At 71.5% G+C, this 55,423-nt stretch carries 48 protein-coding genes, 3 pseudogenes and 1 riboswitch; of the genes and pseudogenes, 24 read left to right on the forward strand and 27 right to left on the reverse strand.

Annotation, left to right across the window (positions count from 1 at the left end):
* Positions 1-96: 96 nt before the first annotated feature.
* From ABZ823_RS26385 to ABZ823_RS26405, 5 genes are all read right to left on the reverse strand, one after another.
* Positions 97-1,098, reverse strand: a complete 1,002-nt coding sequence (locus ABZ823_RS26385; protein WP_361665243.1) for a proline racemase family protein — start codon at positions 1,096-1,098, stop codon at positions 97-99.
* Positions 1,099-1,128: 30 nt separating this feature from the next.
* Complete coding sequence (locus tag ABZ823_RS26390; protein ID WP_361665246.1) at positions 1,129-2,025, reverse strand: dihydrodipicolinate synthase family protein; 897 nt, start codon at positions 2,023-2,025, stop codon at positions 1,129-1,131.
* Between the two features lie 61 nt (positions 2,026-2,086).
* The gene (locus tag ABZ823_RS26395) at positions 2,087-3,490 is read right to left on the reverse strand and encodes an FAD-dependent oxidoreductase (protein WP_361665249.1); all 1,404 of its coding nucleotides are present in this window, start codon (positions 3,488-3,490) and stop codon (positions 2,087-2,089) included.
* Positions 3,480-3,779, reverse strand: coding sequence for a (2Fe-2S)-binding protein (locus ABZ823_RS26400; RefSeq protein WP_361665252.1), 300 nt, complete (start codon positions 3,777-3,779; stop codon positions 3,480-3,482). The genes ABZ823_RS26395 and ABZ823_RS26400 overlap by 11 nt, the downstream gene beginning before the upstream one ends.
* Positions 3,776-4,927: an FAD-binding oxidoreductase gene (locus ABZ823_RS26405; RefSeq protein WP_361665255.1), complete on the reverse strand. Its 1,152-nt coding sequence runs from the start codon at positions 4,925-4,927 to the stop codon at positions 3,776-3,778. Before ABZ823_RS26405 ends, ABZ823_RS26400 begins: the two co-directional genes overlap by 4 nt.
* A gap of 176 nt (positions 4,928-5,103) precedes the next feature.
* On the opposite strand from ABZ823_RS26405, the gene ABZ823_RS26410 reads away from it, so the two are divergent.
* From ABZ823_RS26410 to ABZ823_RS26425, 4 genes are all read left to right on the forward strand, one after another.
* Entirely contained in the window at positions 5,104-6,381 is a 1,278-nt protein-coding gene (locus ABZ823_RS26410; RefSeq protein WP_361665258.1) for an ROK family transcriptional regulator, read from the forward strand.
* 103 nt (positions 6,382-6,484) lie between these two features.
* Positions 6,485-8,344, forward strand: coding sequence for a carbohydrate-binding protein (locus ABZ823_RS26415; protein ID WP_361665261.1), 1,860 nt, complete (start codon positions 6,485-6,487; stop codon positions 8,342-8,344).
* A 22-nt stretch (positions 8,345-8,366) separates the two neighbouring features.
* Positions 8,367-10,733, forward strand: coding sequence for a glycoside hydrolase N-terminal domain-containing protein (locus tag ABZ823_RS26420; protein WP_361665263.1), 2,367 nt, complete (start codon positions 8,367-8,369; stop codon positions 10,731-10,733).
* Positions 10,730-11,992, forward strand: a complete 1,263-nt coding sequence (locus ABZ823_RS26425) for a GDSL-type esterase/lipase family protein (RefSeq protein WP_361665266.1) — start codon at positions 10,730-10,732, stop codon at positions 11,990-11,992. Before ABZ823_RS26420 ends, ABZ823_RS26425 begins: the two co-directional genes overlap by 4 nt.
* Before the next feature lie 100 nt (positions 11,993-12,092).
* On the opposite strand, the gene ABZ823_RS26430 is transcribed toward ABZ823_RS26425, so the two are convergent.
* The 5 genes from ABZ823_RS26430 to ABZ823_RS26450 all read right to left on the reverse strand — a co-directional run bounded on the left by ABZ823_RS26430 (position 12,093) and on the right by ABZ823_RS26450 (position 16,223).
* Positions 12,093-12,629: an NUDIX hydrolase family protein gene (locus tag ABZ823_RS26430; RefSeq protein ID WP_361665269.1), complete on the reverse strand. Its 537-nt coding sequence runs from the start codon at positions 12,627-12,629 to the stop codon at positions 12,093-12,095.
* A gap of 95 nt (positions 12,630-12,724) precedes the next feature.
* Entirely contained in the window at positions 12,725-13,597 is an 873-nt protein-coding gene (locus ABZ823_RS26435) for a LysR family transcriptional regulator (protein ID WP_361665272.1), read from the reverse strand.
* 118 nt (positions 13,598-13,715) lie between these two features.
* Positions 13,716-14,198: an SsgA family sporulation/cell division regulator gene (locus ABZ823_RS26440; RefSeq protein WP_361665275.1), complete on the reverse strand. Its 483-nt coding sequence runs from the start codon at positions 14,196-14,198 to the stop codon at positions 13,716-13,718.
* Positions 14,199-14,320: 122 nt separating this feature from the next.
* Entirely contained in the window at positions 14,321-15,565 is a 1,245-nt protein-coding gene (locus ABZ823_RS26445) for an MFS transporter (RefSeq protein WP_361665278.1), read from the reverse strand.
* A 142-nt stretch (positions 15,566-15,707) separates the two neighbouring features.
* Positions 15,708-16,223, reverse strand: a complete 516-nt coding sequence (locus ABZ823_RS26450) for a carboxymuconolactone decarboxylase family protein (RefSeq protein WP_361665281.1) — start codon at positions 16,221-16,223, stop codon at positions 15,708-15,710.
* A 126-nt stretch (positions 16,224-16,349) separates the two neighbouring features.
* Between ABZ823_RS26450 and ABZ823_RS26455 the strand changes: the two genes are divergently transcribed.
* Both ABZ823_RS26455 and ABZ823_RS26460 read left to right on the forward strand, forming a co-directional pair.
* Complete coding sequence (locus tag ABZ823_RS26455) at positions 16,350-17,339, forward strand: pirin family protein (RefSeq protein ID WP_361665284.1); 990 nt, start codon at positions 16,350-16,352, stop codon at positions 17,337-17,339.
* A 56-nt stretch (positions 17,340-17,395) separates the two neighbouring features.
* Positions 17,396-17,734, forward strand: coding sequence for a GNAT family N-acetyltransferase (locus ABZ823_RS26460; protein ID WP_361665287.1), 339 nt, complete (start codon positions 17,396-17,398; stop codon positions 17,732-17,734).
* Positions 17,735-18,110: 376 nt separating this feature from the next.
* Here the strand turns inward: ABZ823_RS26460 and ABZ823_RS26465 are convergent, their stop codons facing one another.
* Positions 18,111-18,848 (reverse strand): YoaK family protein, encoded by a 738-nt coding sequence (locus ABZ823_RS26465; RefSeq protein WP_361665289.1) that lies wholly within the window; start codon positions 18,846-18,848, stop codon positions 18,111-18,113.
* A 26-nt stretch (positions 18,849-18,874) separates the two neighbouring features.
* Positions 18,875-19,498: pseudogene (locus ABZ823_RS26470) on the reverse strand (amidohydrolase family protein); the annotation flags it as partial.
* Between the two features lie 33 nt (positions 19,499-19,531).
* On the opposite strand from ABZ823_RS26470, the pseudogene ABZ823_RS26475 reads away from it, so the two are divergent.
* Positions 19,532-20,243: pseudogene (locus ABZ823_RS26475) on the forward strand (FAD-binding oxidoreductase).
* 32 nt (positions 20,244-20,275) lie between these two features.
* Positions 20,276-20,518: a DUF6510 family protein gene (locus ABZ823_RS26480; protein WP_361665291.1), complete on the forward strand. Its 243-nt coding sequence runs from the start codon at positions 20,276-20,278 to the stop codon at positions 20,516-20,518.
* Positions 20,519-20,575: 57 nt separating this feature from the next.
* Here the strand turns inward: ABZ823_RS26480 and ABZ823_RS26485 are convergent, their stop codons facing one another.
* Positions 20,576-21,142, reverse strand: coding sequence for a TetR/AcrR family transcriptional regulator (locus ABZ823_RS26485; protein WP_361665293.1), 567 nt, complete (start codon positions 21,140-21,142; stop codon positions 20,576-20,578).
* A 417-nt stretch (positions 21,143-21,559) separates the two neighbouring features.
* Between ABZ823_RS26485 and ABZ823_RS26490 the strand changes: the two genes are divergently transcribed.
* The 6 genes from ABZ823_RS26490 (at position 21,560) to ABZ823_RS26515 (ending at position 28,575) form a co-directional block, all read left to right on the forward strand.
* Positions 21,560-22,444, forward strand: coding sequence for a glutathione S-transferase C-terminal domain-containing protein (locus ABZ823_RS26490; protein WP_361665295.1), 885 nt, complete (start codon positions 21,560-21,562; stop codon positions 22,442-22,444).
* Positions 22,445-22,531: 87 nt separating this feature from the next.
* Positions 22,532-22,641, forward strand: a riboswitch (SAM riboswitch).
* Between the two features lie 333 nt (positions 22,642-22,974).
* Positions 22,975-23,955 carry an amino acid ABC transporter permease gene (locus ABZ823_RS26495; protein ID WP_361665297.1) on the forward strand — a complete coding sequence of 327 codons (981 nt, stop codon included), beginning with the start codon at positions 22,975-22,977 and terminating at the stop codon, positions 23,953-23,955.
* A complete protein-coding gene (locus ABZ823_RS26500) occupies positions 23,952-24,737 on the forward strand; it encodes an amino acid ABC transporter ATP-binding protein (protein ID WP_361665299.1) in 786 nt (261 codons plus the stop codon). Before ABZ823_RS26495 ends, ABZ823_RS26500 begins: the two co-directional genes overlap by 4 nt.
* 104 nt (positions 24,738-24,841) lie before the next feature.
* Positions 24,842-25,867 (forward strand): ABC transporter substrate-binding protein, encoded by a 1,026-nt coding sequence (locus tag ABZ823_RS26505; protein WP_361665301.1) that lies wholly within the window; start codon positions 24,842-24,844, stop codon positions 25,865-25,867.
* Between the two features lie 100 nt (positions 25,868-25,967).
* Entirely contained in the window at positions 25,968-27,176 is a 1,209-nt protein-coding gene (locus tag ABZ823_RS26510; RefSeq protein ID WP_361665303.1) for an LLM class flavin-dependent oxidoreductase, read from the forward strand.
* Between the two features lie 22 nt (positions 27,177-27,198).
* Complete coding sequence (locus ABZ823_RS26515; protein WP_361665305.1) at positions 27,199-28,575, forward strand: NtaA/DmoA family FMN-dependent monooxygenase; 1,377 nt, start codon at positions 27,199-27,201, stop codon at positions 28,573-28,575.
* A 144-nt stretch (positions 28,576-28,719) separates the two neighbouring features.
* Here the strand turns inward: ABZ823_RS26515 and ABZ823_RS26520 are convergent, their stop codons facing one another.
* From ABZ823_RS26520 to ABZ823_RS26540, 5 genes are all read right to left on the reverse strand, one after another.
* The gene (locus tag ABZ823_RS26520) at positions 28,720-30,939 is read right to left on the reverse strand and encodes an NADP-dependent isocitrate dehydrogenase (protein WP_361665307.1); all 2,220 of its coding nucleotides are present in this window, start codon (positions 30,937-30,939) and stop codon (positions 28,720-28,722) included.
* Between the two features lie 161 nt (positions 30,940-31,100).
* Positions 31,101-31,547: a DUF4186 domain-containing protein gene (locus ABZ823_RS26525; RefSeq protein WP_361665309.1), complete on the reverse strand. Its 447-nt coding sequence runs from the start codon at positions 31,545-31,547 to the stop codon at positions 31,101-31,103.
* A gap of 64 nt (positions 31,548-31,611) precedes the next feature.
* Entirely contained in the window at positions 31,612-32,709 is a 1,098-nt protein-coding gene (locus ABZ823_RS26530) for a mechanosensitive ion channel family protein (RefSeq protein ID WP_361665311.1), read from the reverse strand.
* A 276-nt stretch (positions 32,710-32,985) separates the two neighbouring features.
* Positions 32,986-33,750: a crotonase/enoyl-CoA hydratase family protein gene (locus tag ABZ823_RS26535; protein WP_361665313.1), complete on the reverse strand. Its 765-nt coding sequence runs from the start codon at positions 33,748-33,750 to the stop codon at positions 32,986-32,988.
* A 113-nt stretch (positions 33,751-33,863) separates the two neighbouring features.
* Positions 33,864-34,826, reverse strand: a complete 963-nt coding sequence (locus tag ABZ823_RS26540; protein ID WP_361665315.1) for a lysylphosphatidylglycerol synthase transmembrane domain-containing protein — start codon at positions 34,824-34,826, stop codon at positions 33,864-33,866.
* Between the two features lie 153 nt (positions 34,827-34,979).
* Here ABZ823_RS26540 and ABZ823_RS26545 point away from each other — a divergent pair, with 153 nt between their 5' ends.
* Together ABZ823_RS26545 and ABZ823_RS26550 are read left to right on the forward strand one after the other, a co-directional pair.
* Positions 34,980-36,920, forward strand: coding sequence for an ABC transporter ATP-binding protein (locus tag ABZ823_RS26545; RefSeq protein WP_361665349.1), 1,941 nt, complete (start codon positions 34,980-34,982; stop codon positions 36,918-36,920).
* 72 nt (positions 36,921-36,992) lie between these two features.
* A complete protein-coding gene (locus ABZ823_RS26550) occupies positions 36,993-38,237 on the forward strand; it encodes a SpoIIE family protein phosphatase (RefSeq protein ID WP_361665351.1) in 1,245 nt (414 codons plus the stop codon).
* Positions 38,238-38,437: 200 nt separating this feature from the next.
* Here ABZ823_RS26550 and ABZ823_RS26555 read toward each other — a convergent pair whose 3' ends face one another.
* Positions 38,438-38,782 (reverse strand): hypothetical protein, encoded by a 345-nt coding sequence (locus ABZ823_RS26555; RefSeq protein WP_361665317.1) that lies wholly within the window; start codon positions 38,780-38,782, stop codon positions 38,438-38,440.
* Between the two features lie 47 nt (positions 38,783-38,829).
* Here ABZ823_RS26555 and ABZ823_RS26560 point away from each other — a divergent pair, with 47 nt between their 5' ends.
* The 3 genes from ABZ823_RS26560 to ABZ823_RS26570 are packed head-to-tail and all read left to right on the forward strand — an operon-like array spanning position 38,830 to position 40,342.
* The gene (locus tag ABZ823_RS26560; RefSeq protein WP_361665319.1) at positions 38,830-39,144 is read left to right on the forward strand and encodes a type VII secretion target; all 315 of its coding nucleotides are present in this window, start codon (positions 38,830-38,832) and stop codon (positions 39,142-39,144) included.
* Between the two features lie 29 nt (positions 39,145-39,173).
* Entirely contained in the window at positions 39,174-39,920 is a 747-nt protein-coding gene (locus ABZ823_RS26565; protein WP_361665321.1) for a hypothetical protein, read from the forward strand.
* Positions 39,921-39,946: 26 nt separating this feature from the next.
* Positions 39,947-40,342, forward strand: a complete 396-nt coding sequence (locus ABZ823_RS26570) for a hypothetical protein (protein ID WP_361665323.1) — start codon at positions 39,947-39,949, stop codon at positions 40,340-40,342.
* Positions 40,343-40,590: 248 nt separating this feature from the next.
* Here ABZ823_RS26570 and ABZ823_RS26575 read toward each other — a convergent pair whose 3' ends face one another.
* From ABZ823_RS26575 to ABZ823_RS26595, 5 genes are all read right to left on the reverse strand, one after another.
* A complete protein-coding gene (locus ABZ823_RS26575) occupies positions 40,591-41,589 on the reverse strand; it encodes a beta-ketoacyl-ACP synthase III (RefSeq protein WP_361665325.1) in 999 nt (332 codons plus the stop codon).
* Positions 41,589-43,385 carry a fatty acyl-AMP ligase gene (locus ABZ823_RS26580; protein WP_361665327.1) on the reverse strand — a complete coding sequence of 599 codons (1,797 nt, stop codon included), beginning with the start codon at positions 43,383-43,385 and terminating at the stop codon, positions 41,589-41,591. The genes ABZ823_RS26575 and ABZ823_RS26580 overlap by 1 nt, the downstream gene beginning before the upstream one ends.
* Before the next feature lie 3 nt (positions 43,386-43,388).
* On the reverse strand, positions 43,389-43,556 hold the full coding sequence (locus tag ABZ823_RS26585; protein ID WP_361665329.1) for a hypothetical protein: 168 nt from the start codon (positions 43,554-43,556) through the stop codon (positions 43,389-43,391).
* A gap of 251 nt (positions 43,557-43,807) precedes the next feature.
* Positions 43,808-44,209: a DUF4440 domain-containing protein gene (locus ABZ823_RS26590; RefSeq protein ID WP_361665331.1), complete on the reverse strand. Its 402-nt coding sequence runs from the start codon at positions 44,207-44,209 to the stop codon at positions 43,808-43,810.
* A 79-nt stretch (positions 44,210-44,288) separates the two neighbouring features.
* A complete protein-coding gene (locus ABZ823_RS26595) occupies positions 44,289-45,470 on the reverse strand; it encodes an acyl-CoA dehydrogenase family protein (RefSeq protein ID WP_361665333.1) in 1,182 nt (393 codons plus the stop codon).
* 641 nt (positions 45,471-46,111) lie between these two features.
* Between ABZ823_RS26595 and ABZ823_RS26600 the strand changes: the two genes are divergently transcribed.
* Positions 46,112-48,496 (forward strand): BTAD domain-containing putative transcriptional regulator, encoded by a 2,385-nt coding sequence (locus tag ABZ823_RS26600; protein ID WP_361665335.1) that lies wholly within the window; start codon positions 46,112-46,114, stop codon positions 48,494-48,496.
* An 84-nt stretch (positions 48,497-48,580) separates the two neighbouring features.
* Here ABZ823_RS26600 and ABZ823_RS26605 read toward each other — a convergent pair whose 3' ends face one another.
* Positions 48,581-48,931: a helix-turn-helix domain-containing protein gene (locus ABZ823_RS26605; protein WP_361665337.1), complete on the reverse strand. Its 351-nt coding sequence runs from the start codon at positions 48,929-48,931 to the stop codon at positions 48,581-48,583.
* A 130-nt stretch (positions 48,932-49,061) separates the two neighbouring features.
* A complete protein-coding gene (locus tag ABZ823_RS26610; RefSeq protein ID WP_361665339.1) occupies positions 49,062-50,615 on the reverse strand; it encodes an aminotransferase class III-fold pyridoxal phosphate-dependent enzyme in 1,554 nt (517 codons plus the stop codon).
* A 318-nt stretch (positions 50,616-50,933) separates the two neighbouring features.
* Here ABZ823_RS26610 and ABZ823_RS26615 point away from each other — a divergent pair, with 318 nt between their 5' ends.
* Both ABZ823_RS26615 and ABZ823_RS26620 read left to right on the forward strand, forming a co-directional pair.
* Positions 50,934-51,449, forward strand: coding sequence for a flavin reductase family protein (locus ABZ823_RS26615; RefSeq protein WP_361665341.1), 516 nt, complete (start codon positions 50,934-50,936; stop codon positions 51,447-51,449).
* Positions 51,450-51,573: 124 nt separating this feature from the next.
* Positions 51,574-52,458 carry an NAD(P)-binding domain-containing protein gene (locus ABZ823_RS26620; protein WP_361665343.1) on the forward strand — a complete coding sequence of 295 codons (885 nt, stop codon included), beginning with the start codon at positions 51,574-51,576 and terminating at the stop codon, positions 52,456-52,458.
* A 94-nt stretch (positions 52,459-52,552) separates the two neighbouring features.
* Here ABZ823_RS26620 and ABZ823_RS26625 read toward each other — a convergent pair whose 3' ends face one another.
* A complete protein-coding gene (locus ABZ823_RS26625; RefSeq protein WP_361665345.1) occupies positions 52,553-53,473 on the reverse strand; it encodes an NAD(P)-binding domain-containing protein in 921 nt (306 codons plus the stop codon).
* Between the two features lie 59 nt (positions 53,474-53,532).
* On the opposite strand from ABZ823_RS26625, the pseudogene ABZ823_RS26630 reads away from it, so the two are divergent.
* Positions 53,533-53,868, forward strand: a pseudogene (locus tag ABZ823_RS26630) (MerR family transcriptional regulator); the annotation flags it as partial.
* A gap of 253 nt (positions 53,869-54,121) precedes the next feature.
* Complete coding sequence (locus ABZ823_RS26635; protein ID WP_361665347.1) at positions 54,122-55,345, forward strand: cytochrome P450; 1,224 nt, start codon at positions 54,122-54,124, stop codon at positions 55,343-55,345.
* Positions 55,346-55,423 lie beyond the last annotated feature (78 nt).

A 55,423-nucleotide genomic window follows, 5' to 3' on the forward strand; every position in this document is an offset into this window, starting at 1 on the left:
GATGTCTTGGAGGACAAACCTCTTCTACAGCAGCTCCGCTGCCTCGTTCACCACTCTTGACGAACAGTCCTCACGCCTAACTGAACGGCGTTGGGCCTAGAGGACGAAACCCGCCGGAAACGGGTCCTCCGGGTCCAGGAGGTACTGCGCCGTGCCGGTCACCCACGCCCGTCCCGTGAAACTGGGCAGCACCGCGGGGAGGCCGCCCACCTGGGTCGTGCCGAGCAGCCGGCCCGTGAAACGCGTCCCGATGAAGGACTCGTTCACGAACTCGGTGTGCAGGGGGAGTTCGCCGCGCGCGTGCAGCTGGGCCATGCGGGCGCAGGTGCCCGTACCGCAGGGGGAGCGGTCGAACCACCCAGGGTGGATCACCATGGCGTGCCGGGACAGCCGGGCGGTGGCGCCCGGCGCGTACAGGTGGACGTGGTGGCAGCCACGGATCGTCGGATCCTTCGGATGTACGGGCTCTCGCTCCGCGTTGACGGCGTCCATGAGGGACAGCCCCGCCGCGAGGATGTCGTCCTTGCGGGAGCGGTCGAAGGGCAGCCCGAACTCCTCCAGAGGCAGGATCGCGTAGAAGTTGCCGCCGTACGCGAGGTCGTACGTCACCGTACGCCCGTCCGGCAGGGTGACCTTGCGGCCGAGGCCGACCGAGAAGGACGGCACGTTGCTGAGCGTGACGGACCTGGCGGCCCCGCCCTCGACGGCGACCTCGGCGACGACGAGACCCGCCGGGGTGTCCAGGCGGATCGTGGTCACCGGTTCGGTGACCTCGACCATCCCCGTCTCCACGAGCACGGTCGCCACACCGATCGTGCCGTGCCCGCACATCGGCAGATAGCCCGAGACCTCGATGTAGACCACGCCCCAGTCGCAGTCCGGGCGGGTGGGCGGCTGGAGGAGCGCGCCGCTCATCGCCGCGTGCCCACGCGGTTCGTCCATCAGCAACCGCTTGATGTCGTCGCGGTGTTCACGGAACCACAGACGCCGTTCGTTCATGGTGGCGCCGGGGATCGTGCCGATGCCCCCCGTGACCACTCGGGTCGGCATCCCCTCGGTGTGGGAGTCGACGGCGTGCAGGACGAGCTTGCTGCGCATGACCGGTCTCCTTCCGCTCGGTGCGCCGGTTCAGGCGAGCCCCGCGGCCACGGCCTTCTCCGTGGCGGCGCGGACGGCGGTCTCCTGGTCGGGCAGCAGCGGGAGCCGCGGAGGGCGCACTGGACCGCCGTACCGCCCCACGACGTCCATCGACAGCTTGATCGCCTGGACGAACTCCACCTGGGAGTCCCAGCGCAGCAGCGGGTGCAGCTGCCGGTACAGCGGCAGTGCGGTCTCCAGGTCGCCGGCGACCGCAGCCCGGTACAACAGCACCGACGCCCGGGGCAGTGCGTTCGGATAGCCGGCCACCCAGCCCTTGGCGCCCGCGACCGCGAGTTCCAGCAGGACGTCGTCGGCGCCGATCAACAGGTCGAGATCCGGGGCCAGTTCGGCGACGCGGTAGGCGCGCCGGGGGTCGCCCGAGAACTCCTTGACCGCCTGGACGTATCCCTCGCCGTGCAGCTTGGCGAGCAGCCCGGGGACCAGGTCGACCTTGGCGTCTACGGGGTTGTTGTACGCCACGACCGGCACGTCCGCCTTCGCCACCTCCGCGTAGTGGGCGAGCACGGACCGTTCGTCGGCGCGGTAGGCGTTCGGCGGCAGCAGCATCACCGCCGCGCAGCCGGCGTGGCGCGCCTGCTCGGCCCAGCGGCGGGCCTCCGCGGATCCGTAGGCGGAGACCCCGGGCATCACCCGCGCCCCGCCGACCGCGGACACCGCCGTCCGAACGACCTCGGCACGCTCCTCGGGGGTGAGGACCTGGTACTCGCCGAGCGAGCCGTTCGGCACGACGCCGTCGCATCCGTTCTCCACGAGCCAGACGCAGTGCTCGGCGAACCTGCCGTGGTCGACGGTGAGCCGGTCCGTGAACGGCAGCGCGGTGGCCACGAGGACCCCGTGCCAGGGACGGTTCTGCGGGACGGTCATCTGCGATACCCCCAGGTGGTGGCGTGTGACATATTACTTTGGCTTCGCTGTCTCACCGGCCTCACCGGCACCCTTCCTCGGGCTCCCGGGCAAGCACGCCCAGCGGCACCGGCCGGGCGAAGGGTCCCCGGGTCACCGTCTCCGGGCATCCGGCGACCCCGGCGACCGCGGGCCCGCACATCCGCCCCTGACACCAGCCCATCCCGGCCCTGGTGAGGAGTTTGACGGTGCGCAGATCGCCGGCGCCCAAGTCCCGGACGGCCCCCCGCACCACTCCCGCCCGCACCTCCTCGCAGCGGCACACCACCGTGTCGTCGGTGACCTGCTCGGCCCAGCGGGCGCGGGGCGTGTAGGCGCGGTCCAGCGCGGCGGCGAACCTGCGCAGCGAGGCCCGGCTCGCGGCGGCGCGTTCCCCGCCACGCTGGTCGGGCGCGGCGCCGGCGAGGCGCGCGGCGATCGACCGTCCGGCGAGGTGCCCCTCGGCGAGCGCGAGCGCGGCGCCGCCGACCCCGGTGGCCTCGCCCGCGGCCCACACCCCCGGGACGTCGGTGCGCTGCTCGTCGTCGACGTGCACGCTCCCGCCGACGACGCGGCAGCCGAGGGTCTCGGCCAGGTCGGTGTGCGGGAGCATGCCGTGACCGACGGCGAGGAAGTCGCAGGGGATCCGGCGGCCGGTGCCGGGCCGCACGCGTCCGTCCGCGTCGAGCGCGGCCACCGTCACCGCCGTGAGCCGGCCCGTGCCATGGGCCTCGACCACGCTGTGGCGGACGAGGACCCGTACCCGGTGGCGCAGCAGCCGCGCCCCGTACCCGGCTGCCTCGACGGCCTTGCCGGGCTCTGCGGCCAGGGCCCGGGTCTGCCGGGCGAGCAGCCTCGGGTCGGCGGACTCCACCAGTGCGGCGACCGTCACCCCCGCCGCGGCGAGCCCGGTCGCCACCGGCGGCAGCAGCGGCCCGGTGCCGGCCACGACCCCCCGCTGCCCCGGGACCACGAGCCCGCCCTTGAGCATGGCCTGGGCGCCTCCGGCGGTGACGACCCCGGGCAGGGTCCAGCCGGGGAAGGGCAGCACCTTCTCGTAGCCGCCGGTGGCCAGCAGTACGGCCGCGGCGCGCACGACGACCGGCTCCTCCTGTTCCGGCCCCAGCAGTGCGTGCACCTCGAAGCCCGAAGACTCCTTCGTGGAATCCCCCTCCACACACCACACATGATGGTCCGTCAGATGAGTGATGCGCCCGGCGGTGAGATGCCGGTCGAGTCCCTCGCGCAGCCGCATCCAGGTGCGCCACTGGTGGTGCAGGGCCCGTGGGTGCCGTGCGCCGAGGGCGGCGGCGGGCTGCCGGTAGAACTGCCCGCCCGCCTCGGGGGAGGCGTCGACGAGCGTGACGCGTACGCCCCTTGCCGCCGCCACGAGGGAGGCGGCCAGCCCCGCCGGGCCCGCGCCGATCACCGCGAGGTCAGTCCGCATGCCCGGTTCCCTCCTGTGTACGGATCACGTCGCCGGGGCGCGCCGGCACCAGACAAGCGCGCTGGTTCGGCCGGTCGTTGACGGTCACCAGGCAGTCGAAGCAGACGCCGATCCCGCACAGGATCCCGCGTGGCCGGCCCTCGTGCCGGGTGGTGCGCCAGGAGGTGATGCCCGCCGCCCACAGCGCGGCGGCGACCGTCCAGCCGGGCAGCGCCTCGATCTCGCGGCCGTCGAAGGTGACCGTGAACGCGGGGCCCGGCCGGGAGCGCGCCAGTCTCAGGGGATTCACCTGGCCTCCCGCTCGAAACGCTCGGGCCGGAAGGGTGTGAGGTCCTGTTCCGGCGTCCCGCCGCTGAGCAGCCGCGCGATCAGGTGCCCGGTGCCGGGGGCGAGTCCGATCCCGGCCCCCTCGTGGCCGCAGGCGTGGAACAGGCCCGGGACCCGTGGGTCCGCGCCGATCGCGGGCAGATGGTCGGGCAGGTACGGACGGAAGCCCAGGTAGGCGCGCATGGCCCGCACCCGCTCCAGGAAGGGGAAGAGCCGGGTCGCCCCCGCCGCGAGCGCCCGCACCGCGGGTAGGGAGAACGACCGGTCGAACCCGACCCGTTCGCGGCTCGCGCCGATCAGGACGGGACCGGCGGCGGTGCCCTCGACGACCGGCGAGGTCCCGAGGGCCGCGGAGTCGCTCGCCACGTCCGCGACATAGTCGGCCGCGTAAACCTTGTGCCGGACCCTGCGTGGCAACGGCTCGGTGACGAGGACGAATCCGCGCCGAGGCAGCACCGGCAGGCGCACGCCCGCGAGTGCGGCCAGCTCGCCGCCCCAGGTCCCCGCCGCGTTCACGACCGCCGGGGCGTGGATCTCGCCCCGGTCCGTCCGCACCCCGCGCACGGCCCCCCGCGGGGTGCGCAGCACCTCGGTCACCGTCCGGCCGGTCAGCGGGCGGACGCCCGACGCCCGTACCAGATGTGCGGCCGCGAGGGCCGGCATCACCTGGCAGTCCTGTGGGTAGAGCACACCGCCCGGGAGTCCCGGGGCCAGGTGCGGCTCCAGCTCGTGGAGCCGGTCGGCGGCGACCTCCACGGCCGTCACCCCGGCCGCCCGCTGTCCGGCGGCGAAGTCCGCGAGTGCGGTGAGCCCCTCGGGGGTGGAGGCGACGACCACCCCGCCCTTGGCCTCGTACTCGACGGCCGGGCCCAGCTCCTTGGCCAGCTCTGCCCACAACCCCAGGGAGAACAGGGCGAGTTCCAGCTCGGGTCCGGGTTCCTTGTCGGAGACGAGCAGATTCCCCTCGCCCGCCCCGGTCGTGCCGCCGGCCACGGGCCCCCGGTCCACGAGCGTGACGTCCAGCCCGGCCCGGGCGGCATACAGGGCGCAGGCCGCGCCCACCATGCCGGCGCCGACGACCACGGCATCGCAGGTCAGTCGCTCGGTCACAATCAGTACTATGTCACATGGTTCTTGGCGGAAGGCAACCCCCCACCGCCCATCGGCCGCCAACTCGCCTGGTTCGGGCTCGTACAGGAAGGCGATGGAAGGCTGACAGCCGATCCTCAGAAGGTTCTTGTTTCTTTTATTGACAGCGGAAAAGAAGGGTCCTAGGTTCCGGGGCCATGCCTTCGACTCCCCGGACGGAGGCGTTCCCGGCCCACACGCCGGCCGCCTCGCAGGTCTTCACCACCGTGCTCTCGCACGGTCCCCTCACCCGCTCGGACATCGGCGGGCGGGCGGGGCTGTCGGCAGCGGCGGTGACCAAGGCGGTCCGGCCCCTGATCGAGGCCGGTTACCTGGTCGAGAACACCCGGAACGCGCAGAACCCCCAGAACCTCGAGAACAGCGAGAACAACGGGAACAGCGGGAACAGTGGGAACAGCGGGACCGCCGATGACAGCGAGGACGCCTACATCGAGGCCCGCCCGTCCCTGGGACGGCCCGCCGGCCTCGTACGGGTGGACGGCGGACGCGCGCTGTTCGTCGGCGTCAAGATCACCGGCGATGAGATCATCGCCGTACTCACCGATCTGTGCTGCCGGATCCGCTCGGCCCGCCATCTGCCGCTGACCGCCCGGGACCCCGGGGCGGTGCTGACACCCACGGCCGAGCTGGTGCGCGAACTGCTCGCGGAGGCCGAGGGGGTGGGCGCACCGGTGCTGGGGCTGGGAGTGGCGGTCTCGGGCGATGTGGACCGCGCCGCCGGTGTCGTGCGCTACTCGCCGTTCCTGGAGTGGCGCGACGTACGGCTGGCGGAGCTGATGGAGATGACCACCGGACTGCCGGTCACCGTCGACAACGATGTACGCGCGCTGACCGTGGCCGAGCAGTGGTTCGGCGCGGGCGTCGGGCTGTCCGACTTCGCGCTGGTGACCGTGGGCGCCGGCATCGGCTGCGGTCTTGTCGTGCATGGGCAGGTCGTCTCCGGCGCCCACGGCGTGGCGGGCGAGATCGGACATGTGGTCATCGACCCGGCCGGCCCGCCCTGTCACTGCGGCAATCGCGGCTGTGTCGAGGCCATCGCCGCCGACTCCGCGATCGTCGCCGCGGTACGCGAGGCGACCGGGGTGGCCGTGGCCGACGCCGCCGAGGCCTTGGACCTGGCCCACCGCGGCGACCAGGGCGCCCGTGACGTGTACACCCGGGCAGGCGACGCGATCGGAAGGGCCATCGGCACCGTCGCCAACCTGCTCGGACCCGAACGCGTGATCATCTCCGGCGAGGGTCTCGCGGCCTACGACCTGTTCGCCGAGCAGATCCGCGACGCGTTCGCCGCGGCCGCCTTCGGCACGGCCGCGCACTGCGACCTGAAGACCCGCCCGCTTCCGTTCGACGAGTGGGCGCGCGGAGCCGCGGCCACCGCCATCCAGTCCTTCATCCGGTCGACGACACGCCCCTGACACCCACGGGTGTCCCAGATCCCGATCGTGCGCGGTGCCCCTGACGCCCGCGATCGCCGGCAACACCGAGCCGCCCCACCCGAACCCACAGGAGGTACGACCCGTGCGGTCATCCTCGTACTCCGCCCTGCCCGCCCGCACCCTGAGAGCAGTGGTCGTCCTGGCCGCCACCGCCGGCCTCGCGACGGCCGTCCCCGCGGCCCACGCGGGCCCCGCACATGCCCGCCCCGGCACCGCCCACACCGTCCCGGCCGCCCACGCCGAGGGTCCCCGGACGCCCCAAGCCGTGGCGGCCAAGCCGTACATGGGCTGGTCGAGCTGGAGCATGCAGTCGTCGAAGTACCCGGGCCTCAACCCGGACGGCGACTACAGCTACCTCACCGAGGCGAACGTCCTCAAGGAGACCGACGCCCTCGCCGCCAGGCTCAAGCCGTACGGCTACTCCTACGTCAACATCGACGCCGGCTGGTGGCGGGACAAGGCGTGGAAGCCCGAGTTCGACGCGTACGCCCGCCAGAAGGCCGACCCGGACCGCTTCCCCCACGGTATGAAGTCGGTCGCCGACCACATCCACGCCAAGGGCCTCAAGGCCGGAATCTACCTGCCCGTCGGGCTGGAGAAGGAGGCGTACGGCGACGGGAAGACCGCCATCGCCGACGCCCCCGGCTGTACCACCGCGGACATCGTCCACGGCGACCTGCGCACCACCAACGGCTGGGACAGCGCCTACCAGCTCGACTTCTCCCGTCCCTGCGCGCAGAAGTACATCGACTCGCAGGCCCGGCTGCTCGCCGACTGGGGCTACGACTTCCTCAAGCTCGACGGCGTCGGCCCCGGTTCCGGCAAAAGCGGCGACCAGTACGACAACGTCGCCGACGTCGCGGCCTGGCAGAAGGCCATCGCCGCCACCGGGCGCCCGATCCACCTGGAGATCTCCTGGTCCCTGGACCGGGGCCATGTGGCGGCCTGGAGGAGGTACTCCAACGGCTGGCGCATCGACACCGACGTCGAGTGCTACTGCAACACCCTGGTCAGCTGGGAGAACTCGGTCGACGACCGCTTCGACGACGCCCCGGCCTGGAGCCGCCACACCGGCCCCGGCGGCTGGAACGACCTCGACTCCCTCGATGTCGGCAACGGCGCCATGGACGGGCTCACCAAGGCGGAGCGGCAGACCTACGCGACGCTGTGGGCGATCGCCAAGTCCCCGCTCTACACCGGTGACGACCTCACCCGCCTCGACTCCTACGGACTCTCCCTGCTGACCAACCGTGAGGTCATCGCGGTCGACCAGAGCGCCGCACCGCCCGCCCGCCCCGTCACCCCCGCCGACGACCAGCAGGTGTGGGCGACCGGGAACCCCGACGGCAGCTACACCGTCGCCCTGTTCAACCTCGCCGACGCGCCCGCTGCCGTCACCGCCGACTGGGCCGCCCTCGGCTTCACGGGCAAGGCCGCGGTCCGCGATCCGTGGAATCACGAGAACCTCGGCACGTACCGGAACAAGGTGACCGAAGCCCTCCCGGCCCACGGCTCCCGGCTGTTCACGGTCACTCCCCACGGCAGCGCGCTCACCACGACCGCCTACGAGGCCGAGTCCCCGTCGAACACGCTCGGCGGCAACGCCTCCGTCGCCGGCTGCTCCGCCTGCTCCGGCGCCCACAAGGTCGGCAACCTCTACCTCGGCGGCACGCTCCGCTTCAACGACATCGTCGTCGACAAGCCCGGCACCTATCAGGTGAGGGTCGCCTACGTCAGCGGTGACGCCCGCTCGGCCGCGGTCTCCGCCAACGGCAACGGAGCCACCCCCCGCAAGTTCCCCTCGACGGGGGACTGGGGAACCGTCGAGACGGTCAGCGTGCCGGTCACCCTCAAGGCGGGCGCCAACACGATCACCTTCGACAGCGGAAGTTCCGGCTACGCCCCGGACATCGACCGGATCGACGTACCGACGTCCTCCTGACCGCCCCCCTACGGAGCCCGCCATGGCAACTGATCCGTTCGACCGACTGTCCAGACGCGGCCTGCTCGCCCTCGCCACCGCGACCGGAACGCTCGCGTCCCTCCCCGCCTTCACCGCCTCCGCGGCCCCCCGACGACCCGCCGCCGCCCCCGAGACGAAGGGGGACCCGCGCCACCAACTGTGGTGGCAGGCCCCCGCCGACGACCGCTCGATGATCCAGCAGGGTCTGCCCGTCGGCAACGGCCGGCTCGGTGCTCTCGCGAGCAACGACCCCGGCCGGGAGCTCCTGCTGATCACCGACGCCACCCTGTGGACCGGCGGCCTCAACGACACGCTCGACGCGGACGGCCAGTTCCCCTACGACCGCGAGCACTTCGGCTCCCTCACCCTCCTCGCCCGGCTCACCGTCGACCTTCCCGACCACGACCTGTCCGCCGTCTCCCGCTACCGCCGCGCCCTCGACCTCTCCCAGGGCGTGGTGACCACGTCGTACGTCCGCTCCGGAGTGACGTACGAGCGGCGGGTCTTCGCCAGCCGGCCCGACGACGTCATCGTCCTGCACCTCACCCAGAGCGGAGGCGGACGCCACACCGGCACCGTGACGCTGGAGGGAACCCACGGCGAAACCACCGGCACGACCTCGTTCGGCGCCGCCTTCCCGGGCGGTCTGCGCTACGGGGCCGCCGTCACGGCCTACGGCAGCGGCGGCCGGGTGAGCGTGAACGGCTCGCGCATCTCGTTCTCCGACTGCACGGACCTGACCGTGGTGGTCAGCGGCGGCACCAACTACGCGCCCGACGCCGCCACCCACTACCGCGACCCCGCCCTCGACCCCGAGCGCCTGGCCCGCACCAAGGTCCGTGCCGCGGCGGCCCACTCCGCGGACACCCTGCTGCGCACGCATGTCGCCGACTATCGTGCGCTGTTCGGGCAACTGGACGTCCGGCTCGGCACGTCGTCCGCCGCACAGCGTTCCCTGGACACCTGGGAGAGGCTGCGAGCGCGCGCACGGGACGGCGAACCGGACCCCGAACTCGAGGCCGCCTACCTTCAGTTCGGCCGCTACCTCATGATCTCCGGATCACGCGACGGCCTCCCGATGGGCCTCCAGGGGCCCTGGCTGGACGGAAACGACCCGGACTGGATGGGCGACTACCACACCGACATCAACATCCAGATGAACTACTGGATGGCCGCCCGGGCCGGTCTGCCGCAGTGCTTCGACGCCCTCACCGACTACTGCCTGGCGCAGCTCCCCTCCTGGACCGACCTGACCCGCACCCTCTTCAACGACCCGCGCAACCGCTACCGCAACTCCACCGGGAAGATCGCCGGCTGGACCGTCGCCATCTCGACCAACCCCCACGGCGGAGGGGGCTGGTGGTGGCATCCGGCGGGCAACGCCTGGCTGTGCAACACCCTGTGGGAGCACTACGAGTACACACGCTCCCGCGACCACCTGGAGCGGATCTACCCGCTCCTCAAGGGCGCCTGCGCGTTCTGGGAGGCACGACTGCTCCCGTACAAACTCCCGGACAGCGGCCGCGAGGTGCTGATCGCCGACAGCGACTGGTCGCCCGAACAGGGACCGCTCGACGCGAAGGGCATCACCTACGCCCAGGAACTGGTGTGGGCGCTGTTCGCCAACTTCCGTACGGCAGCGGCAGACTTGAACAAGGACGCCGGGTACGCGGACACGATCGCGGGTCTCCGGCAGCGGCTGTATCTTCCCCGAGTGAGCCCGAAGACGGGCTGGCTGGAGGAATGGATGTCACCCGACAACCTCGGCGAGACCACCCACCGCCATCTGTCCCCGCTCGTCGGCCTCTTCCCCGGTGACCGTATCCGCCCGGACGGCTCCACCCCGGGGGACATCGTCGACGGCGCCACCGCGCTGCTCACCGCCCGCGGCATGAACAGCTTCGGCTGGGCCAACGCCTGGCGCAGCCTGTGCTGGGCACGCCTGAAGAACGCCGAGAAGGCGTACCAGCTCGTCGTCACCAACCTCCGCCCGTCCACGAACGGCAGCAACGGCACGGCCTTCAACCTCTTCGACATCTACGAGGTGGAACAGGGCCGCGGCATCTTCCAGATCGACGCCAACCTCGGCACCCCGACGGCGATGATCGAGATGCTGCTGTACTCCCGCCCGGGCCACCTGGAGCTGCTGCCCGCGCTCCCCGACGCCTGGGCCGCGTCCGGCGCGATCACCGGGGTCGGTGCGCGCGGCGGATTCGTGGTGGACCTCGCCTGGCGGGACGGCAAGCCCACCACGGCCCGGATCCGCAGCGTCGGCGGCCGGACCACGACGGTGGCGTACGCGGGCACCTCCCGCACGGTCACCCTGCGGCCCGGGGAGGCCGTCACCCTGAAGGACCTCGTCCGGTGAGCGCCCGTTTCGCACCCGTACGGCGGCTGCTCGCGGTGCTGCTGATGGCCGCGTCCGCGCGGTCGGCCCCCGCGCAGGCCGTCGCCGCGGAGTCCGCCCCCGCGCGGTCCGCACCCGCGCAGGCCGTTTCCGCGGCGGGGGGCACGGCCGGGGGCCGGCACGAGGTGATCACCTGGGGAGCGAGCGCCGACCGCCTGGGAGACGCCGTCGCCGACCGCGGCTACCGACTGGTGGTGCACACCAGCGCGGCCGGGGACGATCTGCGCATCCGCCTCTCCAACGCCTTCGGCGACCGGCCGGTGACCTTCGACAGCGTCTACGCCGGCCGGCGGCAGCAGGGCGCCGGACTGCTCCACGGCAGCAACCGGCGGCTGACCTTCAAAGGCGCGCGTTCCGTGACCGTGCCCCCGGCCGCCACGGCGTACAGCGACCCGCTGCCGGGCAGGCTGCCCGCCGCGACCGACCTGGTGGTCAGCCTCCACTCCCCGGACGCGGCGGGTCCGGCCACCGGGCACGGGATGGCGATGCAGACGTCGTACACGGCCGGGGGCGACCACACCGCCGAGGAGAGCGGGGCCGGCTGGACGCAGACCACGGGTTCCTGGTTCTACCTGGACGCCGTCACCGTACGGACCGACGCCGCGACGGGCGCCGTGGCCGCGCTCGGCGACTCCATCACGGACGGCTGGGCGTCCACGTCCGACACCAACCGCCGCTGGCCCGACTATCTGGCCCGCCGGCTCCGGGGGGCCGGCACGGCCGTCAAAGGGGTGGCCGACGAGGGCATCTCCGGCAACAAGGTCCTGGCGGACGGCGCGGGCCAGAGCGCCCTGAACCGGTTGCAACGGGACGTCCTCTCCCACCCGGGTGTCCGAACGGTCTTCCTGTTCGAGGGCGTCAACGACATCAAGGCCCACACCAAAGTCACGGCCCAGGACCTGATCGCCGGCTACCGGCAGATCGTCGCCCGCTCCCACGCCGCCGGGAAGTGCGTGGTCGGGGCCACCGTCGCCCCGTTCAAGGGCTGGCCGGAGTGGGATCCCGCCGCCGAGGCCGTACGCCGGGAGGTCAACGCGTTCATCAGGGACAGCGGGGAGTTCGACGCGGTCACCGACTTCGACCGCATCCTGCGCAGTCCCTACGACCCCGAACGCATCCTGCCGTCCTTCGACGGCGGGGACCATCTGCACCCCGATGACAAGGGCATGCAGGCGATGGCCGACGCGGTCGACCTCACGAGCCTGGACTGCCGTCCCTGACCGGAGCGCGCCTCAGGCCCGGGAGACCCGTCGGCGGTCGGGGGGACGCCGACGCGGCCGCCGGCCCGGTGCCGCCTGCGCACCGGGCCGGTCGCGTCGTTCAGGACAGGCAGCCGACATGGGCGAGGGCCTGCTTGAGGAGGAGGCCCTGGCCGCCCGGCATCTCGTTCTGGACCAGGGCCGAGGACGCCTCCTGCGGGCTGAACCACTCCAGGTCGAGCGCGTCCTGACGGGGACGGCAGTCCCCGGCCACCGGGACGATGTAGGCGAGGGCCACCGCGTGCTGGCGGGGATCGTGGAACGGCGTGATCCCCTGGGTCGGGAAGTACTCGGCCACGGTGAAGGGCTGCAACGAGGGCGGGACACGGGGGAGCGCCACCGGTCCGAGGTCCTTCTCCAGATGGCGCAGGAGCGCGTCCCTCACCCGTTCGTGGTGCAGAACCCGCCCGGAGACGAGCGTGCGGCTGACGGTCCCGTCGGGCCCGATGCGCAACAGCAGTCCGACGCTCGTGACTTCGCCGCTGTCGTCGACGCGCACGGGCACGGCTTCCACGTACAGGATCGGCATGCGGGCACGCGCAAGCTCGAGTTCGTCGGGAGTCAGCCAGCCGGGCGTGGTTTCGGTCGTGTCAGGCATTGCCCGATCGTACGGTCAACAGCCCGCGTCGCGCGCGTGTCACTCCAGGTCAGACGCAAGTCACACGCACGGGCAAGCGAGGGCCGCCGGCGGGGTCACGCGATGTGACGCAGCAGGGCCGCGACCGCCGCGGGCGGTTCACCGGGTGGACGCACCACCATCACCTGCCAGCTCGGCGCGTGCCGCTCGAACCGGTAGCGGTCCAGGTCCGGGAAGTGCGAGGCGATCGACGGGGGCATGATGCACACGCCCAGGTCGTGGCGGACCAGTTCGGCCGCCGCGACGATGTCGTTGACCTCGAAGGTGGTACCGCGGTCCACGCCGGCGGCGCGAGCCGCCCGGTCGACCGCGTAGCGGATGGCCCAGCCGGGCGTGAAGTCGACCAGGGGCAGCCGGGCGACGTCCGCCCAGGCGACCGTGGCCTCCGCCGGGGCGCCCGCGCCCAGCTGCCGCCGGGGTGACGCCACCAGGACCATCGCCTCACGGGACAGCAGCCGGGTCTCCAGGCCCCGCTGCTGCTGGCGGTCCAGGGCCACCACGGCCAGGTCCACCGTGCCCTCGCGCAAGGCCTGCCGGATGTCGGCCACCGGTGCCTGCCGCAGCCGGAGCACCACGCCGGGGTGCTCCGCGCGCAGCGCGGCCAGAGCGTGGTGCAGTCCGCCCCAGACTCCCTGCATGATGCCCACCGTGACCTGGCCGCGCAGCTCTCCCTTGGCCGCGTCGACCGCCTCACGGGCGAGTTCGGCGGCCCGGAGCGTCGCACGGGCGGCGGGCAGGAAGGCCTCTCCCGCGGGGGTGAGGGTCACCCGGTGTGTGGTTCGGGTGAACAGGGGCGTACCCAGCTCACGCTCAAGCGCCCGCACCGTGCTCGAGACGGCGGACTGGACCACGTGCAGATGCCTCGCCGCCGCCGTGAACCCGCCCGCGTCCGCCACCGCGACGACGACCTCCATCTGCCGCAGGTCCATCAATGGCTCCCGGTGACGCAGCGCCCGTCCGATCCAGCAACGATCTTCGCCGCATGGTACGCGGACGGGCGGCGGCCGTATCCCCCCGGCGGGAGGGGACAAGCGGCGCCCGGTCGGCTCAGGCGCGGACCAGGGGAGTGTCGACCAGCTGCTCGGCCAGGAACCAGGCCTGGAGCTCGCCGGTGCGGATCACCTGGGACACCAGCAGGTCGTTGGTGCCTTCGTCACCCAGCTCCGCCTCGGTCTGCCGCAGAAAGGCCGTCACCGCGGTCTGCGCGATCTCCAGGGCCGCCGACCCGGTGCGCGACCTGAGGATGATGCGGACCGCGCCCGGATGGCACCGGTGCCGTGGGCTCACCAGGACGTCCCCGGTCCCCGTGGGCAGGCGAAGCCCGTCCACGAGGAGCGAACGGGCGAACACCCAGTCGACGGAAAGGTGCGAGGGGGTGCCCAGGCACAGGCGTACGGCGTAGGGGTCGGTCCTGTCGTACCGCAGCTCGGCCGGCAGCGAGATCGGTCGTTCCGCGGCGACGGTGACCTGGACCTCCAGCTTGAAGGTGATCGAGCGCTCTTCCGCGGCGCCCGAAGGAACCTGTCTCATGCCGCCCCCCTGTCCGCGACGGTTGTGTGCTTTCGGTGACGACCCTAGAAGGGTGCGCGCCCGCCGGTTGCCGACAGGCGCACGAGATGTTGTCCTTCGATGCACCGGTACGTCGTGCTCTGTCAGGCGGCGTCCTGGACTCGGTGCCCGGCGGCGGCGCGGTGCTCGGTGAGCCAGTACAGGAGCGCGAGGACCGGCAGGGCCGCGCCGAGGACGCTGACCGCGCCCCAGCCGCCGGAGCGGAAGGCGATCGAGCCGAGCTGGGAACCGAGGGCGCCGCCGAGGAAGAAGATGGCGATGAAGGCGCTGTTGAGCCGGGCCCGGGCGCCGGGGTCGAGCTGGTAGACGGTGTGCTGGCCGAGGATCAGGGTGGTCTGCACGGCCATGTCGATGAAGACGGCGGCCAGGGCGAGCAGGACGATGCTGTGCTCTCCGAGGCCCGCGACGGCGAAGGCCACCGCGGCGACGGCGAACGCGGCGCCCGTCATGGGCCGGGTCAGCTCACGGTCGGCCCAGTGCCCGGCGAGCGGGGCGATGGCCGCTCCGGCGGCTCCGACGAGGGCGAAGATGCCGACGCCGACCGGGGAGTAATGGAAGTGGGGGCCGGTGAGGACGTAGGAGACGGTCGTCCAGAAGGCGCTGAAGATGCCGAACATGGCGGCCTGGTAGAGGCCACGGCGCAGCAGCGCGGGATGGGTGCGCACCAGCTGCACGGTGGAGCGCAGCACGTGGTGGTACGGCACGGAGGTGGTGGGCGCGTGCTGGGGCAGCCCCGCACGCAGGGCCACGGCCAGAAGGGCCATCAGAACGGCCGAGCCGAGATAGACGGCGCGCCAGCCGGCCACGTCGGAGACCAGGCTGCTCAGGGTCCGGGACAGCAGGATGCCGGTGAGCAGACCGCTCATCACCCGGCCCACGATCCGGCCGCGGGCGTGGTCCGGGGCGAGGCTCGCGGCGAACGGGACCAGGATCTGGGCGACGACCGAGGTGGCGCCGCTGATCAGGGATGCGGCCAGCAGCATGGGGAACCCGGTCGCGAGGCCGGCCGCCACCAGGGCCAGGGTGGTGACCGTCAGCAGCACGGTGATCAGGTTCCGCTTCTCCAGCCGGTCGCCGAGCGGAACCAGGAAGAGCATGCCGATCACATAGCCGACCTGGGTCAGCGTGATGAGTACGCCCGCGGTGGCCGTGCTGATGTGGAAGACGTCGCGCAGCGACGACAGCAGAGGCTGGGCGTAGTACAGGTTGGCGACCGTCATGCCGGAGGCGACCGCCATCAGGGCGACCAGCCGGCCCGGGACGCCATGGGCGGCCTGGGCGGTGGTCGCGGTGCGAGGGGGCGTGCGCGGATCGGTGGACTGGGACACGGGTCCTTCTTCGGGAAGGGAGCCGGCGGGCCGGCTCGGGGAGACGCCTTGCGGTGGTCGAGAGGCTTCCTTGACGCTCTCACCGGGACCAAGCGCTCGGCGGCGCCCGTTGCTTCCTCGTTCCGGGCGATGATCTCGGATGTCAGTCATCTCGCCCGGAGATGACCGTCCGGCTGCCTTCGGGCCGCCGCACCGGGTGCTTGCTCAGGATCGAGACCCGGTTGAACGCGTTGATGGTGATCGCCACCCAGACCACCGCGGAGATCTGATCGTCCGAGAGCACCTGCCGGGCCTCTTCGTACGCGGTCTCCTGGGCGGCGGCGTCCTTAGGGTCGGTCGTGGCCTCCGCCAGGGCGAACGCCGCGCGCTCCTCGGGCGTGAACAGTTCGGTGTCCCGCCAGGCCGCCAGCACTCCCAGCCGCTGTGCGGTGTCGCCCGCGCGCAGGGCGGCCCTGGTGTGCAGGTGGAGGCAGTACGCGCAGACGTTGATCTGCGACACACGGAGGTTGACCAGCTCGACGAGGGTACGCTCGAGTCCCGCGTCGGCGGCGACGGCGTGTACCGCCTCCGATGTGGCGACCAGCGCGTGGTAGGCCGCGGGGCTCTGCTTGTCGATGAAGATCCGCTGGTGGGCGGGGTGCGTCGTGGGGCTGGTCAACTCGGGACTCCTTGGCGGCCGATTTCGGCCCGTCGCTGGTTCGTGTACGTGACACCACCATCGTTCTATGATCGGGTCAATAGTCGTTTAATTTGAAACCATTAGGGAAGACCGGAGGCGGTCACGGTGAGCAACGTCGAAGCAGAGCCGGCCGAGGTGCGCTGCCAGGTGGCGGTGGACGGGGTGCGGCCGACCCAGGGACCGCGGGTCGACGTGCTCACCCCGCGCGACGTACCGCTCGGCGGCCCCCGGGCCATGAGCGTGCGGCGCACACTTCCCCAGCGGGCCCGGACCCTGATCGGAGCCTGGTGCTTCGCCGATCACTACGGTCCCGACGACGTGGCGGAGACCGGCGGCATGGATGTCGCCCCTCACCCTCACACCGGACTGCAGACCGTGAGCTGGCTCTTCAGCGGGGAGATCGAGCACCGGGACAGCCTGGGCAGCCACGCCTACGTCAGGCCCGGCGAGCTCAACCTCATGACGGGCGGACACGGCATCAGCCACTCGGAGGTCTCCACCCCGCGCACCACGGTCCTGCACGGCGTCCAGCTGTGGGTGGCGCTGCCCGGGGAACACCGGCACACCGAACGGGACTTCCAGCACTACGTGCCCGAGCCCGTGTGGATCGACGGCGCCGAGATCAGGGTCTTCCTCGGCTCCCTGGCGGGGGCCTCGTCCCCGGTACGGACCTTCACGCCCCTGCTCGGCGCCGAAATCGTCCTCCAGCCGCACACGACGGTCACCCTCGCCGTCGACCCCGGCTTCGAGCACGGTGTCCTCGTCGACCACGGGAACGTCCGGCTCGCGGATGTGGACCTGCGTCCCGCCGAGTTGGCCTACGTGCACCCCGGAACCGGCACCCTGACCCTTGTGAACGCGTCGGCGGAGCCCGCGCGGACGGTGCTGATCGGCGGGACCCCCTTCGAGGAGGAGATCGTCATGTGGTGGAATTTCATCGGCCGCAGTCACGACGATATCGTCAGGGCGCGGACGGACTGGGAGAAGAACTCCGACCGCTTCGGCGCCGTCGAGGGATATCCGGGTAACCGACTTCCCGCACCCGCCCTGCCGAATGCCATCATTGCGTCGCGCAGGAATCCACCGCGTCACTGACACAATCGCGTCACTGACACAGTCGAAAGCATCGACACACAGTCGAAAGGCACCCGATGAGCCAGCCTTCCGCCGCTCCGGTCGTCGAGCGGGCAGATGCCAGGAATCGCTATGAAATCCTGGTCGACGGCAAGCGCGCCGGTCTGACCGCGTACCGCGACCGTGGCGCGCAGCGCGTCTTCTACCACACGGAGGTCGACGAGGCCTTCGCCGGACAGGGCCTGGCGTCCCAGCTGGTCCAGGAGGCGCTCACCGATGTGCGCACCCTGGGCAAGCGCATCGTTCCGGTCTGCCCCTACGTGGCGAAGTTTGTGAAGAACCATGAAGAGTTCGCCGACATCACCGACCCGGTGACGCCCGAAATCCTCACCTGGCTGGACACGGAACTCCGCTGACCGCCCCGCGGCCCGGCCGCCGGCCGGGCGGTCTGTCCACCCAGGCACTCTCTGTGTGCCCATAGTGCACAAAGCCGCGCAGAAGTCGTCCTGCCGCTCCCGCCGTGCTAATGGTGGGAGCGGTTTGCATTCGGCTGGTTCGTCGAACTGCCATTTTCGATGAATGGCCCCGCGGCCACGGGTCCAGGAATCCGCATCGTGTGACCGGCGGAACGGATTTCTCAGAGTCGTTTCCCACACAGACGAACGAGGTGTTGCTGTGGCGCAATGGGCGAGACGTGGTCGCCCGGGCTGAGACGGACATGAGGAAGTCCCCCTCGACGGGGGGGACTTCCGCATGCCACCCGTTGTACCGGCCGTGATGGCGGCCCTCGCCTCAGGACTGCGCCCGGATCCAGTCGGCGTCGCCGGACGAGAGGCGGTGCGTGGCCACCGAGGTGACCGCGAGCAGTGCCAGGGCGAGTCCCAACGTGAGCACGAGGTGGGTGTGCATCAGGAGCTGGGCTCCGACGAAGGCGCCGAGGAACATGGCCACCACTGACAGGATCCGGCGGCCCGGCCGGGGTGCGGCACCGCCCGCGGGAGCCGAGTCCGCGGCCAGCCCGGTCAGGGTCAGCGTGAGGACGGTCGTGGTGAGGTCCGGGACGCCGAGGCGCCGGGCGACCGCGTTCTGCAGGCCCATGGCGAGGCCGAGGAAGACGATCAGGGTGTACTGGACACCGGTGGTGACCTTGCCGTCGCTGATCGCGGCGGCGGCCACGGTGACGGCCACCAGGAGTGTCTGCACGGCCGTGGCCGTCTTCAGCAGGTTGCCCCGGTGCGCCGCGTACCGCGTGCCGAGCCGTCCGCCGGCGAGCGCGCCCACCAGGAACGACGCCAGCGAGACGACGGAGGCCGGTGCGGACAGGCCCGCGGCACCCGCCAGCGCGAAGCCGAGGAAGACCACGTTGCCCGTCATGTTGGCGACGAAGACGTGTCCGAGAGCGAGGTAGCTCACGGCGTCGACGAGGCCCGTCACCACGGTCAGGGTCAGCAGCAGGGGAGGCAACGGGCCGTGGCGGTCTCCCCGGGGCGGGACCAGCGTGTGGTAGGCGTCAGTCAGCAGCCCGCGCATGCCGGGTTCCTTCCGTTGTTGTCCGCCTCGGGCACGGTGAAGTAGTCGTCGGACAGGACCGCGAGGTCCCCGTAGCAGCCGGGACGCAGCACCCCCTTGACCTCTTCCTCGCCGGTCAGCGCGGCGCCCGCGCGGGTGAACATCGCCAGTGCGGTCTCCCGGTCGACGCGGGACGACGCCGGGTGCAGCACCAGATCGCCGACGGTGCGGCCGCTGACCAGCCAGTGCAGTGCGACCCAGGGGTTGTACGTGGAGACACGGGTGGCGTCCGTACCGGCGGCCACCGTCAGGCCGCGGTCCAGCATGGCCCGGACCGGCGGGGCGGCCGCGGCGGCACCGGGGCCGTATCGGCGTACGAACGCGTCGCCCTGGAAGGAGGGACGGTTCTGCACGGACATCGCGCCACCGAGGGCCACGACACGGTCGATGCTGTCCGTGGAGACCGTCTCCGCGTGGTCGAACAGCCAGCGGTTCCCGGCCGGGAAGAGCCCCTCCGCGGCGAGCTTCTCGAACACCGCGAGGTCACGCCGGATGGTCTCGTCGTAGGTGGCATGGAGGCGGAAACCCCAGCCGTTCTCCATGAGCAGACGAACCGCCTTCTCGAACTCCACCTCGTAATCGGAGGCGAGTTCCGGGCGCGGCTGCGCGAAGTAGCGTGAGCAGCGCAACTGGGGCGACTGACCATGGCCATCGCCTGGCGCAGGGCACGGCTCGTCGAGCGGCACGCCCAGACCGCCACCGCCCGCTCCCTCGTCTTCGACGTGCCCGGCTGGCCGGGCCATCTGCCGGGCCAGCACGTCGACGTACGACTTACCGCCGACGACGGCTACCAGGCCGTACGCAGCTACTCCCTGGCCGCACCGGCCGACGGGGACCGCATCGAGCTGGGCGTCCAGGCCGTGCCGGACGGGGAGGTCTCGCCCTACCTGGCCGACGGACTGCCGCTCGGGACGGACGTGGAGGTGCGGGGGCCGCTCGGCAACTGGTTCGTATGGCGGCCCGAACAGAGCGAACCCGTGCTGCTGGTCGCCGGGGGCTCCGGTGTGGTGCCGTTGGCCGCGATGGTCCGCGCCCATCGCGAGGCGCGGTCCGGCAGCCCGGTTCCACCTGCTGTACTCCGTACGCACCCCGGACGATGTCTGGTACCGCGACCACCTGGCCGACGGGCACGCCGACCTGGACGTCCGCATCGTGTACACCCGCAAGGCCCCGCCGGGCGCCACGCGGGCACCCGGCCGCGTGACCCCGGCCGACCTCGACGTCTCGACCGCCGGGCTCGGGCGGACCGGCCCCGTCTACGTCTGCGGGCCCACCGCCTTCGTCGAGACCGTCGGGAACCTGCTGGTCGACGGGGGACGGGACCCGGCCACCATCCGTACCGAACGCTTCGGCTGAACCGCCGTAACCCACCGCACCGGAGGCCCATCATGGCGGACGCGACCGCGCACCTCGACGGCAACTGCCTTGCCGGCCCGCTCTCGGAGATCCTCGCCGTGGAACCCACCACGGCCTGGTGGCGCCGTCCCGAGTGCGCGCGGTCGGGCCCGCTCGCCGAACTCCATGTCTACGGGCCGGAGCCGGGACTGACCGCATGCTGCCCCGGATGCACGTACATCGCGCTCAGACTGGTCCGGGACGGGGGATACGTCTGGCTGACGGTGGGCGGCTGAACGGGCGCTTTCCGATTCCGTACCGCCCAGGTGTAGTCCTGGCGCTCGTTGGAGCCGTCAGTAGTGGGTGATTCCTGCCGCCAGAGTCCGCGTCCAGGGGGCTTCCACCTCGTCGGCCCCCATGGACACGATCAGGTGACAGAGCATGCCCACGGCGAAGAAGTCCTGGATCTGCCTCTCGCTGCCGCCGGATGCGCCTCGGACGTACTCCACCAGCCGGGCGTACCCCTGCCGGACGGCCTCGCGCACCGCGGGTTCCGAGACGGCCGCGGCCTGCGCGTGGAGCTGGATCAGCATCAGGTCGTTGTCGCTGATCAGCTTGGCGTAGGCATCGCCCATGACCGACAGCACGACCTCGGGGGAGCTGCCCCGGGCCTCGGCGGCCGCCCGTTCCAGACTCGCCCGCACCTGTACGAAGCAGTGCTCGACCACGGCGACGAACAGAAGTTCCTTGTTGGGGAAGAGCCGGTAGACGTACGCCTGGGAGATGCCCGCCGCCTTGGCCACCTCGGCCGTGGTGGTGCCGAAGTAGCCCCGCGCGGCGAACGCCCCGATCGCGGTGCGCAGCACGGTATCGCGGCGCTCCTCGGCGGTGGACAACTGGCGGGGGCGATCCTTCGGCATGTGAGTAGCCAATCACTCACATCGGGCACTGTCAAGGCGCGGCGAACACGCACGGTCCTGCCGTCACCCGGAGACCGCAATCGTCCCGCGCGTGTGGCCCTCTCACTCCGCGGACCGCCCCTTGACGCGGACCGGAGCCCGATCGACACTCCAGTAGGGATTTCCTAGTGAACGGGTAGGGAAGCATGGGACGCCTGGAGCCGGTCAACGGCCGTGCGCACCGCACACGCCGGCGGTCCCTCCTTCTGACCTCCCGCCGTCACATCGATCTGCTGCGTGTCTGCAGCGCATCCGGTCCCCTGCGCTGAACCGGCGGTGCCGGGCCCGCGCCCCACCCCGTCGCCCGGCGGCCGGGGAGCCCCGCCCGCCCGTGGGCCGCCCCCTCGCACCTTCGCGCAACCAACCCCGGGGAGAGACATGTCCGCCCATGCCCTGACCGCGCTCCCGTCCGCCCAACCCGCCCCCGCCTTCCGCGGCAGGATCGGCCGTGACGCCCGCAGCGGCCACTACGCCGTACCGCGGCGCTACCGCCTCCACCTGTCCCTGTCCTGTCCGCGGTCCCTGCGGATCGCCATCACCCACAGCCTGCTCGGCCTCGACGAGGTCCTCCCCGTGACCCTGCTGCCCGCGGTGCCCGACGGGCCCAGGGGCGAGCACTCGGCACTGCGCCCCCTGTACGAGGCGAGCGCCCATCGCTACTCCGCGGCCGCCGTGGCGCCGGTGCTCAGCGACGACTGGTCGGGCCGGATCGTCAGCACCCATGCCTCCGACATCATGCGCGACCTGGCCCACCGCTTCGGCGCGGGCCGCCCCGCGCTCTACCCCCAGGGCGCCGACGCGGAGATCGAGGGTGTCCAGCGCCTGTGCGCCCAGGGCATCGAAGCGGCCGCCCAGCGCGCCGGACGCGCCGACGCCGACGAGGAGGAGCGGCACGCCGCGCTCACCTCGCTGCTGCGCACCCTGGGGTCACTCAACGGGCGGCTGGCCCGTCAGGGGTATCTGTTGCCTGAACAACTCAGCGCCGCCGATGTGCAGTTGTGGGTGAGCCTGGTGCAACTCGACACCGTGCACCGCTGGCACCTGGACGCGGCCGCGGTGCATCGCGTCGCCGACCACCCGCACCTGTGGTCCTACGCCCGCCGGCTGGCCGCCCACCCCGCCTTCGGACCACACCTGGACCTCGACGGCATCGCCCGCCGGCATCACGCGCACTGTCGCGGACTCGAGGCCGCGGGCGCTGCGGTGCAGATCCTGGACTGGGCGGCGCACCTTCCCGAGGGCACGGCGGCACGGCCCTGTTGACGGACGCGCGGCGCGCCGCGCCACGTATCACGTGACGGACGCCCGTTGACAGCGCTCGGGGCGCCTGCCTTAACTTACGGCCAGAAAGGTCATGAGCGTCGGCGACAAGCCCTGGCTGGCTGACCGGCAACCCTCGCACCGCGGTGGGGTGCCCCAGGTGACGACCCGACCGGATGACGTTTCGGTAAGCGCGTGGCCCCCGGGCCCGGAACAGTGACGGTGGCAGTGATGTACGCAGCTTCGAGGACAGCCGCTCCGCGGCCCCGGGGCTGCGTCCTGCTGTGCGCGAACCGTTCCGTCGACCTGCTCCGCGTCAACAGCGCACTGTGTACCACCCCGGGCTCTGCCCGCCGCCACGCCTGACGGCGTTCCGCATCCCCGACGCGCACCGCCGCCGCGGTCCGCCCACGTTTCCGTCCCGCCCTTGGTCCCGTGCGCCTCCCACGCCCCCTCACTCCCGGCGGTCCCCGCCGCCCGGTCGTGCGGCGGCGCGCGCCGCCCCGGGGCGTCCGACTCCGCTGGAGCCTGCCATGAGTGAATCCCCCGGCGCCGCCGTGTCCCTCGCCCCGTCGCCGCCCGACGAGACCGCCGCGGGGCCCCCGAGGGCCCAGCGGGTGCTGCCCCTGCGCCGGCCGGGCCGCTGGATCGCCACCGCCGTCGTGCTCGTACTGATGGCCCAGTTCGTCCATGGACTGGTGTCCAACCCCTTCTACCAGTGGGACCGTTTCACCTACTGGTTTCTGCGCCCCACCCTCCTCGACGGACTGCTCATCACCCTCGAAGTGACCGCGTTCAGCGCGGTGCTCGGGCTGCTCGGCGGAATCCTCCTCGCGCTGGCCCGGCTGTCACAAAGCCCCGTGCTGCGCGGGCTGAGCTGGATCTATGTATGGGCGCTGCGCTCCATACCGCTGATCGTGGTGCTGATCTTCCTCTACAACTTCGGCGCGCTGTACAGGACGCTGAGCATCGGCGTCCCCTTCGGCCCCGCCTTCTTCACCTTCGACGAGTCACGGCTCGCCACCGACATGGTCGTCGCCGTCGTCGGTCTGAGCCTGAACGAGGCGGCCTACGCCGCGGAGGTCGTCCGCGGCGGCATCCTCTCCGTCGACCAGGGCCAGCACGAGGCGGCCGCCGCACTCGGGCTGCCCAGGAGCTACCAGTTCAAGAGGATCGTCCTTCCGCAGGCCCTCAGATCCATCATCCCCCACTACGTCAACCAGCTGATCGGCCTGATCAAGGGCACCTCGCTGGTGTTCTACGTCTCGCTGCTGGACCTGTTCGGCTCCGCGCAGACCATGGGCAGCACCTACCCCGGCGACATCGTCCCCCTGCTGCTGGTCGTCACCGTCTGGTACCTGATCCTCACCAGCCTCGTGTCGGTCGTCCAGTTCTACGTCGAGCGGCACTACGCCCGCGGCGCCACCCGGTCCCTGCCGCCGACCCCCTTCCAGAAGCTCCGCAACGGTCTTCACGACCTGCGGGAACGCGCGCGCGAGGAGGCCGCCGTATGACCACCGGGACACCGGGCACCCGCCCCGCCGCCGTCGAGGTCCACGACGTGCACAAGTCGTTCGGCGCCCACCGGGTGCTGGACGGCATCGAGTTGACCGTACGGCCGGGCGAGGTGACCGTGATCCTCGGCCCGTCCGGCTCCGGCAAGTCGACCCTGCTGAGGGTGATCAACCACCTGGAGAAGCCCGAACGCGGCTACGTCAGCGTGAACGGCGAGCCCATCGGCGTGCGCCGGCACGGCGACCGCCTGAAGGAACTGAGCGAGCGGGCGATCCTGGCCCAGCGCGGCCGCATCGGATTCGTCTTCCAGAACTTCAACCTCTTCCCCCATCTGACCGTGCTGGACAATGTGGCCGCCGCCCCGGTGGCGACCGGCCGACTGACCAAGCCGGACGCCCAGGAGCTGGCCCGCGACCTGCTCGGGCGGGTCGGACTCGCCGACAAGGAGCGGGCCTATCCCCGGCAGTTGTCGGGGGGTCAGCAGCAGCGCGTGGCCATCGCCCGCGCGCTCGCCCTGCGCCCCGGAGTCATCCTCTTCGACGAACCCACCTCCGCCCTCGACCCCGAACTCGTCGGCGAGGTGCTCGCCGTCATCAAGGACCTGGCCCGCGGCGGCACCACCCTCGTCATCGTCACCCACGAGATCGGCTTCGCACGTGAGGTCGCCGACCGGGTGGTCTTCATGGACGGCGGCCGGATCGTCGAACAGGGACCGCCGGACCAGGTGCTCGACCGCCCACGGCACGAGCGGACGAGGGACTTCCTGAGCAAGGTGCTCTGACCACACCTCCCCTCACCGCCCCCCTGGAGCGAGAGGACCGCCCGGTCCGCGTTCCCCCCAGGCCTTTCGTGTCCCTCCCCACCGCTCACCGAACAAGGACAGCCATGCGCACCCTCACTCTCCGCACCCGCTTCCGCCGCGGCCTCACCGCGGGCACCGCCGTCGTCACCCTCGCAGCCGGGCTCGCCGCCTGCGGGGGCACCAGCGACGCCGCCACCACCACGGAGAACGCGGCCTCCGGCACGGTCGCCGTGGGGCAGCTCTCCAACGGCGCCGCCCGCCAGACCACCCTGAAGGTGTCCGAGGTGAAGTCGATCAGCGCCGAACTGCCCGCGGCCCTGCGCAGGAGAGGCACCCTTCAGATCGGCGTCGGCGCCCTGCCCTCCGGCCTCCCGCCGCTCGCGTACGTCGGCGGCGACCAGAAGACCCTCACCGGCGCCGAACCCGACCTCGGACGTCTGGTGGCCGCCGTGCTCGGCCTCAAGCCGGAGGTGAGGAACTCGACATGGGAGAACCTCTTCGTCGGCCTCGACAGCGGCAAGGTCGACATCGCCTTCTCCAACGTCACCGACACCGAAGAGCGCAAGAGGAAGTACGAGTTCGCCTCCTACCGCGAGGACAACCTCGCCTTCGAGGTGCCGAAGCAGAGCACCTGGAACTTCGACGGCGACTACGAGAACCTCGCGGGCAAGACCGTCTCCGTCGGCTCCGGCACCAACCAGGAGCGGATCCTCCTGGGGTGGAAGGCGAAGCTGGCCAAGGAGGGCAAGAAGCTCACCGTCAAGTACTTCCAGGACAACAACAGCCTCCATCTGGCGCTGGCCGGCGGCAGGATCGACGCGTACCTCGGCCCCAACCCGTCCATCGCGTACCACATCACCCAGGGCGCGCACACGCCTCGGGCCACCCGCAACGCGGGCACGTTGTCCGGCGCCGGCGAGACGCTCCAGGGGCTGATCGCGGCGACGTCGAAGAAGGACAGCGGCCTGGCGAAGCCGGTCACCGATGCCATCAACCACCTGATCGAGAACGGCCAGTACGCCCAGTGGCTGGCAGCCTGGAACCTGTCGAACGAGGCCGTGGCCAAGTCGGAGACCAACCCTCCGGGCCTGCCGCTCGACAACTCCTGATCCCCGGCGAAGCCCTCGCGCCATGCGGCCGGCCGAGGCCGCACTGCTCCCGCGAGGGTCCGTCCACTCTCCTTACGGACATCCAGGAAGGCACCCACTCGTGTCCTCAACCTCTCCCGCCCCCCTGCACCTCGCCGTGGCCCTCGACGGCACCGGCTGGCATCCCGCCTCCTGGCGCGAGCCGGAGGCCCGGCCCCGGGACCTGTTCACCGCCGGCTACTGGGCCGACCTGGTCGCGGAGGCCGAGCGCGGTCTGCTCGACTTCGTGACCATCGAGGACGGGCTCGGCCCGCAGTCGTCGCACGCACTCGACCCGGACGAGCGCACCGACCAGGTCCGCGGACGGCTCGACGCCGTACTGATCGCCGCCCGCATCGCACCACTGACGCGACACATAGGGCTGGTGCCGACCGTAGTCGTCACGCACACAGAGCCGTTCCACATCTCCAAGGCGATCGCCACCCTCGACTACGTAAGCACCGGTCGCGCGGGCGTACGCGTCCGGATCAGCGCGCGCCCCGGCGAAGCCGCCCACTTCGGCCGCCGCACCCTGCCCCGTATCGACGGCTACGACAGCCCCGGCGCCCAGGAGGTGCTGACCGACCTCTTCGACGAGGCCGCCGACCATGTCGAGGTCGTGCGCCGGCTCTGGGACAGCTGGGAGGACGACGCGGAGATCCGCGACGTGGCCACCGGCCGGTTCATCGACCGCGACAAGCTCCACTACATCGACTTCGCGAGTCGCCACTTCAGGGTCAAGGGCCCCTCCATCACCCCGCGCCCGCCCCAGGGCCAGCCCCCGGTGACCGCGCTCGCCCACCAGAGCGTGCCGTTCCGGCTCCTCGCCCGCTCCGCCGACCTGGGCTATGTCACCCCGCACGGCATCGAGCAGGCCCGCGCGATCGTCACGGAGGTCCGGGCCGAACAGGCCGCCGCCGGACGGGCCGAGGAGCCGTTGCACCTCTTCGGCGACCTGGTCGTCTTCCTCGACGACGACCCCGCCGAGGCCACCGCCCGCCGGGAGCGTCTCGATGCCCTCGCCGGGGAGCCGTACACCGGCGACGCCCCGAACTTCACCGGCACTCCCACCCAACTGGCCGACCACCTTCAGGAGTTGCAGTCGGCCGGGCTGTCCGGTTTCCGGCTGCGCCCCGCCGTCGCCGGGCACGACCTGCCGCGGATCACCCGCGGTCTCGTCCCCGAACTCCAGCGCCGCGGCGCGTTCCGTACCGCCTACCAGGCCGACACCCTGCGCGGGCTGCTGGGACTCGTCCGACCCGCCAACCGCTACGCCGCGCCCGCCGCCTGAGCCGGAAGGAACCCGACGAACCATGAGCAAGCCGCTCAAGCAGATCCACCTCGCGGCCCACTTCCCCGGCGTCAACAACACCACCGTGTGGAGCGACCCGAAGGCCGGCAGCCATATCGAGTTCAGCTCGTTCGCGCACTTCGCACAGACCGCCGAACGCGCCAAGTTCGACTTCCTGTTCCTCGCCGAGGGGCTACGGCTGCGCGAGCAGGACGGAAAGATCTACGACCTGGATGTCGTGGGACGCCCCGACACCTTCACCGTGCTCGCCGCGCTGGCCGCCGTCACCGACCGCCTCGGCCTGACCGGCACCATCAACTCCACCTTCAACGAGCCCTATGAGGTGGCCCGCCAGTTCGCGAGCCTCGACCACCTCTCCGGCGGACGCTCCGCCTGGAACGTCGTCACCTCCTGGGACGCCTTCACCGGCGAGAACTTCCGCCGCGGCGGCTTCCTGCCACAGGAGGAGCGCTACTCCCGCGCCAAGGAGTTCCTCGCCACGGCGAACGAACTCCTCGACTCCTGGCACGGCGACGAGATCGTCGCCGACCGGGCGACCGGCGTCTTCCTGCGCGACGCGAAAGCCGGAGCCTTCGTCCACCACGGGCAGCACTTCGACATCCACGGGCGCTTCAACGTCCCCCGCAGTCCCCAGGGCCGCCCGGTGATCTTCCAGGCCGGGGACTCCGAGGAGGGCCGGGAGTTCGCCGCCTCGAGCGCGGACGCCATCTTCAGCCGGTACAGCACCCTGGAGTCCGGCCAGAGCTTCTACGCGGACGTCAAGGGCCGCCTCGCCGCGTACGGCCGCCGTCCCGACCAGCTGCTGATCCTGCCCGCGGCGACCTTCGTCCTCGGCGACACCGACGCGGAGGCCGAGGAACTGGCCCACGAGGTACGGCGGGCCCAGGTCAGCGGGGCCACCGCGATCAAGCACCTGGAGTTCGTCTGGAACCGCGACCTGTCCGCCTACGATCCGGACGGCCCACTCCCGGACATCGACCCGCTGCCCGGGGAGAACACCATCGCGCCCGGCCGCGCCCAGGTGCGGATGTACCGTGACCCACTGGCCACCGCGCGGGAATGGCGCGAACTGGCCGCCGCGCACCACTGGTCCATCCGCGACCTGGTCATCCACACCGGCAACCGCCAGACCTTCGTGGGCTCCCCGGCCACCGTGGCCCGGGACATCGACGCCTTCGTCCAGGCCGACGCCTCCGACGGCTTCATCCTCGTCCCGCACATCACCCCCGGCGGACTCGACGACTTCGCGGACACCGTGGTCCCACTGCTTCAGGAGCGCGGTGTGTACCGCACGGAGTACGAGGGCACGACTCTGCGCGACCATCTGGGCCTGGCCCACCCCGACGCCGGGACGCCGGCGGGGCGGGCGGCGTCGTAGCGCCCTCACCCCGCCGGGCCCGGCCGCGCTCCGCGGTGCCGTCGCCGACCGGGAGGACGAGCGAGCGGACATACCACCGCCCCGGCCGGATCCGATCCGGCCGGGGCGGTGGTCACACCGGTGCGGGTGCCGCGCCGACGGCGCTTACGCGAGCGACGTCAGCAGCTGGTTCCAGGTCGCCGAGGGGCGCATGACCTCGGAGGCCTTCACCGGGTCGGGCTGGTAGTAGCCGCCGATGTCGGCCGGCTTGCCCTGGACGGCGATCAGCTCGTCGACGATCTTCTGCTCGTTGGCGGTGAGCGCCTCGGCGAGCGGGGCGAACGCCTTCGCCAGCTCCGTGTCGTCCGTCTGCCCGGCCAGCTCCTGCGCCCAGTACAGGGACAGGTAGAAGTGGCTGCCGCGGTTGTCGATGCCGCCGAGGCGACGGGTCGGGGACTTGTCCTCGTTGAGGAACGTCGCCGTGGCCCGGTCGAGGGTGTCGGCGAGGACCTGGGCGCGCTGGTTGCCGGTGGTCTTCGCGTACTGCTCGAAGGACGGTACGAGCGCGAAGAACTCGCCGAGGGAGTCCCAGCGCAGGTAGTTCTCCTTGACCAGCTGCTGGACGTGCTTCGGGGCGGAGCCGCCGGCGCCCGTCTCGAACAGGCCGCCGCCCGCCATCAGCGGGACGATCGACAGCATCTTGGCGCTGGTGCCCAGCTCCAGGATCGGGAACAGGTCGGTCAGGTAGTCGCGCAGCACGTTGCCGGTGACGGAGATGGTGTTCTCGCCGCGGCGGATGCGCTCCACGGACAGCTTGGTGGCCTCGACCGGGGGCAGGATGCGGATGTCCAGTCCCTCGGTGTCGTGCTCCCGCAGGTACTCCTTGACCTTCGCGATCAGGTTGGCGTCGTGCGCGCGGGTCTCGTCCAGCCAGAACACGGCCGGGTCGCCGGTGGCGCGGGCGCGGGTGACGGCGAGCTTCACCCAGTCCTTGATCGGGGCGTCCTTGGTCTGGCAGGCGCGGAAGATGTCACCGGCGGAGACGGTCTGCTCCAGCACGACGTTGCCGGCCTGGTCGACGAGACGGACGGTACCCGTGGTGGGGATCTCGAAGGTCTTGTCGTGGCTGCCGTACTCCTCGGCCTTCTGCGCCATGAGGCCCACGTTCGGCACGGAGCCCATGGTGGCGGGGTCGTAGGCGCCGTTCGCGCGGCAGTCGTCGATCACGGCCTGGTACACGCCGGAGTAGCTGGAGTCCGGCAGGACCGCGAGGGTGTCGTGCTCCTGGCCGTCCGGCCCCCACATGTGGCCCGAGGTGCGGATCATGGCCGGCATGGAGGCGTCGACGATGACGTCCGACGGAACGTGCAGGTTGGTGATGCCCTTGTCGGAGTCGACCATGGCCAGCGCCGGGCCCTCGGCCAGCTCGGCGTCGAAGGAGGCCTTGATCTCCTCGCCGTTCGGCAGGGCCTCGAGGCCCTTGAAGATGCCGCCCAGACCGTCGTTCGGGGTCAGGCCCGCCGCGGCGAACGTCTCGCCGTACTTCGCGAACGTCTTCGGGAAGAAGGCGCGCACCACGTGACCGAAGACGATCGGGTCGGAGACCTTCATCATCGTGGCCTTCAGGTGCACGGAGAACAGGACGCCCTCCTCCTTGGCACGGGCCACCTGCGAGGTCAGGAACTCGCGCAGCGCGGCGACGCGCATCACGGAGGCGTCCACGACCTCACCCTCGAGCACCGGCACGGACTCACGCAGCACGGTGGTGGAGCCGTCGTCGCCCTTCAGCTCGATGCGCAGCGCACCGGCCTCGGAGATCACCGCGGACTTCTCGGTGGAGCGGAAGTCGTCCACGCCCATGGTCGCGACGTTCGTCTTCGACTCCGGCGTCCAGGCGCCCATGCGGTGCGGGTGGGTCTTGGCGTAGTTCTTCACCGAGGCCGGGGCGCGGCGGTCGGAATTGCCCTCGCGCAGCACCGGGTTCACGGCGGAGCCCTTGACCTTGTCGTAACGGGCGCGGATCTCCCGCTCCTCGTCGGTCTTCGGCTCGTCGGGGTAGTCCGGCAGCGCGTAGCCCTGGGCCTTCAGCTCGGCGACGGCCGCCTTCAGCTGCGGGACGGACGCCGAGATGTTCGGCAGCTTGATGATGTTGGCCGCGGGGGTCTTGGCCAGCTCGCCCAGCTCAGCGAGGTCGTCGTTGATCCGCTGGTCCTCGTCCAGGTACTCGGGGAAGACCGCGAGGATGCGCCCGGCCAGCGAGATGTCACGGGTCTCCACAGCGACACCCGCCTGCGAGGCGTAAGCCCGGACCACCGGCAGGAAGGAATACGTCGCCAGGGCCGGGGCCTCGTCAGTGTGCGTATAGATGATGGTCGAGTCAGTCACCGGGTGCTCCGCTCCACGTCTGCAACATTGCTCGACATCAAGATATCTCGTGTGCGTACCCCACTCGACAGTGGCCCGCATCACGGACGGCCCCCACCGGCCGCCCGGACCGTGGCCCCGGCTCCCGGCCTGGCGGGAATCGCGACGACGGGGCGGTCCCGTCAGGGCCGGTACTCGCCCGGCGAGCGGGTGCCGGCCCCCGAAGCGCCCGCCACCTCGCGCTCGATCCAGCGGCAGATCACGTCCACCACATAGGCACGCTCCGCACGGCTCAGTTCCCGCCCCTTCGGGATCCCGTGCCAGCGCTCGAGGCAGGTACGGCAGCACGTCGCGGTCGCGTGCTGGGCGACGAAGACGGGGTGACCCCGGTAGGGGGTCTGCTTGCCGTCCTTGTACGGCTCGGCCGGCGCCAGCCGCTTGGCGATGAGGTCGAGGGCGTGCCAACGGAGGGTGGAGGGGCCGCTCAGCTCCGCGGTGGCCAGGTCGCGCCCGCGCAGATGGAACTTCGCGCGGAAGGGATGACGCGCGATCCGGGCCAGCCGCTGGTCCAGCGAGCGGTCCATCGGGCCCGTGGGGTCGGGCGGCGGGGGTTCGGGGGAAGCGTTCATGTTCCTTCGAGCATATGACCGCCGGCCCGGGACGGTCCCCGCGCGACGCCCGGCGGCCCGACGGTCAGGAGGCGCCTATGCCGCCGTGCTCGACCACCACGTCGTCGCCGCTGCGCGGCGGCGGTATGACGGCCGAGCCCTGGTGCAGCGCCACCGTCCGCGTCGGGGCCGGGATACGGATGCCCTCGGCCCGGTACCGCCTGTGCAGGCGCTTGATGAACTCGTGCTTGATCCGGTACTGGTCGCTGAACTCGCCGACGCCCAGGATCACCGTGAAGCCGATCCGGGAGTCGCCGAACGTGTGGAAGCGGACCGCCGGTTCATGATCCGGAACGGCACCCGTGATCTCCGTCATCACCTCGGCGACCACCTCGGTGGTGACCTTCTCGACGTGCTCCAGGTCACTGTCGTACCCGACCCCCACCTGCACCAGCACGGTCAACTGCTGCTCGGGACGGGTGTAGTTGATCATGTTCGTCTTGGCGAGCTGCCCGTTGGGAATGACGACCAGGTTGTTGGAGAGCTGGCGGACGGTGGTCTGCCGCCAGTTGATGTCCACGACATAGCCCTCCTCCCCGCTGCTCAGCCGGATGTAGTCACCCGGCTGAACGGTCTTGGAGGCGAGGATGTGAATGCCCGCGAACAGGTTCGCCAGCGTGTCCTGGAGGGCGAGGGCGACGGCCAGACCGCCCACGCCCAGGGCTGTGAGCAGGGGCGCTATGGAGATGCCCAGCGTCTGAAGCATCACCAGGAAGCCCATGGCCAGCACCACGACCCGGGTGATGTTGACGAAGATCGTGGCCGATCCGGCGACCCCGGACCTGGACTGGGTGACCGTCCGCACCAGGCCCGCGATGACGCGGCCGGCCGTCAGCGTCACCACGAAGATCAGCAGCACGCTCAGCGTCTGGTTGACGTGGTGCTGCACTGTCCGGGTGAGCGGCAGCACGGCCGCCGCGGAGGCCGCACCGCCGGCGACGGCCGCCCAGGGCACCACGGTGCGCAGGGCGTCCACGATGACATCGTCGCCGCTCCACCTGGTCCGGGTCGCGTGCCGGCCCAGCCAGCGCAGCAGCATCCGCAGCAGGAAGGCCGCCAACAGGCCTGCGGCCAGGGCGATTCCGGCGAGGATCAGGTCGTCGAGGGTAAGCGCCCGGTTCACCTGTCACCGCCCGCACCGAAGAAAGGGCCCCAGGGCCGGATATGAGGAGTCGTCACCTTGCCACCTGCTCGTATTCACGGGATGCACGATCACCTCCGGAGCGGAGTTCGTCGCCCGGAGCGAGGATTCATCCTGCCGTACGACAGTGTCCGACCGTGAAACGGGCGACCGGCAAGGGCCCCTTGACGTCCCGTCGGCAGTGCCCCGGAAAGGCCGACGTTGCGCCTGCGAGGCGCCCCGGCGCACCCGCCGTCGCGTCCCCGGCCCGGCCCGCGGTCACAGGTCCGTGAACGACCCGTGCCGCCCCGCCCCGGCCGCGAAGCGGGCAGCGCCCTCCAGCCCCTCCGCCAGAACGCCCCTGCCGTACCGGAGTTCGCCCCGCAGCGCCGCCTGCTCGTCCAGCCCCTCCTGGTCGAGGACGGAGGCGCGGTCGCCGCGCAGGCACGCCTGCGGGAAGCCGGCGACCTCGGCGGCCAGCTCCTCCGCCTCGGCGCGGGCGCGGCCGGTCGGCACGACCCTGTTGGCGAGCCCCATCCCGTACGCCTCCCGGGCCGGCACCGGACGGCCGGTGAGGATCATGTCCATCGCACGGCTGGTGCCGATCAGCCGCGGCAGCCGTACCGTGCCGCCGTCGATGAGGGGCACGCCCCAGCGGCGGCAGAACACCCCGAACACCGCGTCCTCCTCGGCGACCCGCAGATCGCACCAGAGCGCCAGCTCCAGGCCGCCGGCCACCGCGTGCCCGGCGACCGCCGCGATCACCGGCTTGGACAGGCGCAGCCGGGTCGGCCCCATCGGACCGTCGCCGTCCTCGGCCACCCGGTTGCCGCGCTCGGTCCCCGCCGCCTTCAGGTCGGCACCCGCGCAGAACGTCCCGCCCTCGCCCCACAGCACCGCCACCCGCGCCGACGCGTCCGCCTCGAACGCGCGGAAGGCGTCGGCGAGCGCGGCGGCGGTCGGCCCGTCCACCGCGTTACGGGCCTCGGGGCGCGAGAGGACGACGGTGGTGACGTACCCCTGACGTTCGATCCGGACCGGCATCGGGCTGCCCCTTTCGCGGGCGGGGGAGGGCTTGACCCCGCGAGGTTACTGCCCGGTACGCCGGGTGTCGCCGCCCGGCACGGGGGGACCGTGGACGAGGGTCGCCATCCCGGTCAGATCACTTTCAGCCTCACCAGCGCCCCCAGCGTCAGCGCACCCGGCACCAAGGGCAGCCACACCGTGATGATCCGGTACGCCAGGACCACCGCCGTCGCCACGGCCACCGGGCCGCCCGCCGCGACCAGGGCCACGATCAGCGCAGCCTCCACCGAGCCGATCCCGCCGGGGGTGGGCACGGCGGCGACCGCGACGGTCGCCGCCAGATACGCGACCACCATGTGCAAGGACGGCACCGGAAGGGACAGTGCCCGGCCCACCGCGGCCAGACCGGCCGCCTGGAGTGCGGGGAAAGCCAGCGAGCCGCCCCACAGGGCGAGCGCGCGGGCGGGGCGGGTGTGCACCGAGCGGGCCTCGTCGAGCGCCGTGCGCACGAAAGAGAACACGGCCGTGCGCAGCCGTCGTACCACCAGGACAGCCGTCACCGCGACACACACCGCCCCGGCCGCCGCGAGCAGCAGCGGGCCCGTCGCCGCGGCCGGGACGAGAGAGCCGAGGTGGAGCGCGTGCGGGAAGGTGAGCAGCAGGACCAGCAGCAGAGCGACCCGGGTGATCGCCTCGGCGAGCATGTACAGCGCCAGCGCCGCCGACGAGCGGGCCAGCGGCACCCCGCACACCGTCATGAAGCGCAGATTGACCGCGCCGGCGCCGAACCCGGTCGGCAGCAGGTGGTTGGCCGCGCCCGCCGCGAACTGCGTGGCCAGCAGGCGCCGCAGGGGAAGCCGTTGCACCACCGCGCCCTGCCGTGTGACGGCGGCCGCGACCCAGGTCAGACAGGTCGCACCGGCCGCGGCCACCAGCCACGGCCACTGGGCCGACCGCAGATGGCCGAAGCCCGCCGCCAGCACGGACCAGTGCCGAACCGCGACCACGAGGACGAGGGCGAGCGGGAGCAGGCACAGGATCTGGCGGACCGGAAGACGTCTGGGAAGTCCCTGAGGGAGACGTACGGCAGTCACATCCGCTGAGGCTCTCCGCGCCGCACCAACAGAAGGTTGCGTGCGCGCAGACGGAGGCTGACACACCGGGCAAGGCACGGGAGCGCCCGGCGGGCCGTCGCCGCGCGCGTTGACCTGAACAACGCTCGAGGTTCTACCGTCGGTTTCATGAGCATGGAGACCACCGCCTGGCATCAGCTGCACAGCGTCATGACCGCACAGCAGGAGCGCCGGCCCTTCGCCCGTGCGACCCTGCGCCGCATCGCGGCCTTCGCTCGCCCGCACCGCCGGCGTATCGCGCAGTTCGTCGTGGTCAGCGTGGTGACCGCGCTGCTCGCCGTCGCGACCCCCGTACTCGCCGGCCGCGTCGTCGACGCGATCGTGTCGCACGGCGACCAGGGCAGGGTCGTGGGCCTTTCGTTGCTGATCGCCCTCATCGCGCTCGCCGAGGCCGCGCTCGGGCTCCTCGCCCGCCGGCTGTCGGCCACGCTCGGGGAGGGCCTCATCCTCGATCTGCGGACGGCTGTGTTCGATCATGTGCAGCGCATGCCGGTCGCGTTCTTCACACGCACCCGTACGGGAGCGCTCGTCAGTCGTCTCAACAACGACGTCATCGGCGCCCAGCGCGCCTTCAGCAACACCCTGTCCGGGGTCGTCGGCAACGTCGTCACGCTGCTGCTCACCCTCGGCGTGATGCTCACCCTCTCCTGGCAGATCACCCTGCTCGCCCTCGCGCTGCTGCCGGTCTTCGTAGTGCCGGCGCGGCGGATGGGCAGCCGTATGGCACGGCTCCAGCGGGAGGCCGCCGACCTCAACGCCGCCATGGGCACCCGGATGACCGAACGGTTCTCCGCGCCCGGCGCCACCCTCGTCAAACTCTTCGGACGCCCGGAGGAGGAGTCCGCCGAGTTCGCGGCGCGGGCCCGGCGGGTGCGGGACATCGGGGTGCGGACGGCGATGGCACAGTCGGCGTTCATCACCGCCCTGACACTCGTCTCCGCCCTGGCGCTCGCCCTGGTCTACGGCCTCGGCGGCTGGTTCGCCCTGCGCGGCACCCTGGAGCCGGGCGCCGTGGTCTCGCTCGCCCTGCTGCTCACCCGGCTGTACGCGCCGCTGACCTCCCTCGCGGGCGCCCGGGTGGAGGTCATGAGCGCCCTCGTGAGCTTCGAGCGTGTCTTCGAAGTGCTCGACCTCAAGCCGCTGATCGAGGAGAAGCCCGGGGCGCGGAGCGTCCCCGAGGGGCCGGTGTCGGTGGAGTTCGACAACGTCCGCTTCGGCTACCCGGCCGCCGACCGGGTCTCCCTCGCCTCACTGGAGGAGGTGGCGGCCCTGGACACGCGCGGCGGGGCCGAGATCCTGCACGGCGTCTCCTTCCACGCCGCACCCGGCCAGACGGTCGCACTCGTGGGCTCCTCGGGCGCCGGCAAGTCCACCGTCGCCGCGCTCCTGCCGCGGCTGTACGACGTCGACCAGGGCACCGTGCGCGTCGGCGGGATCGACGTCCGCGAGCTGAGCGCGGCCTCCCTGCGCGAGACGCTCGGCATGGTCACGCAGGACGGCCACCTGTTCCACGACACGGTACGGGCGAACCTGCTGCTCGCCCGCGCGGAGGCGACCGAGGACGAGCTGTGGGAGGTGTTGCGCCGGGCGCGTCTGGAGGAACTCGCACGTTCCCTTCCCGACGGCCTCGACACGGTCGTCGGCGAGCGCGGCTACCGCCTGTCCGGCGGCGAACGCCAGCGGATGACGATCGCGCGCCTGCTGCTCGCCCGGCAGCGCGTCGTCATCCTGGACGAGGCCACCGCCCATCTCGACAGCACCTCGGAGGCGGCCGTCCAGGAGGCCCTGACGGAGGCCCTGGAAGGCCGTACCGCCGTGGTCATCGCCCACCGTCTGTCCACCGTACGGGCCGCCGACGTCATCCTGGTCGTGGAGGCCGGCCGGATCGTGGAGCGGGGCACGCACGAGGAGTTGCTGGCCGTGGGCGGACGGTACGCGGAGCTGTACCGGACACAGTTCGAGAAGGGGCAGGTGTCCTCTAGGACGGCGCGGGCCGGGGCGGGCGCGGAGACCGGGACGCAAGGCTCCGGCCTGGACCTCACGGTGGGCGGCTGAGCTGCCCGGACCATAGCGTGAAGGGACGGGTGGTGCGGACGGAGGGGGAGGGGCAGGAAGGGAGACGTGACGATGCAGGGGACGGAGATGGACTACGCGGCGCTGTTCGCCGCCACACCGAGCCCCTACCTGGTGCTCGCCCCCGACCTGGTCATCGCGGAGGTCAATCAGGCGTACCTGGACGCGACCCGGCGGACCCGGGACGACCTGATGGGACAGCACATCTTCGAGGCCTTCCCGGACAACCCCGCCGACCCCGAGGCCGACGGGGTGCGGAACCTGAGCGCCTCGCTGCACCGGGTCCTCGTGTCCCGGGAGCCCGACACGATGGGGCTGCAGAAGTACGACATCCCCATCGTCGGGCGGGCCGGCGCGTTCGAGGAGCGCTGGTGGTCCCCGGTCAACACGCCGATCCCCGGTCCGGACGGGAGCGTGGCCTGGATCATCCACCGGGTGGAGGACGTCACCGACTACGTCCATGCCCGCGCGCGAGGCAGCCGCCGCACGTCGACGCAGCTGACCGAGCGCGAGGCACTGGAAGCGGAGCTGTACGCGCGGGCACGCGAGCTGCAAGTGCTGAACGAGGAGCTGAGGCAGGCCCACAACCGTGAACGGCAGGTGGCCGTCACCCTCCAGGAAGCCATGCTCCAGGCCCCCGACCTGGCCCGGCACGAGAACGTGGCGGTGCGCTATCTGCCCGCCACCGGCTCGCTCAACGTGTGCGGCGACTGGTACGACGTCGTGGACCTGCCGGACGGCCGCTTCGCGGTGGCGGTCGGCGACGTCGTCGGCCACGGTCTGGAGGCCGCCGCCGTGATGGGGATGCTCCGCAGCGCGCTGGGCGCGGCCATGCGTGCGCTGGAGCGGCCGGCCCAGGCCATGGAGGTGGTGGGCCTGTACGCCCGGTCCGTCGAGGGTGCCCTGAACACCACGGCCGTCAAGGCCATGGTGGACCCCCGCAGCCGCTTGATCATCTACAGCAACGCGGGGCACCCGCCCCCCGTGCTGGTGCACCCGGACGGCGCTTGCGAACTTCTGGACCAGGCGACGGACCCGCCGCTTGGGGCCCGGCCCCAGCATGTACCCCGCCCCCAGGCCGGCCAGCCGTACACACCCGGGGACCTCCTGGTGCTCTACACCGACGGGCTGATCGAGCGGCGCGACGAGCACATCGACGCGGGCCTGGGCCGTCTGACGGAGGCCCTGCGCCGCTACTGCGCCCTCAGCCCCGAGCGCCTGGCCGACACGATGCTCGCGGAACTCGGAGTGGCCGGCGGGGGCCGCGACGATGTCGCGCTGGTCATCGTACGGCTGTGAAGGGGAGGGTTTCGGACGGGGAAGATGTCTCGTCCAGCCGTCGAGGTGCCGTGCCCGGCTGGACGGCCCGCCGTCCGGCTGCGACGGCGGGCCGGGACCCGCGGGCCGGGACCGCGGCGACTGAAGCGATCAGGCGGGTTCGCGCCCGCGCCGGACCGCCGTGCCGCCCGGGGTGGGTCGCCCGGCCGCTTCGACATCGCTCACCTCAGAAGCAGGACCAGCACCGCCGACCATGCGATTTCCACGGCGAGGGCGCCGAGCGACCACGGCCACGCACGCCGCCGGTAGCCCCGGATCGAGGCCACCGTGACCGCCGCCATCAGCAGCGGACCCGCGACCCCGAGGAAGACGTCGACGACGCCGTCCCCGATGAACAGCCGGAGAAGGGATCCGAGCCCGATCATCGCCGCGAGCGTCAGCGACAGGGCCAGGACGTTCCACCTGATCCGGTGCCACACCTCGGCTCGAGGCTCTTGTCCGTATGCCGCGGACAACGGGGACCGGTTCAGTTCCCCCTGGAGATCATCATTTTTGCGGTTAGGCACGTGGGGTAACGTACCGCAGGCCACGATCCGAACACGGGGGTGTATGCATGGGCTTCGACGTGCACGCGGACGATCTCGACGGTTATGCCGCTCAAGTGGGAAGAGCGGCGGAGGACTTCCAGCACGCCGGTCGTTACGCCCAGCAGTACGGCCATGTGGCGTTCTCCGACGAAGGCCTCATCGCGCTGCTCTCCGGGGCGCACAGCAGCGTCCTCGAACGCGTGAGCGCGGCCCTGACAAAGGCCGAATCCGTGCTGCGGGCAGCGGAGAAGGAGCTCAGCAAGAGCGCCAAGTACTACCGCGAGACCGATCACGCCAACGCGGCCTCGCTCGATGCCACCTACCCCACCAGCAAGCGCTGATCCCCGCTCATACGAATGGAAGATGCCGAGTGTCCGGGTTCTCCGACACCGTCGAGCCGTCAAGCCGGCTGACGCCGCCCAAGACGCCCGAGGAGTTCTCCCAGGGGCCGCTGCTCGACCTCTTCAACGACGTCAGCGACCTGGTGAGCCCCACGTACTGGATCACCGAGGCGTACAACGCGGTCTTCGGATTCAACCCGCTCGACGAGGTGATCCAGTGGTTCGCGGGTGACTGGGAGTCCTTCGCCAAGTGCGCCGAAGTATGGGAGAACATCGGCAAGGCCTGTGACGACATCGCGAAGAACCTCGGCTCCGGCAACACGGCGCTCGACGCGACGTGGAACGGCAACGCCGCGGACGCGGCCTATGTGTACTTCGACGAACTGGCCAAGAAGCTCAACCAGAGCGGCCAGACCTTCGGATCCCTCGCCGACACCTACAAGTACCTCGCACACGCCGCGTACTCGACCGCGGAGGGCATCAAGGGCTTCCTCGGCGGCATCCTCGACGGCCTGATCATCGTGGGCGTCGAGATGGCGGCCGGCACCCTGCTGTCGTGGACCGGCGCGGGCGCCCTGGTCGGCTACGGCCTGGCCGCCCTGGAGATCACCCGGATCCTCAACATGTGGGGTGAAGCCACCAAGATGTTCGGCAACGCCCAGGCCATCGTCAACACCGGAGTCGGCACGCTCGAGGGCCTCGGGGCGGCCGTCTACAGCCACCTTCAGAACTTCCCGTCGGTCGGCGCCGCTTACGACAATCCGGCCGTCGCCTAGGCCACGGGTGAAAGGGGACGCGAACCATGGCTGACGAGGAACGCCGGATCGGCGACGCCGACTTGATGGACATCACGCACGACGAGGTACGGGCCAGGGCCCTGCGCAAGTCCCTCCAGCGGCTGGCGGACAGCCAGGGGGGCAACGGAGCCCTTCAGGAGATGGCACGCGAGGTCCTCTCCGGCCGTATCGGCCTGCGCGAGGCGCTGCGTGTCGGCGCCTACTCCGAGGCGCTCGGCGAGCGCGTCGCCCAGGCGCGCCAGGAGTACGAGCAGCAGTCCCCGGAGGAGCGGGAGCAGCAGCGGGCCGAAGCCGCGCGCTATCTCGAGGCGCAGCGCGAGGAGATCGAACAGGAACGGCAGCAGCAGGCCGCCCGCCCCGGCCCCGGCGCCCGGCACAGCGGCCGCGACTGGCGGCTGTAGGGGAACCCGCGCGGCGAGCGCGCTCCGCCTCCGCGGCACCCTCGGCCACGCTGGGGCCGCCGACCCGGCGGGCGCGCGGGAGTTGCCGGGCCGCTTCCTGCGCGCGGAGCCGTGCTCCGCACGCAGGCGCGGCGCGTCGGCCCCGGGCGGTCACACGGTGGGCGGGAGCGGATTACGGGGGCGGCGGGCGCGTGCGGCCCGAGGCGCGAGCCCAGGGGCCGGTCGCGGCGCCGCGCGCTTGCCGTCGTTCACGGCAGCGCCACCACCTGGGCGGCGTGGGCGAGACCGGCGCCGAAGCCGACGAGCAGGGCCGGGTCGCCGCTGGAGAGGGTGCCGTGGGAGAGCAGGTCGTCCAGGGCGAGCGGGATGGACGCCGCCGACGTGTTGCCGGCGGTGACGACGTCCTTGGCCACCGCGGTGTGCGGGGCGAGCCCCAGCGACTTCGCGGCGGCGTCGACGATACGGGCGTTGGCCTGGTGCGGGACGAAGGCGGCGAGGTCCGTGACGTCCAGGCCCGCGCGCTCCAGCGCCTGCCGGGAGATCTCCGGCACGATCCGGGTCGCCCAGCGGAACACCTCCGGCCCGGCCATCCGCAGCGTGGGCCAGGGGACGGTCCTTCGTCGGGCGTCCACCCAGCTGCGGTCATGGGCGATGAGGTGATGCCGTTCGCCGTCGGAACCCCACACCACCGGTCCGATGCCGGGTGTGTCGGACGGGCCGACCACGACCGCTCCTGCGCCGTCGCCGAAGAGAAACGCGGTGCCGCGGTCCTCGGGATCGACGATGTCGCTCATCTTCTCCGAGCCGACCACCACGACGGTACGGGCGTCTCCGGAGCGAACCAGGGAGTCGGCCAGGCCGAGCGCGTAGCAGAACCCCGAACACGCCGCGCTGATGTCCAGGCTGCCGGCCGAGCGGGCGCCGAGCTGGTGCGCGACGCGGGGCGCGCCGGCCGGCGCCTGCTCCAGGAAGGACATGGTGGCCAGCAGCACCATGCCGACATCGCCCGGGTGGGTGCCCGACTGGGCCATTGCCTTGCGGGCGGCCTCCACGGCCATGGTGACCACTGTCTCGTCGGGCCCGGCGAAGCGCCTGCTGACGATGCCGGAACGGCGCCGGATCCAGGCGTCGCTGGAATCGATGCGGGCGCAGATCTCGTCGTTGCCCACCACCCGGGTCGGCCGGTACACGCCCACGCCGAGGATGCGGGATCCGGGCCGGCGCTCGGGCACGCGAAGACGCGCCATCACGCCTCCCCCACGGAGCCGGCGGCCTCGGGGGGCGTGCGCACCGCCGACGCGGCGAGCTCGCCGTCCTCGTAGCGCGCCCGGCAGGCCCGGCGCTGCACCTTGCCGCTCGACGTCTTCGGCAATGCGCCGCGGCGCACGACCAGGACCTCGTCGGCATTCAGCCGGTGGTCCTCGTACACGGCGTCGCGCACCCGCGCCCGCAGGGCCTGCGCGCCCGGCGACTTCAGCACCCGTCCATCGGCCTCGACGACCACCACCAGCCGCTCCCGCGTGCCGTCGTCCACCGAGAAGGCGGCCGCGCAGTTGGGGTGCAGCCCCGGCGCGGCCCGCTCGGCCGACAGCTCGACGTCCTGGGGATAGTGGTTGCGGCCCTGACGGATGATCACGTCCTTGAGCCGTCCGGTGACGTACAGCTCGCCGTCGTGGAGGAAGCCGAGGTCTCCGGTGCGCAGGTGGGTGCCGGCTCGAACGTCTTCCTCTCCCGCGACGCGGGCGCGGAAGGTGGCCTCGCTCTCCTGCGGACGTCCGCGGTAACCCCCGGCCACACAGGGCCCGTTGATCCATATCTCGCCGACCCGGCCCGGCGGGCAGGGCCTGCGGGTGTGCGGGTCCACGATCCGTACCCGGGTGCCGGCGACCGTCCCGCCGCTGCTGACGAGCGGGAGCGCCCCGTCGGCATCCTCACCGGCCTGCTCCACGATGCCCTCGCGCAGCGCCTCGGCGGAAAGCCACAGGACGGACGGCTCCCGGTCCTGGCGGTCGCCCGTCGCCTTCAGCGTGTTCTCGGCGAGGCCGTAGCCGGGACACATGGCCTCGGGGCGGAAGCCGTGCGGTGCGAAGGCCGTGGTGAAGGCCTGGACGGTCTGCCAGCGGACCGGCTCGGCACCGTTGGCCGCCACCCGCCACCGGGACAGGTCGCCGACCTGGCCCGTCTTGCCCTCCGCGGCGGCGCGGGCACACAGCTCGTAGGCGAAGCTCGGCGCCGCGGCGTGGGTGCCGCCGAACCGCGCGATGGCCTCCAGCCAGCGCGCTGGGCGGCGGATGAAGGACTCGGGGGCCATCAGGTACGAGGGGATGCCCGCCCACAGCGGCATGACCACCCCGAAGAGCATGCCCATGTCGTGGAAGAGCGGCAGCCAGTTGACGACCGTGCCGTGCGGCTCGCACGGCCAGAGCTCGTCGGTCTCGGCCACGTTGGCCAGGAAGTTGGCGTGGCTGACCATGACGCCCTTCGGGTCGCCGGTGGACCCGGAGGTGTACTGCAACAGCGCGATGTCGTTGGGGCCGGGGGCGGGGAGCGCCGGCCCGGCGGCGTCGGCCGGCACGGCTCCGGGGCCGTCGGTGGCCAGCAGGGTGAGGCCGGCCAGTTCGGGTAAGGCGCCGAAGCGGTCGCGTATCTCGTCCCGCACCTCTGCGGTGGTCAGCACGGTGGTGGTGCCGGCGTCGTCGGCGATGCGGCGCAGACGGCGCACGCCCTCCCGGCGGCGCGGTACCTGTACCGGTGCCGCGGCCACGCGGCCGTACATGCAGCCCAGCAGAGTCCGCACGAACTCCAGGCCCGAGGGGTACAGCAGGACGGCGTTCGCGCCGCGCAGGCCGGCCGCGCCGAACGCCGCGGCCCGTGCGAGGGCGGCGTCGTGCAGCTCGCGGTAGGTCAGCGTGGAGTCCGGCTCCTCGCCGTCGCGCAGGAAGACGTAGGCGGTTTCGTCGGGTTGCTTCTCGCTGCGCACGCGCAGGGCGTCGGGCAGGGTGCCCACCTCGTCCTCGTGCGGATCGAGTCCGGTGGTCGTCACGTCTCAGATCTCCTCGTCCGGCCCGGCACTCGCCCGGGGCGGGCATGTCGTCGGGGTGGGGACAGCGGAAAGCGCGGAGAACGGCGTCAGCACGGCGGCGAGCAGCTCCGGGATGCTCGGGATGACCGGGCGCGGATCCTCCGGTACAGATCGGTGGAGAGGGGATTCCATAGCGCGTCCTTTCCGTAAAACAGAGATCCACCACCACTGCTCCGGCGCATTTCCTGCTGCCCGCACGACGTTACCCGGGGCGCGGTATCCGGATTTCATGTGTGCGGTCATACCCCGGTAACCGTGTGTCCTCGGAGAGTTCCTGGCGTTCCTTTTCGGAAAAGGGCGCGGAGTCGAGCGTCGGCGTGCCGGTGAAAGACTCCGGCGCCCGGAGGGAATCCACCGGGCGCCGGAGCGGGGGACGCGAGGGGTCAGGCCGCGTGCTCCTGGTCGGGGACGGGGCGGTCGACGGCCAGCCGCCACTGCCCTTCGGCGTTGCGGACGAGCACGTCGGTGCAGGTGCCGTGCATGTGGGTGATCTGGCCGTCCGGTCCGGGGATGTCCAGCTCGTAGTCCACGATGAGCAGCGAGGTGTCGCCGGTGGTGTACGTCTGCAGCACCTTCGAGTTGATCCTCGGACCGGTGTTCAGGAATTCCTTGAAGAAAGCGGTGCGGGCCTCGCCCGACAGCGGACCTCCGGAGATGTTGGAAATCGCGTCGGCGGTGTACATGGAGTCGTACAGGGCACCGTCGCCCGAGTTGAAGATGCGGACGAACAGGTCGTTCTGCTGGTCAGGGTCCTCGGGGATCACGGAACCGAGGGGTTCGGGCATGGCGTATCACTCCTGGTTGTTTTCCGGTATCGACGGCTTCGGTCTCGTGCCCGGCCCGGAGGCACCGGCCGGGCCAGGGTCACAGCAGCGGCGTGTCGGGGTCGAGGCCGAGCAGGACGCGGCCGTAGACCTCCATGTTCGAGCTGAGCAGGATCCAGCCGTGCAGGGCGAGGCCCTGGACGTCGCGGTGGAAGCGCTGGAGGGGGACCTCCCGGCGGATCACCGAGGCGCCGCTCGCGTTGTAGAGGATCTCCACGGCCTCCTTGGCGAGTTGCACCGCGTAGGCGCTGTGCCCGCGGATCGCGGCCCGCTCCTGAAGCGTCGGCTCCTCGCCGGCGTCGGCGCGCTGCTGAAGGGTGCGGTACATGGCCGCGGCGAGGGCCTCCGCCGCCGCGATCTTGCTGGCGGCGGTCCCGAGCTGGATCTGCGTGAGGGGGTGCTGCGTCTGCTCGGTCCAGGAGGTGTAGCTGATACCGCGGCCCGGCAGGCGCTCGAGGAACAGCTCGTAGGCGCCGCGGGCGATGCCGACGAAGGTGGAGACGGCCTGCGAGAACAGGAAGCCGTACAGGCCGTAGCCACGGCCGGCGGGCGGTGCGGGCAGCTCGATGCCGGCCGCGGCTGCGGCTTCCGCCTCGGCGGGGATGACCACGCGGTGCGCCGGTACGAAGACGTCCTTGGCGGTCGCCGTGGAGCTGCCGGTGGCGGCCAGCGCGGACGCGTTCCAGTCGTCGGCGAAGGTGAACTCGGAGATCGGCACCAAGGCGATGGCGTCGAGCAAGGACCCGTCGGCCTCTTCGACGAAGGCGAGCATCATGTTCCACTCGGCGCCCTGACAGCCGGAGTTGAACCCCCAGGTTCCGTTGAGGACATAGCCGCCCTCGGTGGGGGAGAGGACGCCGGTGGGGCTGAAACCGCCGGAGATGCGGGCGGAGCCGTGGGAGAAGACCTCCTCCTGGAGTTCCTCGGAGAAGAGCGTGACCATCCAGGCGCTGGACACCCACACCATCGAGACCCAGCTGGAGGCCGGGCAGCCGCGCGCGATCTCGGCGAGGACCCGCGACTGGTCCTCCAGGGAGAAGTCGAGGCCGCCGAAGCGGTGGGGTGTGGCCATGCGGAAAACCCCGGCCTTGTCCAGGAGCTCGATATTCTCCTCGGGCAACCAACGCCGGTTTTCGGCCTCGAGGCCGTTCTCCCGGAGTTTGGGGACGATGCTCCGCACTGCGTCCAGCACTGATGCGACATCGGTGCCATTTTTGGCCATTGAGGCTCCTCGCTCGATCACACGGACGGGGATTCGCGTGTACGGCGCCGTCCGGCGAATTGCGTAGGCGGCGGGCCGACGCGCCCTGGGAACTCACGGAATCGTGACAGAGCCCGTCCCGAGCGCGGTCACGGATCGGTAACTTGGGATTCCGGCGGGAGCGGTGGATCGCTGATTACCTGCCGGTGGCGGCCGGATGGATAGGGTGCACCCGGGTTCCGCTTCGCGCTTTCGGGCCAGGTCAGGGCGATGTGTCGAGGCGGCGGGTGCTTACCGCAAGGTAAGTGCTCACCAGAAAGTAAGTACTTACTTCAAAGCGTGTGCCTAGCTTAGGGTCAGGCCTGTACCGCAACGCTGTTTTCGACCCTGGAGCACCCCCTGTCTTACCGATGGGTAAACCTGTACGCGACTCGTGGCTAAATCTTCTTGTCCATCATCGGTATTCGTTCACCCAGCCTTGTTCGCCGCCCCAGCCTTCTTCGGTGACATGCTGAAGAGAAACCTATGACCAGGGTCACAGCGGGGGCGGTACGCGCAGGTGGAGAGGCAACAGCATCGCGGGGGTGTTCCTTCGGAATCCGCTGGACAGTTACGACGTGGGGAGAACTGTGCAATTCCGGATCCTGGGACCTCTGGAATCGTTGGACGAGGGCCGACAGGTGGCGCTGGGGGGCACCAAGCAGCGAGCGACGCTCGGCTATCTGCTGCTGCGGGCCAACCGGGTCGTCGCGACCAGTCAGCTGCTTAACGTCCTGTGGCCCGTGGAAGACGCGCCCACCTCGGCGCGCAAGATCCTTCAGAACGCCGTATGGGGGCTGCGGCGTGTATTCACCTCACCCCAGGGCGCGGAACGCCCGGCCCTGGTGACCCAGCCACCCGGCTACCGGCTCGCGGTCGATCCCGACGACGTCGACCTGTACCGCTTCCAGCGGGTGGTCGAGGAAGGGCGGGCCAAGCTCGCGGCGGGCTCGCCTCGGGAGGCGGCGCAGCTGCTGCGGGGCGCACTGGAGTTGTGGCGTGGGCCCGCTCTGGCGGATCTGGTCGAGGCGGGGATCAACTGGCCGGAGTTGACCGCGGTGCAGAACTCTCGCCTGGACGTCATGGAGGACTACTTCGACGCCGAACTGGCATGCGGTCGGCAGCACGCCGTACTGGGCGAACTCGAGGCGATGGTCGAGGACACGGCCCTGCGGGAGCGCTCCTGCGGCCAGTTGATGCTCGCCCTGTACCGCAGCGGCCGGCAGGCCGACGCGCTGAACGTCTACGGCCGGGTGCGGCACGTCCTGGTCGAGGACCTCGGGCTCGAGCCCGGCCGGGAGCTCCAGCTGCTCCACCAGGCGATCCTCACCCAGGACCCCTCGCTCAACCTCCCGGAGGTGCTGCACATCAGCGGCGAGCCGCACGGCCCCCTGTCCCCGGTGCCTCCGATACAGCCCGCGGCGCAGGACCGTGACCACCCGGACCCCGCGGTGTCGCAGGTGCCGGCCCCCGAACCGCCGGGCGACACGGAGCGGCCCGCCCGTGCGGAGACGGAGCGGGACGCCGCCCCCGCGCAGGCGGTGGCCGGATCCGTACAGCGCCGCCAGGTCGCCGTGCTGTTCGTGCGCGCGCAGCTCCTGGCCGCCGACGACGCACCCGCCGACGCCCCCTACGGCCTGGGCACAGCCGACGCGGACGAGTTGCTGGAGCGCGTCTCGCGCTGGACACAGGAGAGCATCGAGCACTTCGGCGGCTCCGTGACGGCCACCATCGGCTCGGTGTCCATGGCCGTGTTCGACTCGTCGGACGAGACCGACGACGCGGCACGCGCGGTGCTCAGCGCCCTGGCCATCCGGGACGGCCTCAACGCGCCCGTAGGGCCGATGGCGCAGTTGGACGGCGCGGGGCCGGCGCTGTCCCTGCACGCCGCGGTCGCCACCGGAGAAGCCCTCCTGCGCTACCGGGAGACCGCGGACGGCGCGCCGGCCACGACGATCAGCGGGACGCTGCTGGACCGCTGCCACGCCCTGCTGTCGCGCGCCGCCGCCGACGGTATCCGGGTGTGCGACCGCACCCTGGAGCGCACCCGGTCGATGATCGAGTACGTGACCGACGACGCGGACAAGGGGGTGGCCCTCGGTATCCGCGCCGACTACATGGACCTGGCGACCATGCCCACCGTGGAGCGCGAGTTCGAACTGGGGCTCCTGGGCGGTCTGCTGAAGAGGGCCATGCACCGGTCGACCCCGCACCTGGTCACGGTGCTCGGCGAGCCCGGCAGCGGCAAGACCCGCTTCCTCGCGGAATTCGGCAACGTTGTCCAGGAACAGGTCTACCTGGCCAGATTCCAGGCGGGCCGGGCCCCGTTGTCGGGCAAGGACAGCATCTTCGCCCTCCAGGCGGAACTGGTGTCCGCCCTGTGCGGAGTGCAGCCGAACGACGGTGTCCAGATGGCGCTGGCCAAGCTGGAGCGGACGGTGCGCGGCCTGGTCGGCGAGGAGCGGGTACACCGGCTGCTGCTCTGCCTGACGCCGCTGCTCGATCCGTCGGGGGCGCCGGCCGGGCCGGTGGATCCGGAATCGGAGCTGGACGCCTGGCTGCACTTCCTGGAACGCAGCGTGCTCGACCGGCCGTTGGTCCTGGTCATCGACGATCTGCACCGGGCGGACAACGCGCTGCTCGACTTCGTCAGCGGGCTGGCGGACTTCTCCGGGGTCCCCCTGCTGGTGGTGGCCTCCGCCCGCCCGGAACTGTTCCAGCGGCGCGCGGACTGGGGCGGCGGCAAACACCACTTCACATCGATGACCCTGGAGCCCCTGTCGGACGCGGCGGTCGACAAGCTCTTCGACTTCGCGATGGCCTCGGCCGCCACCCGGCGCGCAGAACCGCAGCGTCCCGCATCCGGCGCCCCGGCCGGGGCACGGCCCGTCGGCGCCGGCGAACGGCCCGACGAGCGCCGCAGGCGCTTCATCATGCGGACCCTGCTGGCCCTAGGCCGTCCCCGGCAACTCGGGGCGGCCCGGACCTGCGGAGCCGTCGCGAGCTGAGCGCCGCCGACAGCGATGTGGTGTGGCCCGGGTGCGAGGCACCCGGGCCACACCACATCCCGGCCGGCGGCGCGGCCGGGATGTTCAGACCTGGATGGGAAGGTGCTCCCGGCCCCACGCGCCCAGCGGCTTGAGCGCCTCGTTGAGTGCGACACCCTGCGGAGTCAGGGAGTACTCGACGCGCATGGGCGTGACGTCGTAGGTTTCGCGGTGCACGATTCCGTCCGCTTCCAGCTCCCTCAGGTGCTGGATCAGGACCTTCTCGCTGACGTCCGGAATGGCCCGCTTCAACTCACCGAAACGACGGTGCTGCTGGGCGAGCGCCCAAAGAATGACCACCTTCCACTTGCCGCTGATGACTTCCATCGCGGCATCCAGCCCACAGTGCGTCGGCCTGAGCCTCACGCTCAAGATTGCACCCCCGCAAGTGCTCATGGAGACATGGGTCTTTACTTGATCGTTGCCGTCATGCTAAGGCGTGGCGGTCACGGTGACACAACCGGATTCTCGGCCAACCGGGCGGCGCGCGGACCCCGCGAGAACTTCGGTGCCGGTGCCGGTGTGCTCACTCAGGGCCGAAGAACGCCACCTCGTCCTGGTCGCCGAGTCGCGCGCACACATCGCGCAGTGCCGTATCCAGCGCCGCGATCTCATCGTCGGTGAGATAGATCGACGGTTCGAACCGGAGGGTGTTGGCGGCGCTCGCCGTCGGGAAGGTGCGAATGCGGTGCGCGCGCAGCAGATATCCGGCGACGACGTATCCGAGCATGTCCGACCGGGCCGCCTCGCGCAGCCGGGGAGCCGCCGCCCCGGAAAGGTCGCGGAATTCCAGGCCCAGCATCAGTCCCTTGCCCCGTACCTCCTTCACCACCCCCGGATAGCTGTCCAGGAGCGAGCGGAACAGGCCCGCCAGCCGCGCACCCCGCTCCGCGGCCTGCCGGTAGGCCTGCCCGTCCTGGGCCTCCAGCACGTCCAGCACCGTGTGCGTCACGGCGAGGGACAGACCGTCCTTGGCGAAGGTCGAGGTGTGCACGAGGTCGAACTCCCGGCGGAACCGCTCGCCGCGGACCAGGGTGAGGGCGGTCTTCACGATGCCGCCGCCGAGGCCCTTGGCCAGGGTGTAGTAGTCGGCCTGCAACCCGATCAGTGAGCTGGCGAAGAACGCGCCGGTGCGGCCCATGCCGCTTTGGATCTCGTCGACCACCACCGGGCAGTCGAGCGCCGCGCACGCCTCCCGGATCCGCCGCGCCTGCCGCTCGGTGACCTCCCTGATGCCGCCCTCTCCCTGGATCACCTCCATGAACAGCGCCGCGAACAGCGGGAAGTCCCGCTCGACCACGCTCACCCGCCCGTCCTCGAGGCGGAGGTCCAGCAGCACCTCCCGCTCCTCCTCGGCGATCTTGGCGATCGCCTCGGGCTGGTCGAAGGGGACGAACCGTGCCCGCGCGGCCATGGCCCCGAACGGCGTGCGGTAGGCCGGGTTGTGCGTCAGCTGGACACTGCCCACGAGCTTGCCGTGGAAGGAACCCTCCAGGGCGAGGAAGACCGGAGGCCGCGCCGCGACGGCGGCATTGGCCGCCCGCACCCGCTCCGCGAGGGCCTCCACGTCGCCGTCCGCGTCGGCGGACAGCACGGCCGTCCCCGCCCGCACCGCCTCCCGTGCCCGTTCGACGTGCCCGGCGATCTCCTCGAGCAAGGCCCGCACCCTCAGCTGCCGGTCGAACTCCGCGTGCTTGAGCGCGACTTCGACGGATTCGGCGCCGCTGTTGGAGAAGACCCCGTAGTACGGCTCGGCGGTGCCGAACTCACGGCGGACGATGTCGTTGAGACGGGCGACCACACGGGCGGCGGCCGGCTGCCGGGAGGCCTGGGCGAGCACGGGACGGCGGGCCCCCAGGAACCTTTCGACGGCGGCGGCGACCTCGGGGTGGTTGTGCCCCAGGACGAGGGCCCCGTAGCCACCGGCGTAGTCGATGACGGGCACCTCCCGACCGGTCTCGTCGAGGAAATACAGCGTGTTGCCCTCGCCGCGCACGTACTCGACGTCGATACCGAGGAGGGCCAACAGCTCCTGCATGGCGGGTTCCGCGAGCCCGGACTGCGGTGACGGAGAATTCATGCCTGTCCTATCTGCGTCGTCGCCTGCGGCGGAAAGAGAGGGCGGACCCGGACGGCTGATGCAAAACGAGAAACTCCGCCGCCGGGGCACGAGCCATGCCGGGATTTTACGAGCGACTTTCCAACGGCCGGTCATGCGCCGGTAAGTGTGCGGTTCCGCCGCAGGCGTTAGTGCCGCGTTACCTATCGGTGGACGGGGCCTGTACCCGTGCTGGATACCGTGACGGCGGCCTGTCGCGGTCGGCGCCCGGTGGGCTCCGAGCCCCGAGCCGTCCGGCGGACGCCGACCGGCGGCGCACGTCGAGATGGGAAGGATGACATGCGTTCCTCGCTGCGTGAGGTAATGTCCCGGTTCGCCACGGGGGTGATCGTGGTGGCCGTGGGCGGTGAACACGTCCACGGCATGACGGCCAACGCGTTCACCTCCGTGTCGCTCGACCCGCCGCTGGTCCTGTGCTGCGTCGCGCACAGCGCGGTGATGCACGGCGCGATCAGCGCCGCCGGGCGGTTCGCGGTGTCCGTGCTCGGAGCGGACCAGGAGGACGTGGCCCGGCATTTCGCGGACAAGAACCGGCCGCTCGGCTCCGCGCAGTTCGCCGCCCTGGACTGGCGGCCCGGCCCGCTCTCCGGCGCACCGCTGATTTCCGGCGCACTGGGCTGGCTGGAATGCGCTTTGGACCGCTCTCACGATTCCGGGGACCACACGATATTCCTCGGTTCGGTGCTCGACGCCCGGTCTGGCGACGACGGGCCCGGACTTCTTTTCTACAACGGCTCCTTCCGTTCGGTCGACGCCGTCGGGTCGACGCCGGACCGGGTGCGCACTTTGCAGTAAGTACTTGAGCCTTATTCAGTTCCCCGACTAGCTTGAGAAACACCGCTTGAGCGAAGGCCGCCGTACCGGTGGCCCCCGGGGCATGCCCGTTTGAAATCGATATGTGTCAAGGAGAGTGATCGTGGTGGCCGGTGAGAATCGTGCGCCCGTGACGGTGATCGGCCTCGGGATGATGGGGGCGGCCCTCGCCGGCGCCTTCCTCAAGGCGGGGCACCCGACGACCGTGTGGAACCGGTCCGCCGGAAAGGCCGACGCCCTCGTGGAACAGGGCGCGCGCCGCGCCGCGGACGTCGGTGAGGCGGTGGCCGCCGCGGACATCGTGGTGGTCTGCGTGGTCGACTACGAGGCCGCGCACGCCATCCTGGACCCGGTGAGCGACGCCCTCGCCGGAAAGGTCGTCGTCAACCTGACGTCCGGGCTGCCCGAGGACGCCCGGGAGGCGGCCAAGTGGGCCGAACGGATCGGCGCGCAGTACCTCGACGGCTACATCATGACGGTGCCGCCGGCCGTCGGACTGCCGCAGACCCTGCTCTTCTACGGCGGTTCGAAGGAGACCTTCGAGGCCCATCAGCAAACCCTCAAGGTGCTCGGCGGGAACAGCGTCCACCTCGGCCCCGACGCGGGCATCGCCGCCCTGTACGACCTGGCACTGCTCGGCATCCTGTGGTCCACGCTGACCAGCGCCCTGCACGGCTTCGCACTGGTCGGCAGCGAGAAGGTGCCGGCGTCGGCCCTGCTGCCCTTCGCCGAGGCGTGGATCACGCATGTCGCCCTCCCCAGCATCAAGGGGGCGGCGCAGCAGGTCGACGCGGGACAGTACGAGACCAACATCTCCACCGTCGGCCTGAACGCCGTCGGACTGGCCAAGATGATCAAGGCGAGCGAGGCGCAGGGCATCCGACCCGACCTGATGGTGCCCATCAAGGAGTTCCTCGAGAAGCGGGTCGCCGACGGCCACGGCGCCGACGCGCTCGCCAGCATGATCGAGGTCATCCGCAAGCCCGAATAGCGGCGGTGCGCACGGCCTTCCGGCCGTGCCGGCCTCGTGGTCGCCCGGCACGGCTCTCCCCCAGCCGTGCCGGGCGACCACGTCTGCCCGACCGTCACCCGGTCCGGCCGGCCAGCGCCTTTGCCAGCCAGGAGAAACCCTGGTCGCCGTGGCCCGCGCTCACCTCGCGTCGGACCAGCCGCCAAGCGGCGTCCAGAACATCGGTGTTCAGGCCGCGGGCCTGGGCGGTGCGCACCACGTGCTCCATGCCCGCGGACGCCGACCGCACGCTGGAGCGGTCGCCCGGGTGCCGGTCCTGCGCGATGCGTTCCGCGTAGCCGGCGACGATGTCGGGCAGCTGCCGCATACCCGCCTGCGCGAACGGTGCGAGACTCGTGGCCGGGATGCCCTCGGCCTCGGCCAGCGCGAAGGCGTGCACCACACCGCTCATCGCGGTCCAGAACAGGTCCAGCAGCGCGATGTCGTGCGCCGCGGCCCGGCCCGGGTCCTGGCCGAGGTACACCCCGGTGCCACCCAGGGCCTCCAGCGTCCGCCGGTGGGCCGTGTGGGCCCGCTCCGTGCCGCTGTAGAGCACCAGCGCGTCGGGGCCGCCGATGGAGGTGGTCGGCGTCATGATCGCGCCGTCCAGGTAGTCGATGCCGCGCGCGGCCGCCCAGGCCGCCATCTCGCGGGCGCGTTCGGGCGTGTCCGCCGTCAGGTTCACCACCGTCCGGCCGATCAGGAACGGGGCGACGGGGCCGACGATGTGGCGCACCACGTCGTAGTCGAGCATGCACACCACCACCAGCGGACTGGCGTCCACCGCGGCGGTAGGGGTGGACGCGAGGGTCGCACCACGGCCGACCAGCGCGTCGGCACGGGACGCGGTGCGGTTCCACACGGTGGTGGGGTGGCCGTTGAGCAGGAAGGCGTCGGCGAGGGCCTGCCCCATGGGGCCGAGGCCCAGGACCGTCACCGGTGGGCGCGGCAGGTCGGCCGGGCGGCCCGGCCGTTCCGAGAGCTGATTGGTCGTCATGCAGCCGACCGTAGGCCCTGACGTCGGGGTGAGAGTCAACCGGAAGGGCGGAGAAGACAGTGCGGATCGGTGAGCTGGTCAGGCGGACCGGAGCCACCCACCGGGCCCTGAGGTACTACGAGGAACAGGGACTGCTGCGGCCGTCCCGCACAGCCAGCGGCTACCGCGAGTACGACGAGGAGGACGTGGCCACCGTCGGCCGGATCCGTGTGCTGCTGGCCGCGGGACTGAGCACGGCGGCCATCGCGGAGCTGCTGCCGTGCCTGCGCGAGGAACGGCTCGACCACGCCCCCGTGTGCGGCGAGCTGCGTTCGGCCCTCGCCGGCGAGCGCGAGCGGATCAGGGGCACCATCGAAGACCTGAGGGCGGCCCTGTCGGTGCTGGACGGGGTCATCGCCGGCACACACCAGCTCAGGCGCCCGCAACGGCGGCCCGCCGCCCGCCCCGTGGCGGCCAATCCCACCGCCTGGCGCAGGCCGAGGACGGTCCCGTCCGCCGGCCCCGACCACCCGGCCGGGCGCGGGAGCGGCGGCAGAACGAGCGGTGGGCCGGCGGTTACGGACCGTCCCTAGCCTGAGGCCCGACAGACCAACCCCCTTGCCCACTTCCTGGAGGCAGCCTGTGTCCGCTCCGTCCTGTCCTTATGCGATGGACCCCTCCGGCCGAGACATCCAGGGCGAGGCCGCCCTGCTGCGCGAACGAGGCCCGGTGACCCAGGTGGAGCTGCCCGGCGGGGTCGTCGTATGGGCCGTCACCGACACCGCCACCATCAAGAGCCTGCTGACCGACCCGCGGGTGTCGCGCGACACCTACCAGCACTGGCCCGCCTGGGAGAACGGCGAGGGCGAGCTCGCGCAGAGCTGGCCGCTGGCGATGTGGGTGGCCGACCGCAACATGATCACCGCCTACGGCGAGGAGCACAGCCGGCTGCGCAAACTCGTCGCCAAGGCCTTCACCGCCCGCCGCACCGCCGCGCTGCGGCCCCGGGTGGAGGCCATCACCGCCGCACTGCTCGACGCGATAGCCGAAAAGGGCCGGCACGGCCCGGTGGACCTGCGGGAGGACTTCGCCTACGGGCTGCCGACCCAGGTGATCTCCGAACTACTCGGCATCCCCGACCGGATGCGCGACGAACTGCTCGGCATCATCGGCGCCTGGATGACCAACCAGGTCTCGGCGGAGGAGGTCGCCGGCTACGAGCGCCGTGTGTACGAACTGCTCGCCGAACTGGTCGCCTTCAAGCGCGCGGAACCCGCCGACGACCTGATCAGCGCCCTGGTCACGGTACGGGACGACGACAACGGGTCCGGGCTGACCGAGCGGGAGCTGGTGGACACCATCCTGCTGACCTTCACGGCGGGCCACGAGACCACGGCCAATCTGATCGACCAGGCGGTCTACGCCCTGCTCACCCACCCCGACCAACTCGCCCTGGTCCGCCTGGGCGAGGCGGCCTGGGAGGACGTGGTCGAGGAGGCGCTGCGCCTGGAGGCGCCCTTCGCCAACCTTCCCCTGCGGTACGCGGTGGAGGACATCCGGATCGGTGACGTGACGATCGCCAAGGGCGACGCCATCATCATCTCCTTCGCCGCGTCCGGCCGGGACCCCAAGGTGCACGGGGAGACCGCCGACCGTTTCGACATCACCCGCGCCACCCGCAAGGACCACATCGGCTTCGGCCACGGTGTGCACTATTGCCTCGGCGCCCCTCTGGCCCGGCTGGAAGCCGGGGTGGCGCTGCCCGCCCTGTTCGCGCGCTTCCCGGAGATGGCGTTCGCCAAGCCGGCGGAGGAACTGCTGCCGTTGGAGTCGTTCGTCTCCAACGGGCACCGCGAACTTCCGGTGCGCATCGGGACGCCTGCCGCCGTGTGAACCCCGTGAGACACCCGGACGGCCCGCCGTACGCACCCCCCGGCCGGACCCTGGCGCGGGGGGGGCGGGTGGGGTGGG

Origin of the sequence: Streptomyces sp. NPDC047079, from assembly GCF_040643755.1 — a bacterium.
Taxonomy (GTDB): Bacteria; Actinomycetota; Actinomycetes; order Streptomycetales; family Streptomycetaceae; genus Streptomyces.

Coding starts and splice junctions, on each gene's coding strand:
- ABZ823_RS26385 (WP_361665243.1), bottom strand. CDS start 1,098: ATGCGCAGCAAGCTCGTCCTGCACGCCGTCGACTCCCACACCGAGGGG.
- ABZ823_RS26390 (WP_361665246.1), bottom strand. CDS start 2,025: ATGACCGTCCCGCAGAACCGTCCCTGGCACGGGGTCCTCGTGGCCACC.
- ABZ823_RS26395 (WP_361665249.1), bottom strand. CDS start 3,490: ATGCGGACTGACCTCGCGGTGATCGGCGCGGGCCCGGCGGGGCTGGCC.
- ABZ823_RS26410 (WP_361665258.1), top strand. CDS start 5,104: ATGCCTTCGACTCCCCGGACGGAGGCGTTCCCGGCCCACACGCCGGCC.
- ABZ823_RS26420 (WP_361665263.1), top strand. CDS start 8,367: ATGGCAACTGATCCGTTCGACCGACTGTCCAGACGCGGCCTGCTCGCC.
- ABZ823_RS26430 (WP_361665269.1), bottom strand. CDS start 12,629: ATGCCTGACACGACCGAAACCACGCCCGGCTGGCTGACTCCCGACGAA.
- ABZ823_RS26435 (WP_361665272.1), bottom strand. CDS start 13,597: ATGGACCTGCGGCAGATGGAGGTCGTCGTCGCGGTGGCGGACGCGGGC.
- ABZ823_RS26440 (WP_361665275.1), bottom strand. CDS start 14,198: ATGAGACAGGTTCCTTCGGGCGCCGCGGAAGAGCGCTCGATCACCTTC.
- ABZ823_RS26460 (WP_361665287.1), top strand. CDS start 17,396: ATGAGCCAGCCTTCCGCCGCTCCGGTCGTCGAGCGGGCAGATGCCAGG.
- ABZ823_RS26465 (WP_361665289.1), bottom strand. CDS start 18,848: ATGCGCGGGCTGCTGACTGACGCCTACCACACGCTGGTCCCGCCCCGG.
- ABZ823_RS26480 (WP_361665291.1), top strand. CDS start 20,276: ATGGCGGACGCGACCGCGCACCTCGACGGCAACTGCCTTGCCGGCCCG.
- ABZ823_RS26485 (WP_361665293.1), bottom strand. CDS start 21,142: ATGCCGAAGGATCGCCCCCGCCAGTTGTCCACCGCCGAGGAGCGCCGC.
- ABZ823_RS26490 (WP_361665295.1), top strand. CDS start 21,560: ATGTCCGCCCATGCCCTGACCGCGCTCCCGTCCGCCCAACCCGCCCCC.
- ABZ823_RS26495 (WP_361665297.1), top strand. CDS start 22,975: ATGAGTGAATCCCCCGGCGCCGCCGTGTCCCTCGCCCCGTCGCCGCCC.
- ABZ823_RS26500 (WP_361665299.1), top strand. CDS start 23,952: ATGACCACCGGGACACCGGGCACCCGCCCCGCCGCCGTCGAGGTCCAC.
- ABZ823_RS26505 (WP_361665301.1), top strand. CDS start 24,842: ATGCGCACCCTCACTCTCCGCACCCGCTTCCGCCGCGGCCTCACCGCG.
- ABZ823_RS26515 (WP_361665305.1), top strand. CDS start 27,199: ATGAGCAAGCCGCTCAAGCAGATCCACCTCGCGGCCCACTTCCCCGGC.
- ABZ823_RS26525 (WP_361665309.1), bottom strand. CDS start 31,547: ATGAACGCTTCCCCCGAACCCCCGCCGCCCGACCCCACGGGCCCGATG.
- ABZ823_RS26535 (WP_361665313.1), bottom strand. CDS start 33,750: ATGCCGGTCCGGATCGAACGTCAGGGGTACGTCACCACCGTCGTCCTC.
- ABZ823_RS26545 (WP_361665349.1), top strand. CDS start 34,980: ATGGAGACCACCGCCTGGCATCAGCTGCACAGCGTCATGACCGCACAG.
- ABZ823_RS26550 (WP_361665351.1), top strand. CDS start 36,993: ATGCAGGGGACGGAGATGGACTACGCGGCGCTGTTCGCCGCCACACCG.
- ABZ823_RS26560 (WP_361665319.1), top strand. CDS start 38,830: ATGGGCTTCGACGTGCACGCGGACGATCTCGACGGTTATGCCGCTCAA.
- ABZ823_RS26570 (WP_361665323.1), top strand. CDS start 39,947: ATGGCTGACGAGGAACGCCGGATCGGCGACGCCGACTTGATGGACATC.
- ABZ823_RS26575 (WP_361665325.1), bottom strand. CDS start 41,589: ATGGCGCGTCTTCGCGTGCCCGAGCGCCGGCCCGGATCCCGCATCCTC.
- ABZ823_RS26585 (WP_361665329.1), bottom strand. CDS start 43,556: ATGGAATCCCCTCTCCACCGATCTGTACCGGAGGATCCGCGCCCGGTC.
- ABZ823_RS26590 (WP_361665331.1), bottom strand. CDS start 44,209: ATGCCCGAACCCCTCGGTTCCGTGATCCCCGAGGACCCTGACCAGCAG.
- ABZ823_RS26595 (WP_361665333.1), bottom strand. CDS start 45,470: ATGGCCAAAAATGGCACCGATGTCGCATCAGTGCTGGACGCAGTGCGG.
- ABZ823_RS26605 (WP_361665337.1), bottom strand. CDS start 48,931: ATGAGCACTTGCGGGGGTGCAATCTTGAGCGTGAGGCTCAGGCCGACG.
- ABZ823_RS26610 (WP_361665339.1), bottom strand. CDS start 50,615: ATGAATTCTCCGTCACCGCAGTCCGGGCTCGCGGAACCCGCCATGCAG.
- ABZ823_RS26615 (WP_361665341.1), top strand. CDS start 50,934: ATGCGTTCCTCGCTGCGTGAGGTAATGTCCCGGTTCGCCACGGGGGTG.
- ABZ823_RS26625 (WP_361665345.1), bottom strand. CDS start 53,473: ATGACGACCAATCAGCTCTCGGAACGGCCGGGCCGCCCGGCCGACCTG.
- ABZ823_RS26635 (WP_361665347.1), top strand. CDS start 54,122: ATGGACCCCTCCGGCCGAGACATCCAGGGCGAGGCCGCCCTGCTGCGC.